Here is a 50,290-nt window from a genome sequence, read left to right as displayed (position 1 = left end):
ATATTTTGTCATAGTAAGGACTCATTTCTAACACAAACGTCTCAGACTTAATTCCACCATAAAAATCCGTTTTAGACTAATTTCCACTTCGAAAGCTAAAGTGGAAATTACTTTGGGAAATTACCAATGATTTTCTTCATGCGTTTGTCCTGCATATTACTTGACAAATATTATATATATATATATAATTAATTGTTGTATTTATTTGCTAGCTATGTAAATCTATCTATTATGAATCAGATAATTATATATCAAAGGAGTAGGTTAGTATGGACAATAAGATTATACTTTTCATTAATTTTATTCTATTTTCAATTTTATTTTTCTTTTTATGGCAATTAGATGATAATGTTTTAAATGCTTATGGCATATTTTTGATGATCTATCTATTTAGTAAAATGTTGTTTTCTTTTACCTATAAAGAATATAAAGGCACTGTAAAAAAGGATTATAAAGTAGCGTGTGTCATTCCGAGTTATAATGAAGCAGGTAATGGACTAATCAACACCTTGGAAAGTATTGCAAATCAAACCTATCCAGTAGAAGAAATTTACTTTATTGACGACGGAAGTCCAGATAAAAGTGGTATGCTGGAATTGATGGCATACGTAAATAACAATAAAGAAAAATATAAAAATGTAATCATTCATTTAGCAGAACAAAATAAAGGAAAACGACACGCACAGGCATATGCCTTTGAACGTTCTAATGCTGATGTATTTTTCACAGTAGATTCTGATACGTATGTTTATCCAAATGCATTAGAAGAATTGTTGAAGGCATTTAATGATGAAAAAGTATTTGCAGTTACTGGTCATGTTAACGCAAGAAATCGAGATGAAAATTTATTAACACGCCTAATAGACATAAGATATGATAATGCGTTTAGAGTAGAAAGAGCAGCGCAGTCATATACCGGAAATATTTTGACGTGCTCTGGTCCTCTATCTTGCTACCGAAGAGAAGTAGTCATACCTAATTTAGAGCATTATACGAATCAAAAATTTTTAGGTGTACCGGTAAATATAGGTGATGATAGATGTTTGACAAATTTTGCTAATAGACTAGGGAAAACTAAATATCAAACAACAGCAAGAGCAACAACAGATGTGCCTAATAATATAAATCAATTTTTAAGACAACAAATTCGCTGGAATAAATCATTTTTTAGAGAAAGCATTATTGCAGTCAAAATGATAAATAAAAGACCAATAGTTGCATTTTGGTCATTGTTAGAGATAGTTTTATTTTTTATGTTGACATTTTCAATGTTCGTTTTCATATTTTCATTTGAGAGAGGTCTACATAGTGTATTTGTTTTGATAGCAGGTGTGATACTTTCAGCTTTTGCTCGTAATATACATTATGCAATAAAGCATCCATTTTTATTCTTAATATCTCCTTTGTATGCAATGTTACACTTATTTTTGCTACAGCCGATTAGAATGTATGCTTTGCTTACAATACGAGATGCAAAATGGGGAACAAGGGAGAAACTAACGGAAGTGCATATCGAAGAGAAGGAGGAAGATAATGAGTAATATTTTAATACTAGGAGCAGGATATGTAGGCTTATCTCACGCCTGTGTCTTTTCAAGTAAGCATAAAGTGACGTTAGTGGATAATAATCTTGAAAAACTCGAGTTATTAAAAAATAAAATTTCTCCTATAAAAGAAATAGAAATAGAGGATATATTACAAACAACTACAAATATTCATTATACAAATAAAATTGAGTTAGATAATATAGACTATATTTTTATTTGTGTGCCTACTAACTACACTGAAAAGGGACTAGATACGAGTATTGTAGAAAATGTGGTAGAAGAATTACAGACTGATATTCCGATTATTATTAAATCTACTATTCCAATTGGATTTACATCTACATTAAATAGAGAGAATATTGTATTTAGTCCTGAATTTTTAAGAGAAGGACAAGCGGTTAATGATTTATTGAATCCAAGTAGATTGATTGTTGGCACAAACAACAAAGAGATAGGAGAAAAAGTAGTTCACTTATATCAAACTGTTATTGAAAATGATGTACCTATTTTAATGATGGGTACAAAAGAGTCTGAAACTGTTAAGTTATTTTCTAATACGTATTTAGCTATGAGAGTTGCTTTTTTCAATATTATAGATAACTATGCTATAAAAGAAAACCTAAATTCAAAAGATGTTATTGAGGGAATTTCCTATGATAATCGTATAGGGAATTATTATAATAATCCTTCGTTTGGTTTTGGCGGTTACTGTTTACCTAAAGATACTCACCAAACTTGGCTAGAGACTAATAGTGATTTAATATCAAATATTTTACATGAAAATCAAGTCATTAGACCTAGTTTGTTAAAAGAGAAAATTGATAAAATATTAAAACAGGACAAATCTAAGATAATAGGTGTGTATAATTACGCAATGAAAAAGGATTCTGATAATGATAGAGAATCTAGTACTTACAACTTAGTTAGGTTATTAGAAAAAGATTATCAAATACGTAATAAAAGTAGCAAAGATAGTTTAGAAGATTTTGTTGATGCCGTTGATTTGGTGATTGCGAACCGAATGACGCCTGAATTAATCCCTCATAAAGAAAAAGTTTTTACAAGGGACATATTTAATAATGATTGAGTTACTATTTATTGTTGCATTTTCTATTCTAGGATATTTTGCTTTCATCACCATTAAAGTAATTGATAATGAGAAATGTAAGAAATGAAATTTTATATGGTAAAACAGATTGCGACAAAGAAATAGGGGAAAATAAGTCTGAAGAGGCTTAACATGTCGTGTGTAGCATATTTACATGACAATTAAAAGTATATATAAACTAAAAGGGTGAACAATTCCGATGATTTAAAAATCATTTGCGGAGTTAATCGGCCTTTTATTTGTTTTAAAAGATGCGACATGGAACAACTAAAAACGACAGATTTATACTCTATAAAAATCAAAATTAGATGGAGACAAAAATATTTTCTTTTCTCTAAAGTCTTCTCATGCGGCTGGCACTCCAACAAAACTGTGGATTTATAGCTTTAGCTACTAGGAGAGTTGAGAATTATCGCTTTCTACTTATACAGCTACAGTGTCCAAGATGACAAAGTAGATATTATGGGAACTGTCCACTGTGGTGAAAGAAACGGTTTACCCCCTTACTTTCACTAACCCATCAAAATAGAGGTTATAAAAATCTAATTTTGAATTTGAATGAGTATTAGTTGTGTAGTTAGTAAGGGAACTAGCTTGACCACGAGATTGCTTGCAATCCGACCAAGTTGTTCCGTTGCTCCCTTACCCCTAGAGTAAAAAAAGTAGTCTTGTATGATAAAACTAATTGCGACAGACATGGATGGTACCTTTCTAAGTGGTCACAATTCTTATAATGAACAGCGCTTTGAGGCAGTGTTCGAAGAACTGAAAAAGCGTGAGATTCCTCTTGTCATCGCTACAGGTAATAACATGAAGCGACTGAGAGACCTCTTTCCAAAACACGCTAATCAATTGACCTTTATTGCGGAAAATGGAGCACAGTTGGTTCATAAAGGAAGAGAGGTCTTTTCGCTTTTTATGGACAAGGAAGAGCAAGAACCCTTGTTAAGATTTCTAGAGGAGAGATTTCCAGATGCGCAGCATTTTCTGTCTGCTGGAGAGGTAACCTATGTCTTAGAGACCTTGCCAACAGAACAAAAAGCATTCCTGTCACAATTTTTCACGTCTATTGAAGAGCTATCTCATCTGCATCAGGCTTCACAGGTTCCACTTTACCGTATTAGCATACAATTTGAAGATAACTTTGAACAAAATTTCGCTGAAATTGAAAATTACCTAATAGGAACCTCTTTTCGTGTGGTTGAAACGGGCTTTAATTGGCTGGATATTTTACCCAAAACAGTTCATAAGGCAGTTGGACTTGATTATCTCATGACAGAATGGCAGTTATCACCTGCGGAAGTCATGGTTTTTGGAGACAGTCCTAATGACCTTGAGATGCTAGAGAGGTTTGAATATTCTTATGCCATGGCAAATGCCACAGACGCTGTCAAAGCAGTAGCGAATTTTTTGGCACCTTCTCATACAGAAGATGGTGTTCTACAAGTCTTAGAAAATGTCTTAAAGGAGATGTAAATGTCTGAAATTGATGTCATTACCCCAGGCTTATCAGCCTATCACCAAAAGCGTTTGGACCAGTTTCGCTTGGAAAATCAAACGGCAACTGCTGGCAGTATTGTTTTTGTCGGAGATTCGATAACAGAGTTTTTTCCTTTGAAAAAATATCTCGGAAGAGAATGGTCCATCTTAAATCGTGGGATTGCAGGAACGGATACGAACTGGTTGTTAGACCATCTTGAGGAGCAAGTTTTAGCGCTTTCTCCAAGCAAAATTTTTCTCACGATTGGTGTCAATGATTTGGGAATGGGGTATTCGGTGGCTGATACGGTTGGAAAAATAGCAGAGCTGCTCAGCCAGCTTCGCCTGTTAAGTCCGAAATCAGAGACTTATCTCTTATCCGTTCTTCCAGTGAATGAAGCGCCAGCTTTTTCCAAAACTGTTAAAATCCGCAAAAATAAAGACATTCAGTCGCTTAATGCTAGTCTGGAAACTTTGCCAGGAGTGGATGTTATTGACCTTTACACTTTGCTTTTGGATGGTGATGGTCAGCTGGCAAATGAGTACACGACGGATGGTCTCCACCTCAGTCAGACAGCCTATGAGCGTCTAGCAGAGGCCTTGCGCCCTTATTTGAACTAAAGTATGGTATAATCAGTCTATGAATTTTGAAAAAAAACACGTTTATTATATTGTTGTAGCCTTTATTCTCTGCTACATGGTGCAGGCTTACTGGAGTACAGGGGCTCGTTTGGTCGGGACGGTTTGGACAGCTGGTCAACCCTTTTTGATTGGGGCTGCCATTGCTTATATTGTCAATATCGTGATGTCGGCTTATGAGCGTCTGTTTGGTCTGTTTTTATCAGGTAAACGGGCAGAAGGTGCTAAGAGAGGTTTATCACTCGTCTTGGCTTACCTGACCTTTGTTGTGATTATTGTCTGGATTTTCTCGATTGTCTTGCCAGATTTGATTTCAAGTATCAAATCGTTGTTAACGATTGATACCTCTGGTATTAACCAATGGATTAATGACTTAAATGACAATAAGTACGTTGCTAAACTTCTTAACTATTTGGGAGAGGATACGGATTTAGCGACGACGATTAGTTCTTATAGTCAACAAATTTTGAAACAGGTCTTGACTGTTTTGACAGGGATTTTATCGTCTGTTTCTTCTATTGCCTCGACACTTCTAAATGTCTTTGTTAGCCTTATTTTCTCCCTCTATGTTTTAGGAAATAAGGAAACCTTGATCAGACAAGTAGGACTTTTAACGGATACCTATCTTGGTAAATACGCGAGTAAGGTGCGCTACGTTGTTAAGATTTTAGATAATCGTTTCCACGGATTTTTGGTGAGCCAGACCCTTGAAGCTATGATTTTAGGAAGTCTAACAGCTTTGGGAATGAAAATCTTTGGATTTCCCTATGCTGCAACGGTGGGAGTGCTTGTAGCCTTTACAGCAATTATCCCAGTTGTGGGGGCTTATATCGGCTTGGTAATTGGATTTATTTTGCTAGCGACCCAGTCCATTTCTCAAGCCCTATGGTTTGTTGTTTTTCTAGTGGTCTTACAACAATTTGAAGGTAATCTCATCTATCCACGTGTGGTCGGAGGCTCAATCGGACTTCCGGGTATGTGGGTCTTAGTCGCTATTACATTGGGTGGTGCTTTGGCAGGTATACCAGGAATGCTAGTAGCAGTACCTTTAGCAGCAAGTCTCTATCAAATTATCAAGGATCATGTCGTTAAAAAGAATAGTCAATAGGAAGGTTGGGGTAAAATTATCCGGACCTCTCTTATTGAGCATCCACACTTTTAAGAAAGAAACAAAAAGTAATTTTTGAATTTGGTTAAGTATAAGAAGTTAATGGAATGTGTTGACAGAGTTGGTTTAATTGTGGATAATATAATAATCTTGTGTCTAAAAAATATTTTCTGCCATTAAGATGTATTAGAAAAAATATGAATATTTAATCAATAAAAGAGTGATTGTCATTAATAAAAAAAATATTTTATTAATGACAAATTAGGATAACAGATTAAAATATTCAACAAATCTTATCAAAATGTCTATAATATACAATAGAATTGATGTTAACAAATGTTAATTTTGATTTAGGGGATATTTGTGCTATAATTGATATGCTTATTGTGGAGAAGTGCATGCCAAAAAATGGCTAGCACTGAAATAGAAAGGTATTTGGATGTTAATGGAAAAAGAAGAGGTGGCCATAGAAAGTTCTTCTTTTGGCATGTATGATTATTTGGTTGTTGGTGCAGGTCTTTTTGGAGCAGTATTTGCACATGAAGCTGCTTTAAAAGGAAAAAAAGTTAAGGTCATTGAAAAGCGTGATCATATTGCAGGAAATATTTACACCAAAGAAGTAGAAGGAATCCAAGTCCATGAATATGGGGCACATATCTTCCACACCTCTGACAAAGATGTTTGGGACTATGTGAATCAATTTGCAGAATTTAATCGCTACACCAATAGCCCAGTGGCTAACTATAAGGGTGAAATCTATAACCTTCCATTTAACATGAACACCTTCAACAAGTTATGGGGCGTTGTGACACCTGCAGAAGCACAAGCTAAGATTGAGGAACAACGTGCGGTTCTGAATGGTAAAACTCCTGAGAATCTTGAAGAACAGGCTATCTCATTGGTAGGTACAGATATCTATGAGAAGTTGATCAAAGACTACACTGAAAAACAATGGGGCAGACCAACAACAGAGCTTCCTACTTTCATCATTCGTCGTTTGCCGGTTCGTTTAACCTATGATAATAACTATTTCAACGATACCTATCAAGGGATTCCAATTGGTGGTTACACTCAAATTGTGGAAAAAATGCTTGCGCAGGATAATATTGATGTTGAAAAAGGTGTGGATTTCTTTGCTAAAAAGGAAGAGTATCTTGCTAATTTCCCTAAAGTTGTCTTTACAGGGATGATTGACCAGTTCTTTGATTATGAGCTCGGAGAGTTAGAATACCGTAGTCTTCGCTTTGAAACTGAAACCTTTGATATGGAAAACTACCAAGGAAATGCTGTGGTTAACTATACTGATGCAGAGACACCTTATACTCGTATCATCGAGCACAAACACTTTGAGTTTGGCACGCAAGATAAAACCATTATTACCAAAGAGTATTCTAAAACTTGGGAAAAGGGGGATGAACCTTATTATCCAGTAAATAATGAGGAAAATAATCATCTCTACAAAGCGTATAAAAAGTTAGCTGAACAGCAAAAAAATGTCATTTTTGGGGGCAGACTTGGTCAGTACCGTTACTATGATATGCATCAAGTCATCGCAGCAGCTTTGCAATGTGTTGAAAAGGAATTTGGAGAAAGATGATGCTAACACGAAACCATAAAAAAATAATCTTAATGGTGCTTGATACGGTTTTGATTATCTTCTCATTGTATTTGAGCCAAAGTTTTTTAGATGTAATCACGCATATTACGAGGGATTATTTCAGGATTGCAATTGTATTATTGCCGTTATTTTATCTGATTATTGCCTATATTTTAAAGGTTTTCTCGGTTATCAACCGTTTTACAGACTACAAAAGTTTAGGTAGTGTAGGGATTTCTGTAGTCTCTAGTTATATCTTGTTTACAGGACTTGCTTTTTTTGTTTTTAATGTTTTTAGCCTACGTTTCATTTTTTTAGGCGCCCTACTATCTTATGCGTTGTTGATTACACCAAGAATATTATGGCGATTTATCTACGAGTGGGGTTATAAAGACAAGTCACATAAAACAACTAATAAGAAAAAAACATTAGTACTCGGAGCCGGTTCGGGAGGAAGTATTTTTATTCGGACGGTTCAAAATAGTGATACCGATATTGAAATTGTTGGTATATTAGATAAAGATTTAAATAAAAAAGGAAGTTACTTGCACGGTGTTAAAGTGTTAGGTAATCGTTTTGATATTCCTAGACTGGTTCAAGAGTTAGGTGTAGATCAATTAACGATTGCAATTCCCTCAATAACTGCTAGTGAGCAAGAAACGATTCTAGATATCTGCCAGGAAATAAATCTTCCGGTTAATGTGATGCCTCTAGTAGAGGAGCTAGTTTTAGGACACGTGAACACGAATCAATTGAAAGAAATTGATATTGCAGACCTTTTGGGGCGAAAAGAAGTCGTGCTTGATCAAAGCCAATTAAGTGAATTTTTCTCAGATAAGACAGTTCTTGTGACAGGTGCTGGCGGATCAATTGGTTCTGAAATTTGTCGTCAAATATCGCAGTTTACTCCTAAGCGACTATTATTGTTAGGGCATGGAGAAAACTCGATTTACCTCATTCATCGAGAACTTACAAACAAGTACAAAGATACCTTTGAAATTATACCGATTATTGCCGATATTCAAGATAGAGACCTGATTTTTAGTTTAATGACTGATTATCGACCAGATGTAGTCTATCATGCTGCTGCTCATAAGCATGTGCCGTTAATGGAATACAATCCTCGTGAGGCAGTTAAAAATAATATTTTTGGAACAAAAAATGTTGCTGAAGCAGCTAAGGCTGCTGGTGTTGCTAAGTTTGTCATGGTGTCTACAGATAAAGCTGTTAACCCACCAAATGTTATGGGTGCTACCAAACGTGTTGCAGAGATGATTGTTACTGGCTTAAATGAAGCAGGTCAAACTCAGTTTGTTGCTGTTCGCTTTGGTAATGTTCTAGGAAGCCGTGGCAGTGTCGTTCCGGTCTTTAAAGATCAGATTGCCCAAGGAGGTCCCTTAACTGTAACAGACTTCCGAATGACACGGTACTTTATGACTATACCCGAGGCAAGTCGCTTGGTGATTCAAGCAGGTTACCTTGCTAAAGGTGGTGAAGTATTTGTTCTTGACATGGGGGAGCCAGTTAAGATCCTTGACTTGGCTAAAAAAGTCATCAAACTTAGTGGACACACTGAAAAAGAAATTGGCATAGTAGAGACTGGCATTCGTCCTGGAGAAAAACTCTATGAAGAGTTGTTGTCTTCAGATGAGCGTGTGAGCGAACAAATTCATGAAAAGATTTTTGTTGGTAAAGTTACACCAAAACCAATTGAAGAAGTAGAAAGTTTTATTGATAATCTATTGCAACTAGACAATGTGACGTTAAAAGAACGTTTGATTGAATTTGCAAAACAGGAGTAGAAAGTAAATTATTTTTACTTTCTTAGAGGTCAGGGGAGTCTGACTTCTAAAAAGGTAAAAAATGAGGAGATGAATATGTACTTAAAGATAAAAAGGATGTTAGATGTCATTATTTCAGGTTTGGCTATTCTAGTGTTGAGTCCAATATTATTGATTATTGTTATTGCGATTAAATTAGATTCAAAAGGTCCAATATTATTTAAACAAAAACGAGTTGGTAAAGGAAAAACTTATTTCCAAATTTATAAATTTAGGAGTATGTATGTAAATGCACCTTCAGATATGCCAACTCATCTTTTGAAAGATCCGTCAGCTATGATTACAAAAGTCGGAGGCTTTTTACGTAAAACAAGTCTTGATGAATTACCTCAATTGTTTAATATTTTTAAAGGTGAGATGTCTATCATTGGACCAAGACCTGCTCTTTGGAATCAATATGATCTGATTGAGGAACGTGATAAATATGGAGCCAATGATGTTCGGCCTGGATTAACCGGTTGGGCGCAAATCAATGGAAGAGATGAACTTGAGATTGATGTCAAAGCAAAACTTGACGGTGAGTATATTAAAAATATGAGTTTTGTGTTTGATATGAAATGTTTCTTTGGTACTTTTATTAGCGTGCTTAAAAGTGATGGTGTTGTTGAAGGTGGAACTGGGCAAAAGAAGGAAAAATAAATGAAAAAAGTGTTAATTACAGGAGCAAACTCTTATATAGGTACTTCGGTTGAAAAATGGCTATCGCAATTTGAAAATCAATATCTAGTTGATACACTGGATATGTTAGATTCAAATTGGATGAATTATGATTTTTCATATTATGACGCAGTTTTTCATGTTGCTGGAATTGTTCATAAGAATGAAAAAAATATAGATCCAGATATATATTATAAAGTTAATAGAGACTTAACGCATAAGCTTGCTAAACTTGCTAAAAAATCAGGTGTAAGACAATTTATTTTTTTAAGCACGATGAGTGTGTATGATAGTGATGAGAAAATAATTACAAAAGAAACGGAAGAAAAACCTCAAAATCATTATGGGAAATCCAAACTCGAAGCAGAGTATCTATTAAAGGAATTGTGCAGCAAACAGTTTCAAGTTGCAATTGTTAGGCCTCCAATGGTTTATGGGAAGGATTCTAAAGGAAATTATTCAAAGCTATCAAAGTTATCAAAATGGACCCTAGTTTTTCCTAATATAGATAATCAAAGGAGTATGATTTTTATTGATAATTTATCCGAGTTTATAAAGCAGCTTGTAGATATGGAACTTTCAGGCGTGTATTTTCCACAGAATAGTGAATATATTTCTACTAGAGAAATGGTTGTTAGTATTAGAAGATACCATAAAAAACATACGTTTTTAACTTCTATAATAAATGTGATGATTTATAAATTACGATTTATTTCTCAAGTAAATAAATTGTTTGGAAATCTTATATACGAAAAAAGCATGTCTGAATACTGTTTTGAATATCAAATTCGAAATTTTGAAGAATCCATCATATTAACAGAAAGAGAATAGGAGGTATATTATGGGGAAAAAGTACGCATTGATTGTAGCTACTGTTGCTTCAATGATAGAACAGTTTAATATGCATAACATTCGTTTACTACAGGAACAAGGGTATACTGTTCATGTTGCTGCAAATTTTGAAAACGGAAATACAATTTCTAATAATCGGATGGAGCAACTAAAGAGAGAATTAGTTGCTAAAAATGTAGTCTTCCTCCATATTGACTTTAGTAGGAACCCTTTTGGCTTTACAAAACATATAGCATCGTTTATTGAATTAAAAAAAATAAGTAAACAATATAATTATTCTATTATGCATTGTCATACTCCAATAGGAGGGGTTATTGCAAGATTAGTTTTTGCACAAACTAAAGCGACTATAGTTTACACTGCTCATGGTTTTCATTTTTTTAAAGGAGGACGTGCGCTAGACTGGCTATTATATTACCCAATGGAATATTTGTGCTCTTATTTTACGGATATTTTAATTACAATTAATCAGGAAGATTATTATTTAGCAGAACGTTTCTTGAAAGCGAGAAGAGTGTATAAAATCAATGGAGTGGGGATAGAATATGAGAAGATTAGGAAGTGCGATAAAGATGAGAAGTTATTACAAATTAGGGAAGTTTATAATATACCTAAAGATGAAATAGTATTGGTTTCTGTAGGTGAGGTAAATATCAATAAAAATCACATAACTATTGTAAAAGCGTTAGAAGCCAGTAAGCTAGCGAACGTCAGCTATTTAATAGTTGGTCAAGGAAATCAATTATCAACTGTTGAAGGATATATAAAAAGTAGAGGCCTTGACAATAAAGTTCGCCTACTTGGTTACCAAAAAGATATACCTCAAATTTTAAATGAGTGTGATATTTTCTGCTTCCCTTCAAAGAGAGAAGGGCTAGGACTAGCAGCATTGGAGGCTATGGCGGCAGGTCTTCCCTTGTTAACATCTAATAGCCATGGAATTAATGATTATTCTTACCACGGGAAAACAGGTTATAAATTTAATGCGAATGACATATCAGGATTTGCAAAAGGAATATTATTATTACTTGATAAAGGTAAAAGAGAAAAAATAGGAAGGTACAATATAGAATTGGCTAAAAAATATGATATTGTTCGTGTCAATAAGCAAATGAGAGAAATTTATAGTCATTTATGAGGAGAAAAAATGGTTATTTTTTATTTGATTTTTATCTCATTACTGTTGTTAAGTTTTTTATTTCCTAAAGAGAAAATAGTATTTGTGATGAACTCCTTATTGCTATGGATTTTATTTGCTTTTAATCGTGGAGGTGCAGATTATATTGGATATGTGGCGATGTTTAATGCCTTTGGGAGAGAAAATGTCAAATTAGATTTTTACGGAGATGGAATATGGAAAATATTGAACCATGTGTTTTATCGCTTATCTTTTACAGTGGAAGAATTTCTGATGGTTTTATTAACATGTGGTGTGATTTCTTACGTGATTTTTATAAAAAAGTATTCAAAAAATCCGAATATTGTAATAGCTTTAGGGAATATCTATCCTTTAGTTGATAATATTATACAAAAACGTTTTTTTTTAGCAATGGTAATAGCTATATGGATTGTACCAGTAGCTTTGAGATATCAAGTTAGTTATAAAAGGTGGCTATATTCTGCTGGACTCATTTATGTATCTTATACGCTACATTCAAGTTTTGCTCTGATGTTTTTACTTTTAATCCCAATTTATTTGATGAATAAGGAATTTAATTTTAGGTTTATTGTTTACTTTTCTCTGTTGTCTTTTTCTCTCTTTGCTCTAGTATTTAGAATAGCCCCTTTTCTTATAGAAAGTAGCAAACTAAATTTATATTTAGTAGATGAAAGTCTAAAAACTAGTATTTGGAAATTAGGAATCCATGTTGTAATTGCTTATCTGTATGTAGGAATTGCATATAAAATATATAAATTTCAACTCAAAGAAAATTCAATAAATCCTGATCTTAGACGTCTATTGATGTGGTTTTCGGGAGGGATGAGTATATTTATTCCGTTTATATTTTATAATTCAACTTTCTTTAGATTTCCAAGATTACTGTTCTTATTTGTTTTTATTATGATGGCGAATTTATTTGATGTGAATGATTATAAAATAAAAAGAAATACGTTTAATATATTATTAATTCTAGTTTGTTTACAGATTTCAATGTTTACGATGATGTATGTGTTAACTGGAATTGCTGGGTTTAATAGTTTAGTTCGTCCTTTAATTGAGTCGAATGCGATATTAGAATATTTAGTAAATTGATAGGGAGAAAAAATGTCTAAAGTTTCTGTAATTGTACCTATTTACAATGTTGGAAAATATTTAAGAAAATGCTTGGAAAGTATTCAATCACAAACTTATAGAAATTTTGAAGTAATTTTAGTAGACGATGGTAGTGATGATTGTTCTATAGAAATTGCTAAGGATTTTTCGCAAATTGATGATAGATTTTACTATTTAAGAAAAGAAAATGGAGGACTGTCATCGGCTAGGAATTCGGGGCTTGAAAAAGTTTCGGGAGAATTTGTTTTATTTGTAGATGGTGATGATTTTATTGAAACAAACTGCATAGAGGAGTTGATATTGTTACAAAAATCATCTGGTGCAGATGTTGTTTTATTTCCATTTACTAAATTTTATGGAAATAAAACAGAAGAATGTAGCATTATTCCAACTTTTGTAACTGATGAGGAGATGTATAGATATGTTCACCAAAGAATATTTGGGTTGACAAATATACAACTAAAAGAGCCATTAACAAGTGAAAGATTAAATACAGTCTGGGGGAAATTATACTCATTTGATAAGATTAGGCATATTAAATTTACGGATACAAAATTAATTGGTAGTGAGGATGTGTACTACAATGCTCAAGTATTTAATCAAGCTTTAAATGTTGCATACTGCGGTGCGACTAGATATCATTACCGTAAAGATAATGAAAATAGTTTAACAACTGTCTATAATAAGGAATTGAGTGAGCGTCATCATCGCTTGTATGAAAGTATGTTTGCTATTATTGATGAATATCATCTTGGATGTGAATTTAGAGAATCGTTGAATAATAGAGTGATTTTAAATCTATTTCCTTTAATGGCTAACATCATTAACTCTAGAGAAAACTATAGATTTAAGGTACAAATGCTGGAGAAATTGTTGTCTAATAGTATATATAGAGAAAAATTTAAGACTTTTGAGTTTTCTAATTTACCAACGATTTGGAAATTATTTTATCAAATGTGCAAAATGAAGAATGTAACTGGACTAATATTTTTAGTTCAGTTGATGTATCAAGTTAGGAAAATACGAAATGGTGGTTAAAAAGAAGAGAATTTTTATCATTGCCCACTTTGGTAAATTTAATAATTATTTTCAATTGTTTTTAAATTCATGTAATAAGAACCAGAGTACAAATTTTTTGATTTTAACAGATGATAAGACCAAATATATTTATCCCAGAAATGTAAAAGTTATTTATTCTACACTAGGGGAGATAAATCAGAGAGCGGAAAAAGTTTTAAAACAACCTATTCAGATTCAGAGGCCTTATAAGCTTTGTGATTTAAGACCTATATATGGTTTGTTATTTTCAGATCTAATTACTGAATATGACTATTGGGGATACTGTGATACAGATCTTATTTTTGGAAATTTTGATAAGTTGATAGAACCAGTTTTAGGGGAAGAATATGATAAAATTTTCTTTTTAGGTCATTGTTCTCTGGTGAAAAATACTCAAGAAATCAATCGATTATTGCTATCTGAAGAATCATTTGTGAATAAATTGTCTGATTCTGAGAATAACTATTCGTTAGACGAGGAGTTTTCAGAAAGTATCAATACAATTTTATTAAAATATGGGAAAAAGATATACCTAGAAGAACTAGAGGCAAATACCTACACTAAGACTTCTAATTTCTATCTAACTCATTGGAATCATGAATTGAAGAAGTATGAGATTATCAAAAATAAAAATCATTTATTCGTTTATGAAAACGGTAGTATTTATGAATACTTTTTACAAGATAATCAGCTATATCAAAAAGAGTATCTTTATATGCATTTTCAGTCTAGACCGATGGAAATAAAAATTAATTTGGATACTCAATATTATAAGATTATCCCAAATGCTTTTGAAGAATTGGAATATTCAGAAGTTACATTGGAAAATTTTGGAGATATTAAAAAGAAGAATTTCAACTTGCATTATTTTAAATTGCGTTCAAAAAATCTAATGATTAAATTAAAAAGGAAGATTAGAGGAAGATGGTAGTAGATATTAGTGTGATTATTCCTGCTTACAATGCAGAGGCCACCATTGCAAAGTGTATTGAAAGTGTCTTAGCTCAGACAGGCTGCAGTTATGAAATGGTGATTGTGAATGATGGTTCAACAGATCAAACTCCTAACATTATCCAGTCGTACCAAGAGAAATATTCCAATATTGTTTATATTAGTCAAGAAAATAAGGGCTTAAGTAGGACAAAAAATGTTGCTCTAAATTATATTTCTGGCAATCATTTTATGATTTTAGATAGTGATGATTATTTGCCCAAAGGGATTTTTAAAGTAATGTCACAGTATTTGGATAAAGATTTGTCATTGTATAGTTTTACACATTATAAGAACGATAAATTAATCACAAATAGTCTTTGGTTAAATAAAGGGATTTATTCATTGAATTTATTATTTTCCAATTATGAGAATTTAGAACGACTGAATTCAACAATGGTCAGGTTATTCAAAACAAGTATTCAACGTGAACATAATTTATATTATAATGCAAACTCGCGTTATTCTGAAGATTTACAATTTAATTATACTTATTATAAGTACTGTAAAGAAGCTGTTGTTGATCCAACGGTAGCCTATTGTGTCGAATTAACAGATAATTCCTTATCTCGACAATTTTATGGAGGTAAAATTGATGAGATGAAAGATTGCTATAGGATTGCTAGTGAATTTTTAACTTCTGATGTTGCACTGAGTAACACATTTATGAAATTGTATAAAAATTTCGCACTGGATGAAATAGGGGTAAATATTTCGAAAGAAAACTTTCTTGCGCAGACCAAAGATTTTCACCATATGATAGATTTTAATCTAAAGGTAAAAGGAGGAGAGCATAATCAATTATTGGCATTTCTGTTTAACAAAAAAATGTATCGTTCAATCTATTGGTTAATGCTTTTAAACTTTGCTGCTATTTATAAGAGATGAGGAAAGTATATGAAAAAAGCTATTTTTATTATTCCCCATTTTGGAAAATTTCCAAATTATTTCCAGTTATTTTTAAATTCATGTGCAGGTAAAAAATATGTGGATTTTTTAATTTTTACAGATGATAGGACAGAGTATTGCTATCCATCAAATGTAAAGGTACATTATACTACCCTAAACGATATAGAGAAGTTAATCAATTCACAATTAGGATTAGAATCCAGGTTAGAACAAGCATACAAACTATGTGATTTTCGTCCTGCATACGGTCTAATTTTTAAAGAACATTTAAAGGAGTATGATTATTGGGGATATTGTGATACAGATTTGATATTTGGCGATTTGGATCGTTATCTTGAACCGGTGCTTGAAAAAGATTATGATAAATTGTTTTTTCTAGGTCATTGCACCTTATTTAAAAATAATGATGAAAATACTAAAATGTTTTTTGAAGAAATCAAAGGCAAGAAGCGATGGCATGAAATATTTCATAGTTGGGAAAGTCAACATTTTGATGAAGCTTTTGAACATGGGATTAACTATATTTATGAACAGAGTTCAAAAAAAGTATATAACGAAAATTTTAGTGCTGATATTTATACTCATGGTACAAAATTTTATGTTGTCAGGATGCCTGCTAAGGGTGGTATTATAAATATCAAAAAAGAAGGTTATGTAGATAGGGATGGAGATACACTTTTTGTTTATGATAATGGAAAAATTTTCCAATATTTCATGAAAGACAATCAATTAAAAAAACGTGAGTACATGTACATCCATCTTCAAAAACGAGAAATGAAAGTTACTATTGCTCCAAATAGCTCTTTGTATAAAATTATTCCAAATGTTTTTGAAAATCTAGAGTATAAAAATATTACCCCAGAAAATTTTCACTTAATTAGGAAGTATTATTTTAATTTTCACAAAATAAAATTGATTTATTCATTAAAAAAGAAGCATTTTAAGATACGTAAGAGAAGATTATTTGATAAATTAAAAGGAAGCAATTAATGATATGAAAAAATTATATGTGTGCTCTACTGTTTATCATTTGATAGTGGCGTTACTAAAGATTAATTTGGAAGAATACAATAAAATTGTACTTCTAGATGGCATCGTTGATGCAGAGAAGTTTTGTTTGAGGTTAAATGAAATAGATGGCATAGAAGCAGTTGTATTCACAGATAATCTAGTATATAGTCGTTATCCTATATATAAACAGGAACAACTGGATATGATGGATAAGCTATTGGAAAAAGTTAAAGAAATATATATGTTTATTGATGCTAATCATATTGGGTGGTATTTACATAGAAAAAAAATTAATTATCATTTATTGGAAGATGGTTATAATTGCTTTTTATATCCATCTCAGCATAAATATAGCTGGTGGCGATTTTTTTTAAAGGGTATCCCTAAAGTACATGGATATAGTAAATATTGTATAGATATTGAAGCGAATTCAATAGCTGGAATACCTCGTGATAGTCGCTATAATAAGTTTATTGAAGTTCCAAGAAAGCAGCTTTTTGAGGAGATGGAAGTTTCGAAAAAAGAGATAATTTTTAATCTTTTTGATTATGAACCGATTAAAATACAACAGCCATCTGTACTGATATTGACTCAACCGTTACATTCAGATGTTCAATGGGGAATGAGTTATGAAGAACATATTCAATTTTATTCAAAAATAGTAGAAAAATATTCTGATTATCATATCTATTTAAAAGTTCATCCTAGAGATTATACGGATTATAGTAAATTTAATGCTACAATTCTTTCAAATTCTTATCCAATTGAGATTTTAGACATATTTGGTGAGCATAAATTCAATATAGGTATTACACATTCCTCGACTGCTTTAGATTTTTTAAACTGCGTAGAAGAAAAAATAGTCTTATTTGATTTGAAGGATATGACATGAATACAAAAAAATTAATGACGTCTGGTGTGCTTTATACATTAGGGAATGTATTTGTTCAAGCAATTGGTTTCATTACTCTTCCAATATATACGCGGGTGCTTTCTCAAGAAGTATTTGGGAAATTTAGTTTATTTTCTTCCTATATGAGTATTTTAGGTCTGGTGATTGGTTTACAGGTAGCAGGTTCTTTGGGGCCAGCTAAAGTAAAATATGGAGGAGAATACGATAGATATGCTGTTAGCGCCTTTCATTTTTCCAATTTGTTTGCGATTGCTTTGATTATGATTATAATTTTATTACGAAATGTAATCGGAGATCTTTTGGGATTTTCAGGTCTGGTGATAACTCTTATGGCAATTCAGACATTTAACGGCTATTGTTCAGGTTTTTTGGGTTCCTACTTCATTCAAAAGCAAGAAAGCATTGCAAATTTTTTGCTTTCTCTAGGTAGTGCAATTATGACCACAACCATTTCTTTAGGGTTTATAACAGTGATGGAGGATGATTTCTTAGCGCGTGTTTACGGAGGAATGATTCCAAGTACCATTCTTATGTTAATTGCTGTATTGTATTTCGAGCAGAAAAAACAAGCATTTTTTGATAAGCGATATCTTTCATTTATTTTAATGATTTCTCTCCCATTGATTTTTCATCAACTTGGACATCTAATTTTGAATCAGCTTGATAGAATTATGCTTGGGAGAATGTTATCAATTAGGGAGGTTGCTATCTATAGCTTTGGTTATACGATGGGAATGATTATCCAAACTGTTTTGAATAGTATTAATTTAGCATGGATTCCATGGTTTTTTGAAGCTAAGAAAAAGGAAGACAAAGGGCTTAAACATTATACTTTACGTTATTTAGCGCTAGGGCTATTTTTGACATTAGGTTATTTAACGATTTTTCCTGATTTAGCTTTGATTATGGGTGGTGAAAAATATAATCAAAGTATTGATTTTATAGCAATGATTATTATTAGTTATTTCTTTGTTTTTCTTTATACTTTTCCAGTAAATATTCAATTTTACCATGCAAATACAAAGATGATTCCAATTGGTACGATTGCGGCAGGAGTGATTAATGTTGTTTTAAATTACTTTTTTATTCCTAAGATGGGAATTTATGGAGCAGCTTTTGCTACAGTATTATCTTATTTGAGTCTATTAATTTTTCATCATATAATTTCTAAAAAACGCTATCAGTATAATGAAGTAGGTGTCAAGTTGTACAGCTTACTATCTATGATTGCTATTGGGTATGCTCTACTGATGAATTATTTTTTAAATAGTTTACTGATACGCTGGAGTTTTGGAATTGGAGTTTTAATTGCATATGGAATTTATTTTAAAAAAGATTTGAAAGTAATTTATCAAACGATTGTCAATAAGAAAGGATAAAAATAAATGGTTTATATTATTGCAGAAATTGGTTGTAATCACAATGGTGATTTTCAACTAGCGAAGAAAATGGTGGATGTCGCAGTAGACTGTGGTGTCGATGCAGTCAAATTTCAAACTTTTAAAGCAGATAAGCTCATTTCTAAATATGCCCCGAAGGCAGATTATCAAAAAGTAACAACTGGAACAGAAGATAGTCAACTTGAAATGACGCGTCGTTTAGAATTGTCATTTGAAGAATATTTAGAGCTACGTGATTATTGTTTATCAAAAGGTGTAGATGTCTTTTCAACACCTTTTGATATGGAATCGCTTGATTTTTTGATATCGACAGATATGCCTGTTTATAAGATTCCATCTGGAGAAATTACGAATTTACCTTACTTGGAAAAAATTGGGCAACAGAAGAAAAAAGTGATTTTATCAACTGGGATGGCGGTTATGTCTGAAGTTCATCAGGCGGTTGAGATTTTACAGGCTAATGGGACGCAAGATATTTCTATCCTCCATTGTACAACAGAATATCCAACTCCTTATGAAGCCTTGAATTTGAATGTTATCCATACTTTGAAAGAGGCGTTTCCTGAGTTGACGATTGGCTATTCAGATCATAGCATTGGTTCAGAAGTACCTATTGCAGCGGTTGCCATGGGGGCAGAAGTCATTGAAAAACATTTTACGCTAGATAACGATATGGAAGGTCCGGATCATAAAGCTAGTGCGACTCCTGACATTTTGGCTGCCCTTGTCAAAGGCATAAGAATTGTTGAAAAATCTCTTGGACGTTTTGAAAAATATCCTGATCCAGTTGAAGAAAAAAACATGATTGTTGCTCGTAAATCAATTGTTGCGGCGCGTCCTATCCAAAAAGGAGAGGTTTTTACGGTTGACAACATTACTGTCAAACGACCAGGAAATGGTATTTCACCTATGGCTTGGTATGACATTCTAGGAAAAACGGCTCAAGAGGATTTTGAAGAAGACCAAAATATTCGAGATGATCGTTTTGTAAATCAAATTGAGGATTAATCCATCATGGTAGAGATGAAAAAAAGAGATTGGGGAATTGATGTTATTAAAAGTTTTGCAATAATATCAGTAATACTGCTTCATTGTTTAACGATAGCACAGCGTAGTAATTTAGTAGCCCCCTATCATATTTTGCATGCTGTCCCTTTGTTTATGATGGTTTCAGGTTATAGTTTTGCCCGTCGATATAGTAGTAGCCAGTCACTATTAGCTGATACATTAGGTTCTAAGCAGTATGTATTTAAGAGAATAAATCGTATTATATGGGCATATATAGTGGTTTTTGTGCTGGAAATGCTAGTATTGACGATTAGAGATGGACGGCTTCCTCAAGCTAGTCTTTACCTCTTGCTATCAGGAGGGATTGGTCCAGGATCCTACTACATTCCTTTGCTCTTTGAAATGATTATACTTCTTCCAATGGTTTTACTTTTAATGAGAAAACAGCCAGTTGGGGGAATTATCATCATTACAGTAATGAGCTTTTTAATAGAGTGGTTCAGAGATGTTACTCAGATGCCTAATGAAGATTATCGATTTAGCTTGATTCGCTTTGTCTTGCCAATTGAATTAGGAATGCTTTATGGAATAAGGCAAATACGACTAACAAAAGGTTGGGTTTTATTAGGAATATTAAGTGCTTGCTATATATTAGGTGTAGAGTATTTAGGATTAGAGAGTCTTGCTCAGCCTGATTGGAGAAGTCAAAATACCTTATCTTTCTTTTATCCATTTGTGTGGTCTATTTTCATCATGAGTAGTAATATCAAGGTTAATGCTGGTTGGTTGCAGCGGTTGTTAGTATTGGTATCATCTGCGACCTATCATATTTACCTGGTTCAAATGGTTTATTTTGCATTTGGATTCAATAAACTAAATCAGTTATTGGGAAATCTAGTATTAACAATGACCTTATTTAGTGTTCTTAGTTGTGTAAGTTTTGGTATACTATTTTATTTATTAGAGGAAAAGATACGTTTTGACGTTAGAAACTTATTAGGAAAGTGTAAACATGTATAATATTTGTTTGATAACAGGATCGCGGGCGGAATATGGTATTATGAAACCGTTAATTGAAAAGTTGTGGAATGATCCTGAATGCCAATTAGATATTGTGGCAACAGCAATGCATATGGAAGAAAAATACGGCATGACTTATCGTGTCATTGAGAATGATGGCTATGTGATTGCGAAAAAAATATTTCTAGATTTAAAAGATACCTCTAAGCAGACCGTGACAACGGCAATATCAACTCTGCAAGTGGCTTTATCCTCATATTTTTCTGAAAATTCCTATGATTTGATTGTGATTTTGGGAGATCGCTATGAAATGTTAGCTGTTGCTAATGTTGCTTTAATCTATAATATTCCAGTATGTCATTTACATGGAGGTGAAAAAACATTAGGAAATTTTGATGAGTATATTCGGCATGCCATTACAAAGATGAGCCATCTACACCTAGCTTCGACGGAAGACTATCGTCAGAGAATTATTCAATTAGGTGAGTCACCTGACAAAGTGATTAATACAGGATCTCTAGGAGTAGAAAACGCTTTAAAACTTCCGAAACTTCATAAAGGGGAGTTAGAAGAGCAGTTGGGGCAAGCATTACCTAACGACTATTATGTTGTCTTATTTCATCCAGTGACATTAGATGATGAACAGGATGCGGAAGCTCAAATTATTGCGTTACTCTCTGCACTTGAAATATTTAAAGAGTCCTATATCTTTATCGGTTCTAATTCAGACACTGGATCAGATTTAATTATGGCACAGATTAACCGCTTTTTAAAGAAACATAAAGGAAGTAGTCTTTATCGTTCATTAACGACACAGCAGTATCATTCGCTTATTCGTCATTCAAAAGGGTTGATTGGCAATTCCTCATCAGGACTAATCGAAGTCCCCTCGTTAGAGAAGCCAACGTTGAATATTGGAGATAGGCAAAAAGGGCGTCTACACGGTCCATCTGTTATAGATGTTCCAGTAGAACAGGATGCTATTCTAAAAGGATTACAACAGTTAAATACTATCAAGATATTTTGGAATCCTTATGAAAAGGAGAACTCTAGTCAGTTGGCTTATAAGGCAATAAAAAAAGCCCTAATTGATGGTATTACAACTGCTAAAGATTTCTATGATGTAAAGGGGGAATGTGAATGAAAACAAGAGTTGCATTTTTAGGAGCAGGAAGTTTTTCAGACGGAGTATTACCTTATTTAAATCAAGAAAAGTATCAGTTTATCGGCTATTTTGATGATAAACCGATAGAAAACTATCGAGGATTTCCGGTTTATGGGACTTTAGCAGATAGTGTGACCTTTTTAGAGGAGGGAAAGGTTGATTTAGTTTTTGTAACGATTGGGGATAATAAAAAAAGGAAAGAAATTTTTGAATTGATTTCAGAACAACATTATGATGCCTTGTTTAATATTATTAGCCCACAATCAGCTATTATGCCCACAGCACAACTGAGTGGAAAAGGTATATTTGTTGGCTTTTCAGCCTTTATTGGTTCAGATAGTGTGATTGGGGATAATTGTATTATCAATACATCAGCGATTGTAGAACATCACACCATTATTAAGGCACATTGTAATATTACTCCTAGGGCGACAATTAATGGTCTATGTAACATTGGACAAGGCTGTTATATTGGAAGTGGAAGTGTTCTTATTCAATTAGTTGAGTTGGCTGATGAAATAGTTCTTGGTGCAGGTGCTGTTGTGGTTAAAAGCCTTACGGAATCAGGGACATATGTTGGAACGCCAGCACGGAAAATAAAATAGAGTTGAGGATGTGAAGATGAGGCCAATTTGTTTGATACCTGCACGATCAGGTTCAAAAGGGTTACCTAATAAGAATATGTTGTTTTTAGATGGTAAACCGATGCTATTTCATACCATAGATGCAGCAATTAATTCAGGTTGCTTCGCAAAGGAAGATATCTATGTCAGCACAGATTCAGAACTTTATAAAGAGATTTGCGAGACTAGAGGGGTTTCAGTTATTCTGAGAGATAAGCATTTAGCGACTGATACAGCTACAACTTATGATATGTTGGAGGACTTTTTATTACCTTATGAAGATGAACAAGTATTTGTATTGTTACAAGTGACCTCTCCCCTAAGAAAGGATTGGCATATTAGAGAAGCTATTAGTTACTACACTTCTCATGATGTGGATAATGTAGTTAGCTTTTCTGAGATTGACAAACACCCTAGACTGTTTTCAACGTTATCAGAGGAAGGTTTTGCTCAGGATATAATCGGAGTTGATAGGGGATATCGTAGACAAAATCTAGAGACATTGTATTATCCAAATGGGGCTATTTATATTTCAGATAAACAAACTTACTTGTCGTCAAAAAGTTTTTTTACTCCAAAAACATACGCTTATAAAATGGATAAAGAATTTTCTCTAGATGTTGACACAAGAGATGATTTTACTCATGTTATTGGGCAAATTTTCTTTGATTATAAAAGAAGAGAGAAAGAAAACAAAGCATTTTATCGTAACGGTTTTAAAAAATTAGTAGATTCTAGTGCTCAAAGGGTTATTTTAGGAGACTCTAGAACATTAGATTTAAAAGTAGATGGATTTGTTAATTACTCTCAGGGAGGCTTGACTTTAGCGACTTTGCTAGAGAACATAGAATTAGTTTTGTCTGATAATGTTAAAGAAATTTTTTTATCAATTGGTGTTAATGATTTGATTACAAAGTACTCTATTAACACTATTTTTAAAAATTTTGAAAGGCTGTTTGATATTTTAGACTCAAAGGAAATAAAATTAAGCGTGACAACTATTGGTTATACTCTTTTTAGGGAAAATGTAAACAATAGTGATATTAATCAATTAAATAGATGGCTAGAGAGTTTTTGTACAGAACATCAAATTGCTTTATTAGATATTAATCAATATATTTCTAAAGATGGTCATTTAGATTATCATCAAACGACAGATGGTTTACATTTTAAGCAACTTACAGAGTATCAATTACAAGAAAAATATCAAGAATTTTTATCTAGTATTGAATAAGTGTTCATTTATACATAAATTGGGAATACGTGTTCGTTATATACGAATATTTTTTCTTAAAATATAGAAAATAGTTCTCAGTATTTCATTTTTTTAGTATGATAATGCTATAAAATTTGAAAAGGAGAAAATGTTTATGGATAATCTTAAAAAGCGGATGCATCGTCATATGTTTTGGATTGGTTTCGTTTCATTGGTATTGATGTTGGTGGATAATATTACTTCAGTTTATTTTCATATGAATCTGAGTGAACAATTAAATCAGATTGAGCAGACAATTTGTATTGTTTTAAGTATTTTACTCTTTTTAGGGATTTTAACGAATAAATCGGATAAAAAGAGTGTTGAAAAAACTATTTCGAAGAACTAATTTTTCTTTGACAACCTTATTTTCTAGTTACAATGACGGAAATTATTGTAGCCTCAGGAGGATGATGAAGCTATTTGGAAAAGTGGTTGTGTACGCGTAGGGATTTACTTATTTTTAGGGTATATGTAATTACTCAATAACTGGGTATCTATTATATTTTCCACGCCTCTAGTATACTGTTATCAGCAAACACAGTATACTAGAGGATATTTTGATGTCACAACCGTAACCGCCTAATAACGAAGTATCTATAAAAAACTTTCTCTCTCCGTTATACTGTCATTAGAAAACAGAAACGGAGGATTTTTATTATGTTACCCCCTATCGTCCCCTTGGGTTCGCCCCGTCAATCTTGTCAGAATGAAAAGAAAAGCAAAACTAATCTTCTCCTCAAATTAAGATTAGGTAAACTAGAAATCAGTTGTTTTTATCCCCTTGGTCAAGATCAACTAGAGCTTATTTTAGAAAAGGTACTTACATATGGCCATAAGACTCAATGATTTAGGGCTAGTCTTTCTCTTTTGCGGTGGACGTAAAGACCGCTTTAAGGCACTTTATTGGGACGGTCAAGGCTTCTGGCTACTTTATAAACGTTTCGAAAATGGAAAACTCACCTGGCCGAACACAGAATTTGACTGTTCAAAACTGAGGTCAATCTGTTTCTTAAAATTGACAAAAGCATTGCGTTTGATGTTTTTGATAAGTTTTTTGCCCTAAGGTCAAGAAGATATATTGAATGATTGAAATTTTAAATTAAATGACCATAAATAAACTTTAAAAAACTCTATTTTTGTTTGATTTGGTTTCGAATATGTGTTAAACTTTTTTAAAAATATCTATTTTTAAAAAAGTTGGAGAGATTATGACTTATAAAGAATTAAAAATCATCAAATTTCAACATTCAGATGACATCGAAAGAATATATCAAGAGAGGTTAAATAATATAGGCACAGTCAAGACAGAGATGTATCCTGTTTTGATGAAGCGTGGTGAAACAAAAGGGCATCGTTTTCCATTATTTGTAGTGCCTTTATTAGAAATTCAAATATTATCACAACAAATTCAGGAAAAATCAAATCAGATATTGTCTCTTAGTGCACAATTACCTCCAATTGCTCAGAATCATCTTTATAGGGAGCAATTATATCGAGCTGTCATTGATACGAATGAGATTGAAGGTGTCAAAACAACGAGACGAGAGGTTTCAGATGCCTATCAAGCGATTTCTGATGGAAAAGGGAGTGGTATTAGATTATTTTCCACAGTCAGACTTTATCAAGATATCTTGGAGCAGGAACCGTTTAGAATAGATACGATTGAATCTATCAGAGATATTTATGATAAATTAACAGATGGTGAAATAAGGCAAGATGATAAGCCTGATGGAAGATTGTTTCGAAATGGTCCTGTCAGTATTTTGGATGATAAAAATGGTAAAATTGATCACATCCCACCTATTATGGAAGAAACGATTATTCTTATGCTATCAAGCTGGATTCAATTTATTAATGATCGGACTATTCCTTTTTTAACAAAAGCCTTTTTAGCTCACTATTTTTTTGAAAATATTCATCCTTTTTATGATGGCAATGGTAGAATAGGTCGTTACATCCTATCGAGGTATCTTTCTCGAAAATTAGACATTTTTTCTGGATTGATGATTTCACAAAAAATCAATGCATCTAGATCGATTTATTATAAAGCCTTTCAAAAAACTGGCGATTTTGATAATCGTGCGGAAGGGACTTTCTTTGTCTGGGACATGATGTCTTTATTAGCTTCTGGACAAGATGATATGATTAGCATGTTGGAAGAAAAGATTGCCTTGTTAAATGATTTTTGGCAAGAGTTAGAAGAAGGTTCTTTTACAGATTTACAAAGAGAGATTATGTTTATTTTATTTCAGTCAACAACATTTACTGATGATAAAAAAGATGGTATTGAAGACAGGCAACTTATTGAATTTTTATCAGATAGATTTGCTAGAAAAAAAATCAAAGATACGATTAAATCACTTCGTGATTTGGACCATATTAAGCAAGTTACAAAAGCACCAAGTAGACATATTGTTTAGTGTTTTTTGGAAAATCTGAAATTTGGCATAGAGTGAGATGAGCTATTTTTACTATGCTATAGTATTTTAGCTTTAAAATAGTAAACTCGATTAAGATAAATTGTCTTAGTCACAATGAATTCCCCTTCAACATATGGTTGTTTCATAATATCTTATTGCTGGTATTTTTTGCAATCATTACGAGCGACGAAGTCGCCACAACTAGCACTTTCCGAAGTGGTGATAACGAGGCTGGGCAAAAACTCAAATTTCCGCCTTGTTGTTGAAAATTAAACAAAATAAAATGGCTTAGAATTAACGTTTTTGACGACGTTACTCTAAGCCATTTGCTATTTTTTAGACTTTTTGCCCAGCCTCGTGTGGGGGTGAAATTGTCCACTGGACAATTTCAGCCTGAGCTTAGAAAACAGAGAGCGAAGGAGACCTAGGCTCGCCAAGAAAGAATGGAACTCTGTAGGAGGGGAGGTTCTGACACTGACTTCGTCAGCTTCATTTCCCACCTCAAATGGTCTCCCAGACCTTTTGAGCGCCCCACACCACATTAGGAGAAGTGCTAACAAAAATACTAAATAAAAACTAATTGACTTTATCACAATCGTTTCGAGTTGATGAATCAAGAACAGTTATTTGGTCGATTATTAGAGGAAATTTTATCTGGATACTCTAATCGTTTAGAGTTAATTAGCAGATACGAAGAAGGTTTGAAGTCCAATGATCCCTACCGAGTGAGAGATGTGATTTCAGATGAAATTCAGCGTGGTATGGAAAGTGTTTCAAGTAGGGATAATTACCACCATCTGATTAGTTATTTAAAAGTGTTAGAAGTTTATCCAGATGGTAAAGTGATTAGTCAAAAAGTTGCAGCAAGGTGGAAAAATGATTACCCACGTCGTAAAGCGATGTTAGAAGAATTGAAGTTTGCGGGTTTTTAAGTTTGTGTATGTGACCAATTTGGGGAAGTGGGATTGCCTATCTCTTAAACCAAGTTCCGGTATTTTTCGATGTGTTTTTTTACTGTTAATGACGATGTTCTATTTGCCAGCTCTGCAATTTTTTGGTAAAATATTTTTAATTGAATAGAGCCTTTGAGACTAGTAACTAGGTGGCAGATGACAGGGAGTGGGAATCGTGGACTGGAAGTTCCCTCATGGAAAGCTTAGTGAATTCACTCAAGTCAAGGTTAGCAAATTAAGGTCTTTTAGACGAAAACGGATGGTACCGCGTGTCAACGCTCCGCTTATGGAGTTTTGGCATGCGGTTATTTGTTTATCATTTGGATTCTTGATGCTATTCAACATATGAGTTTTTAAATTAAAGAAAGGAAGGTTTGGTTTAGCGAGATAGTTGAACTGAACACGCCCTAATAGCTTGGTCAAAAAGATGAGCACACCTAGATGCAAGTATCTGCGTTATGCTCCCTGTTTTGATGGTGCTGTTTACGGGCTTTGTATTATAGATATGGATTTACAGGCACAGTTAGAGGAGTTGAAGGTTTCAACTCAGGCTAAATTAAAAGAAATGCATGGAGATCACAGTAAGGAATTGCAAGACTTACGTGTCGCTGTGTTGGGGAAAAAAGGGTCTTTGACAGAGCTGTTAAAAGGGCTTAAAGACTTATCAAATGACATGAAACCAATCATTGGTAAACAAGTCAATGAAGTCCGTGACGTTTTGAATGCGGCATTTGAAGAAACAGCAAAGATTGTTGAAGCCGCTAAAATTCAGCGCCAATTGGAAAGTGAAAGTCTTGATGTGACATTACCAGGGCGCCAGATTAAAGTAGGGAACCGTCATGTATTGACGCAAACATCAGAAGAAATTGAAGACATTTTCCTTGGTATGGGCTTCCAAGTGGTGGATGGCTTTGAAGTGGAGAAGGATTACTACAACTTTGAGCGCATGAACTTGCCAAAAGATCACCCAGCGCGTGATATGCAAGACACTTTCTATATCACAGAGGAAATCCTGCTTCGTACACACACCAGTCCTGTGCAGGCTCGTACCCTCGATGAACACGATTTTTCAAAAGGACCGTTGAAGATGATCTCTCCAGGGCGCGTGTTCCGTCGTGATACGGATGATGCGACTCACAGTCACCAATTCCACCAAATTGAGGGACTTGTGGTTGGGAAAAATATCTCAATGGGAGACCTCAAAGGGACGCTTGAGATGATTGTTCAAAAAATGTTTGGTGCAGAGCGCAAGATTCGTTTTCGTCCATCGTACTTCCCATTTACCGAGCCATCTGTTGAAGTGGATGTGTCATGCTTCAAATGTGGTGGCGATGGCTGTAATGTCTGCAAGAAAACAGGATGGATTGAAATTCTTGGTGCCGGCATGGTTCACCCACAAGTTCTTGAAATGTCAGGTGTCGATTCTGAAGAATATTCAGGTTTTGCCTTTGGTCTTGGTCAAGAACGTATTGCCATGCTCCGATATGGTATTAACGATATTCGTGGCTTCTATCAAGGCGATGTGAGATTTAGTGAGCAGTTTAAGTAGTAATTGCGTTTTGAAAAAGAAATGTATTAAGGATTAGAGGTAGAACGAATGGTTATGACAGTAGGGATTAAACCTGTAGTGAAAGAAGAAGTGCCAATTTTGCAAGAACTGGCTATGAAAACATTCAGAGAAACTTTTGAGGAGAACTATACTGAGGAACAGTTGCAAACTTTTTTTGCGAATCAGTATGATAGGGCGGTATTGTCAGAAGAACTGGACCATTCAGAAACGGAAGTTGATTTTCTTATGGTTAATAATGAGCCAGTCGGGTATCTGAAACTAAATTGGGGAAATGCCCAAACAGAAAGAAAGTTAGATGATGCTTTTGAAATCCAGAGAATCTATATTTTGAAAGCCTATCAGGGTCAGGGATTGGGGAAGATGCTTTTTGATTATGCACTTGAGACTGCCCAGGATATGGACAAATCTTGGATTTGGCTAGGTGTCTGGGAACATAATACCAAGGCACAAGCTTTTTACGCCAAATATGGCTTTGAAAAATTCTCCGAACATGCCTTCCCTGTTTCAGAAGACAAGATTGATATAGACTGGCTACTCAGAAAACGTTTGAAATAACGCTCAGATGAGAGATAGGCTTCTTACAGTAATGCATTGAAGACTGGATAGCGATCCCAGCTCTGGCGCTACTTTTGCTATGGTAAAACTAACCAAACGAACAAGGTTAGTTTGGTTAGTCGGAAACATTGAGACCTTAGGCTCAATTTTTAGGTATGGAACCGTAGGTTCGCTACCGTCCGCACCACTTAAGAAAAGTACCAAAAATAACAAAAGAAAAAATAAACAAAGAAAGAAAAAATCATGCTTGTATCATATAAATGGTTAAAAGAGTTGGTGGACATTGATGTTCCGTCAGCAGAATTAGCAGAAAAAATGTCAACGACAGGGATTGAGGTTGAGGGCGTTGAAAGCCCATCAGCAGGTCTGTCAAAATTAGTGGTTGGTCACGTGCTCTCTTGCGAGGATGTGCCAGATACACATTTGCACCTGTGTCAAGTGGACACTGGTGATGAAGAGCCTCGTCAAATCGTCTGCGGTGCACCGAACGTGACTGCTGGCATCAAGGTTATCGTGGCGGTTCCAGGCGCTCGTATTGCAGACAACTACAAAATCAAAAAAGGGAAAATCCGTGGCATGGAGTCACTTGGGATGATTTGTTCTCTTCAAGAGCTTGGACTTCCAGACAGCATTATTCCAAAAGAATTTTCTGATGGTATCCAAATCTTGCCTGAGGAAGCAGTGCCTGGCGACAGCATTTTCCCATACCTTGATTTAGATGACGAAATCATTGAATTGTCGATCACGCCGAACCGTGCGGATGCCCTTTCTATGCGTGGTGTTGCTTACGAAGTGGCTGCCATTTACGGCAAATCTGTGCATTTCCCTGAGAAGGCTTTAGTGGAAAATGGCAAAGCTGCTGCTGATGTGATTTCTGTCGCTATTGAAAGCGATAAGGTAGCAACTTACGCCAGCCGTGTGGTGGAAAATGTGACTGTGGCACCAAGTCCACAATGGTTGCAAAACCTCTTGATGAATGCAGGTATCCGCCCAATCAATAACGTTGTCGATATCACAAACTATGTCCTTCTTTACTTTGGACAACCAATGCACGCTTTTGACTTTGATAAGTTTGAAGGTAATGCTATCGTGGCTCGTGATGCGCGTGACGGTGAGAAATTGGTTACTCTTGACGGTGAAGAACGCGAATTGACAACTGATGACATCGTCATTACAGTAGCAGATAAGCCAGTTGCCCTTGCGGGTGTCATGGGCGGTCAATCAACTGAGATTGATACTAACTCTAAAAATGTGGTTCTTGAAGCAGCTGTTTTCAACGGTAAATCAATCCGTAAAACCTCTGGTCGCTTAAACCTTCGTTCAGAAAGCTCATCACGTTTTGAAAAAGGGATTAACCTTGAAACCGTTACGGAAGCCCTTGATTTTGCGGCAGCGATGCTGACAGAATTAGCAGGTGGTGAGGTCCTTTCTGGTCGTGTTCAAGCTGGAGCAGTTGAGACAAGTCCAGTGGAGGTCTCAACGAGCCTTGACTATGTCAATGTGCGTTTGGGAACAGCCTTGACGTATGCTGACATTGAAGCTGTCTTTGCAAAACTTGGTTTTGGTTTGTCTGGCAATGCAGAGCGATTCACTGTGGCAGTACCTCGTCGCCGTTGGGACATCAGTATTCAAGCAGACTTGGTGGAAGAAATCGCTCGTATCTACGGTTATGATAACTTACCAACCACTTTGCCAGAAGCTGGAGGAACCGCAGGTGAATTGACCGTCACTCAAAAACTCCGTCGTCAGGTTCGTTCAATTGCAGAAGGTACTGGTTTGTCAGAAATTATTTCTTATGCTTTGACGACACCAGAAAAGGCCGTTGAGTTTACAGCAGAGCCAACTCAGGTTACAGAACTCATGTGGCCAATGACGGTTGACCGTTCTGCCCTCCGTCAAAATGTGATTTCAGGAATGCTTGATACGGTAGCTTATAACGTGAACCGTAAAAATAGCAATGTGGCTATTTATGAAATCGGAAAAATCTTCCACCAAACAGGCGATGTGAAAACAGAACTGCCACAGGAAGTGAATACCTTTGCCTTTGCTATTTCTGGTTTGGTGTCTGAAAAAGATTTCCAAACACCAGCCGTACCAGTTGATTTCTTCTATGCGAAAGGGATTCTTGAAACCCTCTTTGACAAACTTGGTTTGACCAACAATAATAGTTTTGGTTTTAATGAGATCGATACTATAAAGTATGATAAATTGAGTAATTTGTCTTCTATGCATCCTGGTAGAACAGCTCAAATAACTTTTTTAGGCGTTCCGATTGGATTTGTCGGTCAAGTTCACCCACAAACAGCCAAAGATTACGGTATTCCAGAAACATATGTGGCTGAAATCAATCTTGATGCTGTTGAAGCTGCTATAACGACTGAGCAAGTCTTCCAAGACATCACAAAATTCCCAGCCGTATCTCGTGACATTGCTCTGCTATTGGATAAACACATCACGCATCAAGCGATTGTAGGAGCTATCGAGAAGGCGGGCGTGAAACGCTTGACAGCCATCAAACTCTTTGACGTGTATGCCGGTGCTAACCTTGGTGAAGACAAAAAATCAATGGCTTACAGCCTAACCTTCCAAAATCCAACCGATAACCTCACCGACGAAGAAGTCGCAGGTTACATGGAAAAAATCACTAAAGCTCTCATCGAAAACGTCGGAGCAGAAGTGCGATAGGAACAATGAAATCTACTCGAAAGGGTAGGTTTTTTTGGTATAATGAAGGGGATAAGAGAAAGGGGAGTGTATGGAAAACTTAGAGTTTAGTTTGATAATAACAAAAGAATCTATTGAATCAAATGATGTTAATTTCACGATTGATAACATCTCTGATGGTGATAATTATAAGTTTTTAGATGTTTATTTTGAAAATAATTTAGGAGAGAAACGTCGGCGTAATTTTAATAAACACGAGAGAAAAGGAAATCAAACTTTACCACGACTGGCATTTCAATTATATGAATATGAGATTAGCAAACTTACTAAAGAAGAGAAACTTAACTTTCCTACGTGTAGATATACTACAAAGAGTGAGGCAATAAGAGGAATTTTTGAATCAAGTGTAGAATTTAAGCAGTACAGAAATACCATTGAGTTCCTAGAATATAAGGGTAAAGAAAATAATTTTGTGATTTACTGCTGGAATATCTTTTCAACCCTATTGTTTATCCAAGAGTGCCTGTTAAGGTTTGGTGATGATGGTGATAAATTTATCTTGAAATATAGGAGAAAACCGAATAATAAATCAGGGACTCTCTTAGAAGAAAATTCGGACTTACCAACATTGAAAAATACCTATGATAAAGAAATCGACATGTTGAAAAAATCTCGTAACCTCATCTTCCGTGGTGCTCCTGGGACTGGTAAGACCTACTTGGCTCGTCAAATGGCAGCGGAGATGATTGGTTGTTCCGTTGATGAGTTAGGAGAGCATCCGCAGTTTGGCTTTGTACAATTCCATCCAAATTATGATTACTCAGATTTTGTTGAAGGCTTGCGCCCAACAACGGTAGGTGACAGTATTGGTTTTGAATTGCAAGATGGTATTTTTAAGGCATTTTGCAAGGAAGCAATAGCTGCAACTGAGCAAGGTGGGCAAGATAATTTTGATGAAGCATGGCTAAGTTTTTGGGAAACTGTATCTGGGGAAACAGATAGTTACAAAATGAAGACGCTAACGGGTAAGCCAATGAACTTAATTGCTTTTGATAGAAATGGAAATACAGGAGTAACAGAGAAAAGTTCCAGCAGTCTATTTTTCAATTATAACCAATGCTATAAGGTTTATCGTGGCTTTCCAGGAGTTCCAAAAGGTGGCTTGGATAATTATCGTAAAGCTATCATTCAAGAGATGAAAGACAAATTTGGGCTAAAAGAGTATAAAGCTCCAGTTGCTCAAACAGCAGAAGGTAAACCGTTCATCTTTCTCATTGACGAAATCAATCGTGGAGATATGGCGAAGATTTTTGGGGAGTTGTTTTTCTCTCTTGATCCGAATTATCGTGGTAAGACTGGTGCTATCTCGACACAATATGCCAATCTCCATGAGTCAGAAGAAAAGTTTTACATTCCAGAAAATGTCTATATCATTGGTACTATGAATGATATAGACCGTTCTGTTGATAGTTTTGATTTTGCCATGCGTCGTCGTTTCCGATTTGTGGAAATTACGGCAGAAGATAGACTTGATATGTTGGACGAATTAGGAGAGCAGTCTGCTGAAGCTAAAATTCGACTAACAAATCTCAATACTGCTATTTCCAACATTGAAGGTTTGGATAGTCATTATCATATTGGCCCAGCTTATTTCCTAAAATTAAAAGAAGTTGATTATGAATTACTTTGGTCTGATTTTATTGCGCCTCTTTTGGAAGAATACCTACGTGGCAATTACAATGCAGCAGAGGAGCTAGCTAACTTAAAAGAAGCCTTTGAGGATACAACTGATTATGGAAATTAAGGATAATCATTCTTATCACATAGAAGTCTTTTCGACTGCTTATCCCAAACTATATCAAAAGCTAACTAATAAAACGTTGCAAGAATTGGCGACAAACGAGCATCTCCTGATTTTTCCACAACAATTTGCAGATAGTGATGACTTGGAAGACAAAAATATGGTCTTGGAGCAAATTAATCATCAGTTGAAAACTGGGAATATCGTAGGCTTCATAGGGTGCGGTGAGGAGAAACTGACCATTCGTTCACGATTTTCAATGGGTGAGGATGACTATTTTTTACACTACCTGTTGCAAAAAGTCCTAAAGCTAAATCTTGTTGATTTATCGCTTGATTTTTCATTTGAAGACAGCTTGTACAACTTATTGCTCTATCTTTTTCCGAAGTATTTATCAGATGCCTTGGCAGTAGGGATTTATAAGGAGTATCGACAGTTTCAGTTTAATGATAATCGGGTGAAAGGAACCATCAATATCGCCCGCCATATCAAAGAGAATACACCGTTTCAAGGGACGATTGCCTATGATACGCGCCAAATGACCTATGATAATTCAGTGCTTCACTTGATTCGTCATACCATTGAAGTGTTAGGAAAAACAGAGCAAGGCAGAAGGCTATTAGCTTCTGATGATATGGTCAAAAAACAGGTTGAGGTTATTCGTGACCATACGCCTACCTATCAAGCCAGTCAAGGGCAGACTATCATCAAAAACAATAAGCGGCGCTCCGTTAGACACGCTTACTATAAACCGTACCGTCAGCTGCAACAGCTTTGCTTGCTGATTTTGGCAAGACAAAAGCATGATTTTAAAAAGTCTCCTAACCAAATTTATGGGATTCTCTTTGATGTTTCCTGGTTATGGGAAGATTATTTAAATGGCTTGTTGCCTAGTGAGTTCATCCATTCAGATAATCGTAAGAAACGAAATGGTTTGTCACTGTTCTTAGATCACAAGCGGACAGTTTATCCTGATTTTTATATAAAAAATGGTCAACTGGTTTTGGATGCTAAATATAAAAAGTTAGAAAGTAGTGAAAAAGGGATTAGTCGTGACGACCTTTATCAATTAATAACCTACGCTCATATTTTTCAGGCTAAAGAAGCGGGGTTAATTTACCCTAGCATAGACAAAACGGGACAAAAATCTCTGATTGGAAAACTCAATGGCTACGGTGGTCAGTTGTTTAAAGTATCTTTACAAATCCCACAAGGCAGTCAGACATTTGAGCTTTTTCAGTTTCAAATGGCAGCATCAGAAAAACAATTTATCACGATTGTTTATGGCCTCGTTACTGATGGAATAGATCAAAACGTCGGAGCAGAAGTGCGATAGGAACAATGAAATCTACTCGAAAGGGTAGGTTTTTTGGTATAATGAAACTAGTTTATGAAATTGGAGACGAATGAAATGACCAAAATGATTTTTGATAAAATGAGAGTTCTTGGTTTAGCTTTTGTTTTAATATTAACGGTAGTCTATTCTCCAGAATATACCCTTCCAATGAAGTGGTGGTCTGGTTCCGTGAAAGAGAAGTTATTAGCCTATTTTATCAGTATAGTATTCTACCTCATCTTAGCCCTTATTATTTTTAAAATTGTAAAATCTTATCAGCTCAGTCATGATATAAGAGAGAAATTTCAATGGAAATACCTCATTTTTATCCTGTTAGCTTATTTCTCATTGGAAATCATTGATGTGCTAATAGATATTTGGCTGAACGCTATTGGAAAGACAGAGACAGCCAATCAAGAGGATTTGAATCAAATGGCGGGTCAATTTCCTTTTGTTGTTACTCTGATTAATAGTGCTATTGTAGCTCCTATTGTAGAGGAAGTTATGGTTCGTGGGCTATTAAATAAGGTACTTTTTAAAAACTGGCGTTTGGTAGGGATTGTGTTTAGCTCGCTTGTTTTTGGACTCTTTCATGGTCCAACTGATCTGCCTTCGTGGTTCTTTTATGCGGATGGTGGTCTTGTCTTTGCTTTTTTGTATGAAACAACAGATGATTTGACCTATCCTATCCTCCTTCACATTTTTAACAATTTTTTAGCAACTGTGATTAACTGGCTTTGACTGATAATCTGGAGTTTTTCGTTAAACAACGCATCTTTCGGGGTGCGGATTTTTTATTTTTTGATATACTAGAGTTAGTCAATCGTCAACTTTTTGGCGAAGGTATTAAGGAGAACAATTTGCAAGAGTATTCAATTGAACTAACCTTATCTCATCCAGATGATGTGCTGGCTTTGTTTGGAAGCAACGAACGTCATTTGCGCTTAATTGAGGAAAATCTCGGTGTTATTATTCATGCACGGACCGAGCGCGTGCAGATTCTTGGAGATGATGAAGAAGCTGTTGAAACAGCTCGCCTTGCCATAGAAGCTCTGCTTGTTTTAGTTGGTCGTGGGATGATGGTCAATACCTCGGATGTTGTGACTGCCCTGTCAATGGCTCAGGCTGGGGATATTTCAAAATTTGTTGCCCTCTATGAGGAAGAAATCATCAAGGATAACTATGGCAAGCCTATTCGTGTGAAAACGTTGGGGCAGAAGCTGTATGTTGATAGTGTAAAATCTCATGATGTGGTCTTTGGGATTGGTCCGGCGGGGACTGGTAAAACCTTTTTAGCAGTCACTTTGGCAGTGACAGCCCTCAAACGCGGGCAGGTCAAACGCATTGTCTTGACACGTCCAGCTGTTGAAGCGGGTGAAAGTCTCGGTTTCCTTCCGGGTGATTTGAAAGAGAAGGTTGATCCTTATCTTCGTCCTGTTTATGATGCATTGTATCAGATTCTTGGTAAGGAGCAGACAACCCGTCTCATGGAGCGTGAAACCATTGAGATTGCCCCTCTTGCCTATATGCGTGGTCGTACTTTGGACGATGCCTTTGTTATCTTGGATGAAGCGCAAAATACAACCATCATGCAGATGAAGATGTTTTTGACCCGTCTTGGCTTTAATTCTAAGATGATTATCAACGGTGATATCAGTCAGATTGACCTACCTCGCAAGGTCAAATCAGGTTTGATTGATGCGACGGAAAAATTGCAGAGCATCAAAGCTATTGACTTTGTCCATTTTTCAGCTAAAGATGTTGTCCGTCATCCTGTTGTTGCTGAAATTATCAAAGCCTATGAGGACGATCGCTCTGCTATGTTCCAAAACGACAAAGAAGAAGTGACTGAGGAAAAATCAGGATTAACGACCTATGAGGTAATTGGCGAGTTGCCAAAGGAAGAATAAGTTATTTATAGTAGGTGAGTTAATGGAAATGTTATCATCATATTTCAAAGTTCGTCCGATTGTTGAAGAGGATTTAATACAAGTTTTAGAACTTTATCAGGGAAATCCATTTTTCTTTAGACATTGTCCACCTGAACCGAGTTTAGCGAGTATACAAGAGGATATCCGTCGTTTGCCAGAGGGGAAATCTCAAAGTGATAAGTATTACCTTGGCTTTTGGGAGAAGGAGAAGTTAGTAGCAGTCATGGATTTTGTCTATGATTATCCAAACGAGGAGACTGTATTTATTGGCTTTTTTATGGTCAATTCATCTTGTCAAGGTATGGGAATAGGGAGTCGAATCATTCAAGAAACCTTTGTCTATTTTTCCAGAAGTTTTAGAAAAGTGAGACTAGCTTATGTAAAAACCAATCCTCAAGCAAAACATTTTTGGGAAAAGCAGGGTTTTCTACCAACAGGTATTGAAGTAGATGAAGCCCCATATACTGTTGTCATAATGGAAAAAGAACTCTGTGGACAATAATTGAAATGTTCCTACCGTAATCGTATTTTTGATAATTTTCAATCTTATTATGGCTCAATCTATTTTATAAAAATATTAAAATAACATGATCTTTTCAACGTGTTGTTGAATGACCATGCTATTTGTTTTGTATATAGGCAATTAGTTTTAAAACGGATATTATACTTAACAAAAATCAAAAATTACTTTTTTGCTTCTTTCTAAAAGGTGCTGATGCTCAAAAGGTTTGGGGAACCTTTTGAGGTAGGAAATAAAGCTGACGAAGTCAGTGTCCCAACCTCCTACTGAGTTTCATTGCTAGATTTGAGCCTATCTCTATCGCAGTAGATGATTGACTGTACTTGTCGACTACTCGACAGCGTCCAACCTAATGGAACTACTACGAAATTGACTTTCAATTTCTGTAGATCTCCCAAAAATCCGTTCTTATCAAGCCAATTCCCCTCGCTCTTTTATTTCTGAGCTTGGGCAAAAACTGTCCACTAGACAGTTTCACTAATAAGAATAATACCACCATGGCGAAAGAAGCGCTGGGAAATTGATGCCTTTATTGGTCCTTGAGTTTGTTCAATATGCTAATTTTGATTTTGAATGAGTATAATTTAATCAGGGGAGGTGCTAATTAAAAAACTAAATCATCATGTAATGACTGCTTTACTCCACCCAAGTGATAACTTCTTCACGTGGTTTGCGAGTGCGTGGGTGTTTTGGTTCTTTGAGGCGGTAACCGAAAGAGACCATGCTGGCGATGCCTTCGGTTTCTGGATTGATAAGACCTGCATTGTCTAAGATGGTATTGACCTTATCGTAATCAAATCCTTCAATTGGACAAGAATCAATGCCAAGACGAATGGCAGTGGTCATCATATTTCCCATAGCGATATAAGTCTGCTTAGCGGTCCAATCCCAAAGGGCACGCGCATCATCAGCAATCTTCATGTCACGCTCTTGAAAGGCTTGATAGAGTGGCAGACGGCTTTTCACACCTTCTTCGTCAAGGCCACGGCGGACGAGGCTTTGGTAAATAGCAGAGCTGTCATAGCGGGCATTTTTCTCAGCCAAGAGAAAAACGAAGTGACTAGCAGTATCTAGCTGAGGCTGGGCTCCCCAAGCAACTTCCTTGAGTGGTGGCTTGATACTTTCGAGCTTTCCGTTGCCATTGTTTTCTAAGACGATAAAGCGCCAGCCTTCTAAACCAACAGAGGATGGGCTGAGCCAAGCGGTGTCTAAAATCAGTTCCATATCTTCACGAGATACTTTCTGATCATTGTAAACACGGACTGCCATACGGCGGTCGAAATTGTCACGGATTTCTTGATGGATGGAAGTCATAGATTCTCCTTTTTGATAATGGTGATAGTAGGATGAGTGATGTAGACAATCATCAGAATGAGCATGTCTAAAATGACGAGAGATATTAGGAAATACTGATATTGTTCGATTATAGGAACTGAATATCTGAGAAAACTTATTAATGGGATGCCAAGAATTCCTAAGTAATAGAGAAGACGTAGAATAAGACCCAGTCTATTAGGTTTAATCACCAGATTGTCTCCGTTAACAACTTCAAGACTTGCTGCTTTTTGAAAGTCCTTTTTGATTTTGAGTTGGCAGTGAGATTGGGGCAATTGCAAGCTATGGATTTCGTTAGAAGCAATCGTACCGACCAGCTCTGAATCGAGATAAATTCTATAGGTCAACAAAGTATCAAACCAACCAGTTTTCCGTTCCAGTTGAATGGTCATATTCCTTACCTCCTTTACCATTATTATAACGCTTTCAGAAAGATTTGTCATGGTATAGCAACATATCTGACTTGTGTTCATTACAAACTTTGCGTAGAATAGCAGTATGAATATTAAGGCAGAAATTAAGCAGTTAGCTGCTGAGATTGGGATTTCAAAGATTGGGTTTACAACGGCAGATGATTTTGCCTACTTGGAAAAATCGCTGCGCCTCGGTGTCGAAGAAGGACGGACCACAGGTTTTGAACATAAAAATATCGACGAGCGTATTGATCCCAAATTATCCTTAGCGACAGCTAAGACCATTATCTCCATCGCTGTTGCCTATCCCAATAAATTGCCAGTTCAGCCCCCGAAAACAGACTACAAACGTGGCAAGATTACCCCAAACTCTTGGGGACTGGATTACCACTATGTGCTACAAGACAAGCTGAAACGTTTGGCAGAAGGCATTGAAAAACTCACCGAAAACTTTGAGTACAAGGGGATGGTGGATACAGGTGCGCTTGTGGATACAGCAGTAGCCAGACGGGCAGGAATCGGCTTTATTGGCAAAAATGGTTTGGTCATCTCCAAAGAATATGGCTCTTACATGTATCTGGGAGAGTTGATTACCAACCTTGAGATTGAGCCAGACAGTCCAGTCGATTACGACTGTGGAGACTGTACCCGTTGCTTGGAAGCCTGTCCTACTTCATGTTTGATTGGTGATGGCACCATGAATGCCAGACGTTGCCTGTCTTTTCAGACCCAAGACAAGGGCATGATGGATATGGAATTTCGCAAGAAAATTAAAACAGTCATCTACGGCTGTGACATTTGCCAGATTTGTTGTCCCTATAACAAGGGGATTGACAATCCTCTGGCTTCTGAAATTGACCCAGACTTGGCCCACCCAGAACTGGTGCCATTCCTTGAACTGTCGAATAAATCCTTTAAAGAGAAATTTGGCATGATTGCGGGCTCTTGGCGTGGGAAAAATATCTTGCAACGCAATGCCATTATCGCGCTAGCCAATGCCCACGATAGAAGTGCCGTGGTCAAGTTACTAGAAATCATCGATAAGAATAACAATCCCATTCATACCGCGACAGCCATCTGGGCTATCGGTGAGATTGTCAAAAAGCCTGATGAGGCGATACTTGACTTTATGAGCAGTCTTTCTCCGAAAGAGGAAGAGAGCCAGCAAGAATTAGCTTTGGTTTTGGAAAAATGGCAGAGCGCTTAATTTTGTGGTAAAATAGATAAGATTTAAGGAAAGAAATGGAGAACACCCATGGAAGTGGCTGAAATTCGCCAAAAAATAGTAGAAAATAAAGAGAAGTTGACTAGCTTCAGGAGGTCTCTTTGACCTGGATAGGTTAGAAGAAGAGATTGCCTTACTTGAAAATCGTATGACGGAGCCTGACTTTTGGAATGACAATATTGCGGCTCAAAAGACATCGCAAGAGTTAAACGAGCTTAAAAACACTTATGAGACTTTCCATAATATGGAAGAACTTTCTGATGAGACAGAACTCTATCTTGAGATGTTGGAAGAAGACGAGAGTGTTCATGATGATTTGGTTGAAACCCTTGAAAAGTTAGACGGCATCATGACCAGCTATGAAATGACCTTACTTTTGTCTGGACCATACGATCATAATAATGCGATTTTAGAAATTCACCCAGGTTCTGGAGGAACTGAGGCGCAAGACTGGGCAGATATGCTTCTGCGGATGTATACCCGTTATGGAAATGCCAAGGGCTTCAAAGTTGAAACGCTGGATTATCAAGCGGGAGATGAAGCTGGTATCAAGTCAGTTACCCTTTCATTTGAGGGGCCAAATGCGTATGGTCTTTTGAAATCAGAAATGGGTGTGCACCGTTTGGTACGTATTTCACCATTTGATTCAGCAAAACGTCGCCACACCTCATTTACCTCTGTTGAGGTCATGCCAGAGTTGGACGATACGATTGAAGTGGAAATCCGTGATGATGATATTAAAATGGATACCTTCCGTTCAGGTGGTGCCGGCGGTCAGAACGTCAATAAAGTTTCGACCGGTGTGCGTTTGACTCATATTCCGACAGGAATTGTTGTAGCGTCAACCGTTGACCGTACCCAATATGGTAACCGTGATCGTGCCATGAAAATGCTTCAAGCTAAGCTCTACCAAATGGAGCAAGAGAAAAAGGCAGAAGAAGTCAACGCCCTTAAAGGTGATAAACGTGAAATCACCTGGGGAAGTCAGATTCGTTCCTACGTTTTCACCCCATACACCATGGTCAAAGACCACCGCACAGGCTATGAAGTCGCTCAAGTTGATAAGGTCATGGATGGAGACATCGAAGGTTTTATGGACGCCTACCTTAAATGGTTGATTGACTAAAAGTTATAACAAAAATGACTTGAAGATATGGGATATTTCTCATAATGAAATGAGATTCGTTTCCTCAACATATGATTATTTAGTGAGTGTCTATTGTCATTGTCTTTTGTAAAGATTATGGTAAAATAGTTGCCACCTCCATCCCATTCTCAAGTGAGTTTTAAAAATTAAAATGAGTGAAAGGAAAGAGTTGTCAAAACTCTTGAATAAATGAAATGCCATTGATTGAATTACGCGATGTTACCAAAAAGTATCATCGTTCAACGACTGCTCTTCGTGAGGTTACAGTCAATGTAGACCAAGGTGAGTTTGTTTACATCGTCGGTCCGTCAGGAGCCGGTAAATCATCTTTTATTAAACTGCTTTATCGTGAAGAAAAAGCGACATCTGGAAGTATCAAGGTTGGAGAATTTAATTTAACCAAACTTCGTCAGAAAGATGTGCCTCTTTTGCGACGTTCTATTGGTGTTGTGTTCCAAGACTACAAATTACTTCCTCGTAAAACAGTCTTTGAAAATGTTGCTTATGCGATGGAAGTTATCGGAGAAAAGCCTCGTAATATCAAAAAACGTGTGCCTGAAGTCCTTGACTTGGTGGGGTTGAAACACAAAATGCGTTCATTCCCAACTCAGCTTTCTGGTGGTGAGCAGCAGCGTGTTGCCATTGCTAGGGCCTTGGTTAATAATCCAAAACTTCTTATTGCCGATGAGCCAACTGGGAATCTTGACCCAGAAAATTCATGGGAAATCATGAACCTTTTAGAGCGTATCAATTTGCAAGGGACGACTGTTTTGATGGCCACTCACAATAGCCAAATCGTTAATACCCTTCGCCACCGTGTTATCGCTATCGAAGGTGGACGCGTGGTTCGTGACGAAGAGAAAGGAGACTACGGATACGATGATTAGACGATTTTTCCGCCATATGTGGGAGGCAATTAAAAACCTGAAACGTAATGGCCTTATGACGGTTGCTTCTGTCTTTTCGGTAACAGTAACCTTGACTCTAGTTGGGATTTTTGCTGCCGTGCTTTTTAATACGGAAAAGCTGGCGCGTGGTATTGAAGAAAATATCCAAATTAACGTCTTCCTTCAAGTTGATACTTATGATCAAGAACAAGAAGTGAAAAATGATGTTGGCGAGATGGTTCCAAATGAAAATTATCAAGCTGTTCAAAAAGCTATTGAGGCTATTGATGGTGTTGGTACCGTTACGTTCTCAAGCAAAGAGCAGGAGCTCAAGAAACTGCAGGAACGTATGGGAAATGCTTGGAAAATGCTTGATGGTGATGCTAACCCATTATTTGATGTTTATGTTGTCCAAACCACATCTCCAAAAGAAGTTGCTTCAGTAACTGAGAAAATTAGTGAAATCAAAGGTGTTGACCGTGCAGACTATGGTAAGGCTGATACGGAAAAAATCTTTAAAATGGCAGCCTTCATTCGAGTTTGGGGATTTGGCGCTATTGCCTTACTTGCTTTCGTAGCCCTCTTTATGATTTCCAATACCATTCGTATCACCATTATTTCACGTCGTCATGAGATTCAAATTATGCGCTTGGTAGGTGCCAAAAATTCATACATCCGTGGACCATTTTTTATGGAAGGTGCCTGGGTTGGATTTTTAGGGGCAATTATACCATCTGTTATCCTTTATTTGGGTTATCAATATGCTTATAATGCGTTTCAGAAAAACTTATCCATTGAACATTTATCAATGTACGCCCCTAATCCATACAGTTACTATGCTATCGCAGCCTTGTTTGTAGTGGGAATTCTAGTGGGATCGTTAGGATCAGTTCTTTCAATTCGCCGTTATCTTAAAGTGTAATGAGAATAAAGAAAAAAAGCCTTTCCGATTGGAAGGCTTTTAGTTATTTTGGATGAAAGCATCGATGGCATCACCGACTTTAGAAATTTGTTTAGAGGAGGAAATGGTAGCGTAACCGTCTCCTTTTTGTTTACCATAATCTCCAAATCCAGCATGGTTACCGCCAGAAATAGTCAGATAGGTAGTATCAGGGGGAAGTAACTCTTGTGCTTCTCGGTAGTTTTTTGAGTTTAAAACCTTATCATGCTCGGATGTGATGGATAGAACGGATAGGTCCAGACGAGATAGATCAGTATTTTCACTTGGATAGCTTGCTAGGAGGATGAGTCCCTCAATTTGTTTACTTTTCTTAGCATCAAGACTAGCTACGACACCTCCCATTGAATGTCCCGCAAGATAAATGGGACCTTGTTTGATATTTGGGAGTAGCGTGAGTGCTTTTTGATGAGAGAGAATTGGCAAGTTCAAAAAACTGTCTAAAAGATAGACGTCGTAGCCCTTCTGTGTGAGAAGGACAGCCATTTCAGCGTAGCTAGAAGCTTCTACAAAGGCCCCTTGATAGAAGATGATGGTAGCCTTAGTTTTATCAGGACTTTCAAAAAAGAGAAAGTCGGCTGTTTCTTTTTGAGCTTTCTTTGAAAAAGCTAGCGCTTGTTCAGTTGGTTGGTAGGTGTTTTGGCTAATATAAAGAAATACTAGACTCGAAATAGTGAGAAAACTCACTAAACTTATTAACAAAAAGTTAGCAATTTTTTTCATCATCTCAAAAATGGGTTAAAGGTCTTTTCGTGACCGATGGTTGTATTAAAACCATGACCTGGATGAACATCGTATCGACTTGGGAGGGTCAGTAATTGAGTCTTGATACTGTTAATCAAGGTATCAAAGTCACCTGTTGGTAAGTCAGTTCTTCCAATCGTTTCTTTAAAGAGAGCATCCCCTGAAAAAACGAGATTTTCCTCATCAAAGACAAGGGATACACTGCCATGAGAATGCCCGGGTGTTGGTAAGACTCGGAACTTAAATCCTGAAAGGTTATAAGCTCTGCCATTTTCAAAAAGAACATCAGCAGGAGATATGATAACATCTCCCAAATCAGGATGTCTAGCAGAACCATTGAGTGCAGGATTTCCTAACCAATCCGCTTCGAGTGGATGCACATAGACAGGAGGATGGTTAAACTTATCCCTTATGGCATCAACGCTGATGATATGGTCATAGTGTGTGTGGGTCAATAGAATAGCAGCAATAGGTTTATTGATGTGGTCAATCTCTTGAAGAAGTCCTTGAGTATCGCTTCCTGGATCAATGACAAGGAGGGCCTCATCATTTGATACCAAATATGTATTTTCCCCAGCAACAGGGTTTAAGTGCTTTTTAATTTTCATGGTTTTAGTTTACGCCAAATGAGAAAGGAAATCAAGTTATAGGTTACAAGGGAGGTATGCAGTATCAGCTAATGAGAAGTTTTTGTAACAGAGAAAATTTTCTTTCGGATTGAAATAAGCCCACTTTTTAGCTATAATATTAGGAGTTATCATGTTAATGACGCCTTTTTGTGCGCCTAAAAGAAAGAAAACCAATGTAGAATGTAGAAAAACTATCTGAACAAATAATAGTGTAGCTTTGCTATGTCATAATGAAATAGAAGTGAGAGAAAAATGACTTTACAAGACGAAATTAAGAAACGCCGTACCTTTGCCATCATTTCCCACCCAGACGCGGGTAAAACAACCATTACCGAGCAATTGCTCTACTTTGGTGGAGAGATTCGTGAGGCTGGTACCGTTAAGGGAAAGAAAACAGGAAACTTTGCAAAATCTGACTGGATGGATATTGAGAAACAACGTGGTATCTCTGTTACTTCATCTGTGATGCAGTTTGACTATGCTGGTAAACGTGTGAATATCTTGGACACCCCAGGGCACGAGGACTTCTCAGAGGATACTTACCGTACCTTGATGGCGGTGGATGCTGCTGTTATGGTTGTTGACTCAGCTAAAGGTATTGAGGCACAGACCAAAAAACTCTTTGAGGTTGTGAAACACCGTAACATTCCAGTTTTCACCTTCATTAACAAATTAGACCGTGATGGTCGTGAGCCACTTGATTTGCTTGAAGAATTAGAAGAAGTGCTTGGTATTGCTTCTTATCCGATGAACTGGCCGATCGGTATGGGGAAATCTTTTGAAGGCCTTTATGATTTGCATAATCAGCGTCTAGAACTCTACAAAGGTGATGAGCGTTTTGCAGACTTGTCAGACGGTGATCAACTCTTTGCGAACAACCCTTTCTATGAGCAAGTGAAAGAAGATATTGAATTGCTCGCTGAAGCTGGAAATAAATTTTCTGAGCAGGCTATTCTTGATGGTGATTTGACACCAGTTTTCTTTGGTTCAGCCCTTACGAATTTTGGAGTACAAACCTTCCTTGATACTTTCTTAGAATTTGCACCAGAACCTCACGGTCATAAAACTACAGAGGGAGAAGTGATTGACCCGCTCAACAAAGACTTCTCAGGCTTTGTCTTCAAAATCCAAGCCAATATGGACCCTCGTCACCGTGACCGTATTGCCTTTGTGCGCGTGGTATCTGGTGAATTTGAGCGTGGTATGGCCGTTAACCTACCTCGTACAGGAAAAGGGGCGAAGCTCTCAAACGTTACTCAGTTTATGGCAGAATCACGTGAAAATGTTGAAAATGCTGTCGCTGGAGACATTATTGGTGTCTATGATACGGGAACCTATCAAGTTGGTGATACCTTGACCGTTGGGAAAAATAAATTTGAATTTGAACCCCTACCAACCTTTACACCAGAAATTTTCATGAAAGTTGCAGCCAAGAACGTCATGAAACAAAAATCCTTCCACAAGGGAATTGAGCAATTGGTGCAAGAAGGAGCTATCCAGCTTTATAAAAACTACCAAACAGGTGAGTACATGCTTGGCGCGGTTGGTCAACTCCAATTTGAAGTTTTTAAACACCGCATGGAAGGTGAGTACAATGCCGAAGTCGTGATGACCCCAATGGGTAAAAAGACGGTACGTTGGATTAAGCCAGAGGACCTTGATGAGCGCATGAGTTCAAGTCGTAACATTTTGGCAAAAGACCGCTTTGATCAGCCTGTATTCCTCTTTGAAAACGACTTTGCCCTCCGTTGGTTTGCGGACAAGTACCCAGATGTGGAACTAGAAGAGAAGATGTAATGATGTAAAAAGCTGATGTGAGTCAGCTTTTTTCTTAGCTAAAAATGTAATCGTTTGCATTTTTTTCCAAATATGATATACTTGAGTCAAAAGTTGAGGAGGTATCCAATGTTTCCGATTTCTGAACCACTATCAAACCATTTCTTGTTGTCGCTGATTCCCCTAGTGCCAGGACTACTAGCCCTACGCTACCTCCCTTGGAACAGGATTTCAGATGTGACGATCACGATGAACAGTAACGCATTGACACTAAAGAGAGAGAATTTAGTAACGAGTGCTAAAATGATTTTAGCCATTTTTACTGTAGTGATGAGTTTTTCCCTATTTTCGCCAGGTCTTAGCCAAGGTCAGGGGTGGCTACGCTTTGTGTATTTAGGTGTAGCTCTATTAAGTGTAGGTCTTCATTTAAAAAAGGCTGTTGACTGATTTAGTGCCTACAATTTCAAAAGTATCTGATCATTTGAGAGGATGCTTTTATTTTTTCTGTTAAATTATGATATAATATAGAAAACGCTTTTAAAATATAGAAGTGGAAAGAGAGTGTGTTAAAATGGGAATTTTTTCTGGAATGATTGGCAATGCTTCGCAAAAAGATAACGATAAGGTTGAACGACAGCTGGAGGATATTTTGATTCCAGGGGAGCAGGTTACTTTGGCTTACTCCTTGGTTCGCGACTTGATTGTTTTTACTGAGAAACGCTTGATTTTGGTAGACAAGCAGGGCGTGACAGGGAAGAAAACGTCTTATAAGTCTATTCCCTACCGTTCGATTTCACGTTTTACAGTTGAAACATCAGGGCATTTTGATTTGGATGCGGAGCTAAAAATTTGGATTTCATCTGCTGTTGAACCTGCAGAGGTTTTACAATTTAAGAGTGACCGTAATGTTGTGGAAATTCAACAAGCCTTAGCAGAAGCTGTACTGAGATAAGTAAAATCTATTATTAGAGCAACTCTAAGTTGTTCTTTTTTTGTTTTTTTTAGAAAAGTTTGTGAAAAATGTCTAAAATAATCTTGTTAAAAGTTGTGAAAAATAATACAATGTAAGTGTATTCATCTATAAAAATAAGAAAGGAGATTTAGATGAAAAAGAAATATTGGCTAGGCTTTATCATGAGCCTGTTAGCTGCCTTGTTTTTAGTAGCTTGTGGAGGTAAGTCTGAAAAGGCTGCGGAGACAACAACAGAAGCTAAAAAAGAAGAAGTGGTTTCAGGTGCATCTGCTAAAGAATACACTAATCCTAAAGAATTAAAAGACAGCTATGATGTTGTGGTTATCGGTTCAGGTGGTGCTGGAATGTCTGCGGCCATCGCTGCCAAACAAGGTGGCGCAAGCGTTGCTATTTTTGAAAAAATGCCTGTTATCGGGGGAAATACCTCTAAATCTTCTGGAGGAATGAACGCTTCTGAAACCAAGTTCCAAAAAGAACAAAATATCGATGATACAAAAACAATATGCTTATGTTGTCTTTGACCAAGGACTTCGTGAACATTCAAAATCAATTGACACTTACGAAGAAAAAGGGATGACTGTCAAAGCTGAAACTGTTGAAGAATTAGCTAAAGCTATCGGTGTTGATGCCGCTAACTTGAAAACAACAGTTGAAAACTGGAACAAATACGTTGCAGACAAAAACGACCCAGAATTTGGTCGTAAAACAGGTATGGACCGTGATATGTCTAAAGCGCCATACTATGCAATCAAAGTCTCACCAGGTATTCACCACACAATGGGTGGTTTGAAAATCAATACAAACACTGAAGTATTGAAAGAAGATGGCAAAGCTATTCCAGGTCTTTATGCCGCAGGTGAAGTAACAGGTGGTGTGCATGGTAATAACCGTATGGGTGGTAATGCCGTGGCAGATATCGTTATCTTTGGTCGCCAGGCAGGTACAAAAGCAGCAGAATTTGCTAAAAAGTAATAATGTCTTCTCTTGACGAGATGTCATTATAAATACTATTAAATAAAGCCCTTGCTAGTTCCTAGTGAGGGTTTTACGATAGCCAAATAGAACGAAATTTTATACTTCATCCAAAATTAAAAATAGCAGTTTAAGTCAAATTAAGAACCAATAAATGGCTTGATTTACCAGAGCTTCTTTCGCCATGGAGGTATTCTTATTAGTGAAACTGTCCAGTGGACAGTTTTAGCCTGAGCTTAGAAATCAAAAAGCGAGGGGAATTTGTTTGATAAGAACGGATTTTTGGGAGAACTACAGAAATTGAAAATCAATTTCGTAGTAGTTCCCCCGAAAGGATGATTAGGTTGGACGCTGTCGAGTCATCAACAAGTACAGCCAATCATCTACCGCGATAGAGATAGGCTCAAATCTAGCAATGAAACTCCGTAGGAGGTTTTGACGCTGAATTCTTCAGCTTTATTTCCTACCTCAAAAGGTTCCCCAAACCTTATCGACTGTGACGAACTCTGTTCGTCTTATTTCCCACCTCCAAAGGTCTCCCAGACCTTTGGAGCGTCCGCACTTTTAAGAAAGAAACAAAAAAGTAATTTTTGATTTTTGCTAAGTATTAGCTATGAAATCTTATTTTCCACTACAAAAGTTTGTCTAAATATTATGATATTCGCCCTTGCTAAGAAGGTAGTGAGGAACACTTGATAGGCTAGTTTGAGATAAATGCCAAATTTCAAGTTCAAGTTAGGCAGTCTGTAAAAACTCTATAGGAGATTTATAATTGAATAGTTTCTTTGGATAGTTGTTAATCCAGTTTTCAATAAATGCGACTTGTTGTTGATTCGCATTTTTGCTTCCCTTAGGCAACCAACGCCGGATGAGTCTATTATGATTCTCATTAGTCCCACGCTCCCAAGAAGAATACGGGTGGGCATAGTAGATATGAGCAGGGTCAAAAACTTCTGCTAAACGACTGAACTCAGCCCCGTTATCAGCTGTGATAGAGTTCATTTGATAATCCTTGAGGATTG

46 protein-coding genes and 1 pseudogene are annotated in these 50,290 nt (G+C 36.2%); 42 read left to right on the top strand and 5 right to left on the bottom strand.

Going from position 1 to position 50,290, the window contains the following annotated elements:
* Positions 1-269: 269 nt before the first annotated feature.
* The 34 genes from EAF07_RS07675 to EAF07_RS07505 all read left to right on the top strand — a co-directional run bounded on the left by EAF07_RS07675 (position 270) and on the right by EAF07_RS07505 (position 38,191).
* Complete coding sequence (locus EAF07_RS07675) at positions 270-1,541, top strand: glycosyltransferase (protein ID WP_121835997.1); 1,272 nt, start codon at positions 270-272, stop codon at positions 1,539-1,541.
* On the top strand, positions 1,534-2,634 hold the full coding sequence (locus tag EAF07_RS07670; protein WP_121835996.1) for a nucleotide sugar dehydrogenase: 1,101 nt from the start codon (positions 1,534-1,536) through the stop codon (positions 2,632-2,634). Before EAF07_RS07675 ends, EAF07_RS07670 begins: the two co-directional genes overlap by 8 nt.
* Positions 2,635-3,327: 693 nt before the next feature.
* Positions 3,328-4,131, top strand: coding sequence for a Cof-type HAD-IIB family hydrolase (locus EAF07_RS07665; protein ID WP_121835995.1), 804 nt, complete (start codon positions 3,328-3,330; stop codon positions 4,129-4,131).
* The gene (locus EAF07_RS07660) at positions 4,132-4,755 is read left to right on the top strand and encodes an SGNH/GDSL hydrolase family protein (protein ID WP_121835994.1); all 624 of its coding nucleotides are present in this window, start codon (positions 4,132-4,134) and stop codon (positions 4,753-4,755) included.
* 19 nt (positions 4,756-4,774) lie between these two features.
* Positions 4,775-5,881 carry an AI-2E family transporter gene (locus EAF07_RS07655; RefSeq protein WP_121835993.1) on the top strand — a complete coding sequence of 369 codons (1,107 nt, stop codon included), beginning with the start codon at positions 4,775-4,777 and terminating at the stop codon, positions 5,879-5,881.
* 487 nt (positions 5,882-6,368) lie between these two features.
* Positions 6,369-7,478: a UDP-galactopyranose mutase gene (gene glf, locus EAF07_RS07650; protein ID WP_121835999.1), complete on the top strand. Its 1,110-nt coding sequence runs from the start codon at positions 6,369-6,371 to the stop codon at positions 7,476-7,478.
* Positions 7,475-9,280, top strand: a complete 1,806-nt coding sequence (locus EAF07_RS07645) for a nucleoside-diphosphate sugar epimerase/dehydratase (RefSeq protein WP_121835992.1) — start codon at positions 7,475-7,477, stop codon at positions 9,278-9,280. The genes glf and EAF07_RS07645 overlap by 4 nt, the downstream gene beginning before the upstream one ends.
* Before the next feature lie 75 nt (positions 9,281-9,355).
* Complete coding sequence (locus tag EAF07_RS07640) at positions 9,356-9,958, top strand: sugar transferase (protein ID WP_121835991.1); 603 nt, start codon at positions 9,356-9,358, stop codon at positions 9,956-9,958.
* Complete coding sequence (locus EAF07_RS07635; RefSeq protein ID WP_121835990.1) at positions 9,959-10,807, top strand: NAD-dependent epimerase/dehydratase family protein; 849 nt, start codon at positions 9,959-9,961, stop codon at positions 10,805-10,807. It abuts the gene before it with no gap.
* A 10-nt stretch (positions 10,808-10,817) separates the two neighbouring features.
* Positions 10,818-11,966, top strand: coding sequence for a glycosyltransferase (locus tag EAF07_RS07630; RefSeq protein WP_121835989.1), 1,149 nt, complete (start codon positions 10,818-10,820; stop codon positions 11,964-11,966).
* A gap of 9 nt (positions 11,967-11,975) precedes the next feature.
* Positions 11,976-13,082, top strand: a complete 1,107-nt coding sequence (locus EAF07_RS07625) for an EpsG family protein (protein ID WP_121835988.1) — start codon at positions 11,976-11,978, stop codon at positions 13,080-13,082.
* A 12-nt stretch (positions 13,083-13,094) separates the two neighbouring features.
* On the top strand, positions 13,095-14,141 hold the full coding sequence (locus tag EAF07_RS07620; RefSeq protein WP_121835987.1) for a glycosyltransferase family 2 protein: 1,047 nt from the start codon (positions 13,095-13,097) through the stop codon (positions 14,139-14,141).
* Positions 14,131-15,093 (top strand): DUF6625 family protein, encoded by a 963-nt coding sequence (locus tag EAF07_RS07615; RefSeq protein ID WP_121835986.1) that lies wholly within the window; start codon positions 14,131-14,133, stop codon positions 15,091-15,093. The genes EAF07_RS07620 and EAF07_RS07615 overlap by 11 nt, the downstream gene beginning before the upstream one ends.
* A complete protein-coding gene (locus EAF07_RS07610; RefSeq protein ID WP_121835985.1) occupies positions 15,087-16,040 on the top strand; it encodes a glycosyltransferase family 2 protein in 954 nt (317 codons plus the stop codon). The genes EAF07_RS07615 and EAF07_RS07610 overlap by 7 nt, the downstream gene beginning before the upstream one ends.
* 9 nt (positions 16,041-16,049) lie before the next feature.
* Complete coding sequence (locus EAF07_RS07605; RefSeq protein WP_121835984.1) at positions 16,050-17,051, top strand: DUF6625 family protein; 1,002 nt, start codon at positions 16,050-16,052, stop codon at positions 17,049-17,051.
* A 4-nt stretch (positions 17,052-17,055) separates the two neighbouring features.
* Positions 17,056-17,964 (top strand): glycosyltransferase family 52, encoded by a 909-nt coding sequence (locus tag EAF07_RS07600; protein ID WP_121835983.1) that lies wholly within the window; start codon positions 17,056-17,058, stop codon positions 17,962-17,964.
* Complete coding sequence (locus EAF07_RS07595; RefSeq protein ID WP_121835982.1) at positions 17,961-19,364, top strand: oligosaccharide flippase family protein; 1,404 nt, start codon at positions 17,961-17,963, stop codon at positions 19,362-19,364. Before EAF07_RS07600 ends, EAF07_RS07595 begins: the two co-directional genes overlap by 4 nt.
* 6 nt (positions 19,365-19,370) lie before the next feature.
* Positions 19,371-20,393, top strand: a complete 1,023-nt coding sequence (neuB, locus tag EAF07_RS07590; RefSeq protein WP_121835981.1) for an N-acetylneuraminate synthase — start codon at positions 19,371-19,373, stop codon at positions 20,391-20,393.
* Between the two features lie 6 nt (positions 20,394-20,399).
* Positions 20,400-21,413: an acyltransferase family protein gene (locus tag EAF07_RS07585; protein ID WP_121835980.1), complete on the top strand. Its 1,014-nt coding sequence runs from the start codon at positions 20,400-20,402 to the stop codon at positions 21,411-21,413.
* Entirely contained in the window at positions 21,406-22,557 is a 1,152-nt protein-coding gene (gene neuC / locus EAF07_RS07580; RefSeq protein ID WP_121835979.1) for a UDP-N-acetylglucosamine 2-epimerase, read from the top strand. Before EAF07_RS07585 ends, neuC begins: the two co-directional genes overlap by 8 nt.
* A complete protein-coding gene (locus tag EAF07_RS07575) occupies positions 22,554-23,183 on the top strand; it encodes an acetyltransferase (RefSeq protein WP_121835978.1) in 630 nt (209 codons plus the stop codon). Before neuC ends, EAF07_RS07575 begins: the two co-directional genes overlap by 4 nt.
* A gap of 16 nt (positions 23,184-23,199) precedes the next feature.
* Positions 23,200-24,435 (top strand): cytidylyltransferase domain-containing protein, encoded by a 1,236-nt coding sequence (locus EAF07_RS07570; RefSeq protein WP_121835977.1) that lies wholly within the window; start codon positions 23,200-23,202, stop codon positions 24,433-24,435.
* A 136-nt stretch (positions 24,436-24,571) separates the two neighbouring features.
* On the top strand, positions 24,572-24,805 hold the full coding sequence (locus tag EAF07_RS07565) for a phage holin (RefSeq protein ID WP_121835976.1): 234 nt from the start codon (positions 24,572-24,574) through the stop codon (positions 24,803-24,805).
* 480 nt (positions 24,806-25,285) lie between these two features.
* Positions 25,286-25,522: an IS66 family insertion sequence element accessory protein TnpB gene (tnpB, locus tag EAF07_RS10795; protein ID WP_245962712.1), complete on the top strand. Its 237-nt coding sequence runs from the start codon at positions 25,286-25,288 to the stop codon at positions 25,520-25,522.
* 145 nt (positions 25,523-25,667) lie between these two features.
* Positions 25,668-26,879 carry a Fic family protein gene (locus EAF07_RS07550; protein WP_121835974.1) on the top strand — a complete coding sequence of 404 codons (1,212 nt, stop codon included), beginning with the start codon at positions 25,668-25,670 and terminating at the stop codon, positions 26,877-26,879.
* A 608-nt stretch (positions 26,880-27,487) separates the two neighbouring features.
* Positions 27,488-27,811 carry a hypothetical protein gene (locus EAF07_RS07545; protein WP_121835973.1) on the top strand — a complete coding sequence of 108 codons (324 nt, stop codon included), beginning with the start codon at positions 27,488-27,490 and terminating at the stop codon, positions 27,809-27,811.
* Positions 27,812-28,337: 526 nt separating this feature from the next.
* Positions 28,338-29,381 (top strand): phenylalanine--tRNA ligase subunit alpha, encoded by a 1,044-nt coding sequence (gene pheS / locus EAF07_RS07540; protein WP_121835972.1) that lies wholly within the window; start codon positions 28,338-28,340, stop codon positions 29,379-29,381.
* Positions 29,382-29,435: 54 nt separating this feature from the next.
* Positions 29,436-29,957, top strand: coding sequence for a GNAT family N-acetyltransferase (locus EAF07_RS07535; RefSeq protein WP_183121677.1), 522 nt, complete (start codon positions 29,436-29,438; stop codon positions 29,955-29,957).
* A 243-nt stretch (positions 29,958-30,200) separates the two neighbouring features.
* Positions 30,201-32,642 (top strand): phenylalanine--tRNA ligase subunit beta, encoded by a 2,442-nt coding sequence (gene pheT, locus EAF07_RS07530; RefSeq protein WP_121835970.1) that lies wholly within the window; start codon positions 30,201-30,203, stop codon positions 32,640-32,642.
* Between the two features lie 70 nt (positions 32,643-32,712).
* Positions 32,713-34,425 carry an McrB family protein gene (locus tag EAF07_RS07525; RefSeq protein WP_121835969.1) on the top strand — a complete coding sequence of 571 codons (1,713 nt, stop codon included), beginning with the start codon at positions 32,713-32,715 and terminating at the stop codon, positions 34,423-34,425.
* Positions 34,415-35,758, top strand: a complete 1,344-nt coding sequence (locus EAF07_RS07520; RefSeq protein ID WP_121835968.1) for a 5-methylcytosine restriction system specificity protein McrC — start codon at positions 34,415-34,417, stop codon at positions 35,756-35,758. Before EAF07_RS07525 ends, EAF07_RS07520 begins: the two co-directional genes overlap by 11 nt.
* Before the next feature lie 75 nt (positions 35,759-35,833).
* A complete protein-coding gene (locus tag EAF07_RS07515; RefSeq protein WP_183121676.1) occupies positions 35,834-36,499 on the top strand; it encodes a CPBP family intramembrane glutamic endopeptidase in 666 nt (221 codons plus the stop codon).
* A gap of 119 nt (positions 36,500-36,618) precedes the next feature.
* A complete protein-coding gene (locus tag EAF07_RS07510; RefSeq protein ID WP_183121675.1) occupies positions 36,619-37,668 on the top strand; it encodes a PhoH family protein in 1,050 nt (349 codons plus the stop codon).
* A gap of 22 nt (positions 37,669-37,690) precedes the next feature.
* Positions 37,691-38,191 (top strand): GNAT family N-acetyltransferase, encoded by a 501-nt coding sequence (locus tag EAF07_RS07505; RefSeq protein ID WP_121835966.1) that lies wholly within the window; start codon positions 37,691-37,693, stop codon positions 38,189-38,191.
* Between the two features lie 654 nt (positions 38,192-38,845).
* On the opposite strand, the gene EAF07_RS07500 is transcribed toward EAF07_RS07505, so the two are convergent.
* Both EAF07_RS07500 and EAF07_RS07495 read right to left on the bottom strand, forming a co-directional pair.
* Entirely contained in the window at positions 38,846-39,523 is a 678-nt protein-coding gene (locus EAF07_RS07500) for an NAD(P)H-dependent oxidoreductase (protein WP_121835965.1), read from the bottom strand.
* A complete protein-coding gene (locus tag EAF07_RS07495; RefSeq protein ID WP_121835964.1) occupies positions 39,520-39,936 on the bottom strand; it encodes a hypothetical protein in 417 nt (138 codons plus the stop codon). The genes EAF07_RS07500 and EAF07_RS07495 overlap by 4 nt, the downstream gene beginning before the upstream one ends.
* 106 nt (positions 39,937-40,042) lie before the next feature.
* Here EAF07_RS07495 and queG point away from each other — a divergent pair, with 106 nt between their 5' ends.
* From queG to ftsX, 4 genes are all read left to right on the top strand, one after another.
* Positions 40,043-41,164, top strand: coding sequence for a tRNA epoxyqueuosine(34) reductase QueG (queG, locus tag EAF07_RS07490; protein ID WP_121835963.1), 1,122 nt, complete (start codon positions 40,043-40,045; stop codon positions 41,162-41,164).
* A 48-nt stretch (positions 41,165-41,212) separates the two neighbouring features.
* A protein-coding gene (prfB, locus tag EAF07_RS07485; protein WP_121835962.1) for a peptide chain release factor 2 occupies positions 41,213-42,308 on the top strand; the annotation gives its coding sequence in 2 pieces (ribosomal slippage) (positions 41,213-41,284 and positions 41,286-42,308; 1,095 coding nt in all).
* Positions 42,309-42,523: 215 nt separating this feature from the next.
* Positions 42,524-43,216 (top strand): cell division ATP-binding protein FtsE, encoded by a 693-nt coding sequence (ftsE, locus tag EAF07_RS07480; RefSeq protein WP_121835961.1) that lies wholly within the window; start codon positions 42,524-42,526, stop codon positions 43,214-43,216.
* Positions 43,209-44,138: a permease-like cell division protein FtsX gene (gene ftsX, locus EAF07_RS07475; protein ID WP_121835960.1), complete on the top strand. Its 930-nt coding sequence runs from the start codon at positions 43,209-43,211 to the stop codon at positions 44,136-44,138. The genes ftsE and ftsX overlap by 8 nt, the downstream gene beginning before the upstream one ends.
* Positions 44,139-44,177: 39 nt before the next feature.
* Here the strand turns inward: ftsX and EAF07_RS07470 are convergent, their stop codons facing one another.
* Both EAF07_RS07470 and EAF07_RS07465 read right to left on the bottom strand, forming a co-directional pair.
* Positions 44,178-44,897, bottom strand: coding sequence for an alpha/beta hydrolase (locus tag EAF07_RS07470; protein WP_121835959.1), 720 nt, complete (start codon positions 44,895-44,897; stop codon positions 44,178-44,180).
* Positions 44,897-45,526: an MBL fold metallo-hydrolase gene (locus tag EAF07_RS07465; RefSeq protein ID WP_121835958.1), complete on the bottom strand. Its 630-nt coding sequence runs from the start codon at positions 45,524-45,526 to the stop codon at positions 44,897-44,899. The genes EAF07_RS07470 and EAF07_RS07465 overlap by 1 nt, the downstream gene beginning before the upstream one ends.
* 273 nt (positions 45,527-45,799) lie before the next feature.
* Between EAF07_RS07465 and EAF07_RS07460 the strand changes: the two genes are divergently transcribed.
* From EAF07_RS07460 to EAF07_RS07445, 4 genes and pseudogenes are all read left to right on the top strand, one after another.
* Entirely contained in the window at positions 45,800-47,344 is a 1,545-nt protein-coding gene (locus EAF07_RS07460) for a peptide chain release factor 3 (RefSeq protein WP_121835957.1), read from the top strand.
* Positions 47,345-47,452: 108 nt separating this feature from the next.
* Positions 47,453-47,770, top strand: a complete 318-nt coding sequence (locus EAF07_RS07455; RefSeq protein WP_121835956.1) for a hypothetical protein — start codon at positions 47,453-47,455, stop codon at positions 47,768-47,770.
* A 124-nt stretch (positions 47,771-47,894) separates the two neighbouring features.
* A complete protein-coding gene (locus EAF07_RS07450) occupies positions 47,895-48,275 on the top strand; it encodes a PH domain-containing protein (RefSeq protein WP_121835955.1) in 381 nt (126 codons plus the stop codon).
* Positions 48,276-48,427: 152 nt separating this feature from the next.
* Positions 48,428-49,268: pseudogene (locus EAF07_RS07445) on the top strand (FAD-dependent oxidoreductase).
* Between the two features lie 735 nt (positions 49,269-50,003).
* Here EAF07_RS07445 and EAF07_RS07440 read toward each other — a convergent pair.
* The coding region (locus EAF07_RS07440; protein WP_121835954.1) for an IS30 family transposase at positions 50,004-50,290 on the bottom strand (287 nt) is incomplete at its 5' end.

This window comes from Streptococcus hillyeri, from assembly GCF_003686955.1.
Taxonomy (GTDB): domain Bacteria; phylum Bacillota; class Bacilli; order Lactobacillales; family Streptococcaceae; genus Streptococcus; species Streptococcus hillyeri.
Note: the sequence above shows the minus strand (reverse complement) of the source record. Positions and strands in the feature narration are given on the sequence as shown.

What these genes read in the sequence shown, in the direction of transcription:
- EAF07_RS07675 (WP_121835997.1), top strand. Translation starts at nt 270, where the DNA reads ATGGACAATAAGATTATACTTTTCATTAATTTTATTCTATTTTCAATT.
- EAF07_RS07670 (WP_121835996.1), top strand. Translation starts at nt 1,534, where the DNA reads ATGAGTAATATTTTAATACTAGGAGCAGGATATGTAGGCTTATCTCAC.
- EAF07_RS07665 (WP_121835995.1), top strand. Translation starts at nt 3,328, where the DNA reads ATGATAAAACTAATTGCGACAGACATGGATGGTACCTTTCTAAGTGGT.
- EAF07_RS07660 (WP_121835994.1), top strand. Translation starts at nt 4,132, where the DNA reads ATGTCTGAAATTGATGTCATTACCCCAGGCTTATCAGCCTATCACCAA.
- EAF07_RS07655 (WP_121835993.1), top strand. Translation starts at nt 4,775, where the DNA reads ATGAATTTTGAAAAAAAACACGTTTATTATATTGTTGTAGCCTTTATT.
- glf (WP_121835999.1), top strand. Translation starts at nt 6,369, where the DNA reads ATGTATGATTATTTGGTTGTTGGTGCAGGTCTTTTTGGAGCAGTATTT.
- EAF07_RS07645 (WP_121835992.1), top strand. Translation starts at nt 7,475, where the DNA reads ATGATGCTAACACGAAACCATAAAAAAATAATCTTAATGGTGCTTGAT.
- EAF07_RS07640 (WP_121835991.1), top strand. Translation starts at nt 9,356, where the DNA reads ATGTACTTAAAGATAAAAAGGATGTTAGATGTCATTATTTCAGGTTTG.
- EAF07_RS07635 (WP_121835990.1), top strand. Translation starts at nt 9,959, where the DNA reads ATGAAAAAAGTGTTAATTACAGGAGCAAACTCTTATATAGGTACTTCG.
- EAF07_RS07630 (WP_121835989.1), top strand. Translation starts at nt 10,818, where the DNA reads ATGGGGAAAAAGTACGCATTGATTGTAGCTACTGTTGCTTCAATGATA.
- EAF07_RS07625 (WP_121835988.1), top strand. Translation starts at nt 11,976, where the DNA reads ATGGTTATTTTTTATTTGATTTTTATCTCATTACTGTTGTTAAGTTTT.
- EAF07_RS07620 (WP_121835987.1), top strand. Translation starts at nt 13,095, where the DNA reads ATGTCTAAAGTTTCTGTAATTGTACCTATTTACAATGTTGGAAAATAT.
- EAF07_RS07615 (WP_121835986.1), top strand. Translation starts at nt 14,131, where the DNA reads ATGGTGGTTAAAAAGAAGAGAATTTTTATCATTGCCCACTTTGGTAAA.
- EAF07_RS07610 (WP_121835985.1), top strand. Translation starts at nt 15,087, where the DNA reads ATGGTAGTAGATATTAGTGTGATTATTCCTGCTTACAATGCAGAGGCC.
- EAF07_RS07605 (WP_121835984.1), top strand. Translation starts at nt 16,050, where the DNA reads ATGAAAAAAGCTATTTTTATTATTCCCCATTTTGGAAAATTTCCAAAT.
- EAF07_RS07600 (WP_121835983.1), top strand. Translation starts at nt 17,056, where the DNA reads ATGAAAAAATTATATGTGTGCTCTACTGTTTATCATTTGATAGTGGCG.
- EAF07_RS07595 (WP_121835982.1), top strand. Translation starts at nt 17,961, where the DNA reads ATGAATACAAAAAAATTAATGACGTCTGGTGTGCTTTATACATTAGGG.
- neuB (WP_121835981.1), top strand. Translation starts at nt 19,371, where the DNA reads ATGGTTTATATTATTGCAGAAATTGGTTGTAATCACAATGGTGATTTT.
- EAF07_RS07585 (WP_121835980.1), top strand. Translation starts at nt 20,400, where the DNA reads ATGGTAGAGATGAAAAAAAGAGATTGGGGAATTGATGTTATTAAAAGT.
- neuC (WP_121835979.1), top strand. Translation starts at nt 21,406, where the DNA reads ATGTATAATATTTGTTTGATAACAGGATCGCGGGCGGAATATGGTATT.
- EAF07_RS07575 (WP_121835978.1), top strand. Translation starts at nt 22,554, where the DNA reads ATGAAAACAAGAGTTGCATTTTTAGGAGCAGGAAGTTTTTCAGACGGA.
- EAF07_RS07570 (WP_121835977.1), top strand. Translation starts at nt 23,200, where the DNA reads ATGAGGCCAATTTGTTTGATACCTGCACGATCAGGTTCAAAAGGGTTA.
- EAF07_RS07565 (WP_121835976.1), top strand. Translation starts at nt 24,572, where the DNA reads ATGGATAATCTTAAAAAGCGGATGCATCGTCATATGTTTTGGATTGGT.
- tnpB (WP_245962712.1), top strand. Translation starts at nt 25,286, where the DNA reads ATGGCCATAAGACTCAATGATTTAGGGCTAGTCTTTCTCTTTTGCGGT.
- EAF07_RS07550 (WP_121835974.1), top strand. Translation starts at nt 25,668, where the DNA reads ATGACTTATAAAGAATTAAAAATCATCAAATTTCAACATTCAGATGAC.
- EAF07_RS07545 (WP_121835973.1), top strand. Translation starts at nt 27,488, where the DNA reads ATGAATCAAGAACAGTTATTTGGTCGATTATTAGAGGAAATTTTATCT.
- pheS (WP_121835972.1), top strand. Translation starts at nt 28,338, where the DNA reads ATGGATTTACAGGCACAGTTAGAGGAGTTGAAGGTTTCAACTCAGGCT.
- EAF07_RS07535 (WP_183121677.1), top strand. Translation starts at nt 29,436, where the DNA reads ATGACAGTAGGGATTAAACCTGTAGTGAAAGAAGAAGTGCCAATTTTG.
- pheT (WP_121835970.1), top strand. Translation starts at nt 30,201, where the DNA reads ATGCTTGTATCATATAAATGGTTAAAAGAGTTGGTGGACATTGATGTT.
- EAF07_RS07525 (WP_121835969.1), top strand. Translation starts at nt 32,713, where the DNA reads ATGGAAAACTTAGAGTTTAGTTTGATAATAACAAAAGAATCTATTGAA.
- EAF07_RS07520 (WP_121835968.1), top strand. Translation starts at nt 34,415, where the DNA reads ATGGAAATTAAGGATAATCATTCTTATCACATAGAAGTCTTTTCGACT.
- EAF07_RS07515 (WP_183121676.1), top strand. Translation starts at nt 35,834, where the DNA reads ATGACCAAAATGATTTTTGATAAAATGAGAGTTCTTGGTTTAGCTTTT.
- EAF07_RS07505 (WP_121835966.1), top strand. Translation starts at nt 37,691, where the DNA reads ATGGAAATGTTATCATCATATTTCAAAGTTCGTCCGATTGTTGAAGAG.
- EAF07_RS07500 (WP_121835965.1), bottom strand. Translation starts at nt 39,523, where the DNA reads ATGACTTCCATCCATCAAGAAATCCGTGACAATTTCGACCGCCGTATG.
- EAF07_RS07495 (WP_121835964.1), bottom strand. Translation starts at nt 39,936, where the DNA reads ATGACCATTCAACTGGAACGGAAAACTGGTTGGTTTGATACTTTGTTG.
- queG (WP_121835963.1), top strand. Translation starts at nt 40,043, where the DNA reads ATGAATATTAAGGCAGAAATTAAGCAGTTAGCTGCTGAGATTGGGATT.
- ftsE (WP_121835961.1), top strand. Translation starts at nt 42,524, where the DNA reads ATGCCATTGATTGAATTACGCGATGTTACCAAAAAGTATCATCGTTCA.
- ftsX (WP_121835960.1), top strand. Translation starts at nt 43,209, where the DNA reads ATGATTAGACGATTTTTCCGCCATATGTGGGAGGCAATTAAAAACCTG.
- EAF07_RS07470 (WP_121835959.1), bottom strand. Translation starts at nt 44,897, where the DNA reads ATGAAAAAAATTGCTAACTTTTTGTTAATAAGTTTAGTGAGTTTTCTC.
- EAF07_RS07465 (WP_121835958.1), bottom strand. Translation starts at nt 45,526, where the DNA reads ATGAAAATTAAAAAGCACTTAAACCCTGTTGCTGGGGAAAATACATAT.
- EAF07_RS07460 (WP_121835957.1), top strand. Translation starts at nt 45,800, where the DNA reads ATGACTTTACAAGACGAAATTAAGAAACGCCGTACCTTTGCCATCATT.
- EAF07_RS07455 (WP_121835956.1), top strand. Translation starts at nt 47,453, where the DNA reads ATGTTTCCGATTTCTGAACCACTATCAAACCATTTCTTGTTGTCGCTG.
- EAF07_RS07450 (WP_121835955.1), top strand. Translation starts at nt 47,895, where the DNA reads ATGGGAATTTTTTCTGGAATGATTGGCAATGCTTCGCAAAAAGATAAC.